At 57.7% G+C, this 56,104-nt stretch carries 55 protein-coding genes, 4 pseudogenes and 1 other annotated feature; of the genes and pseudogenes, 33 read left to right on the top strand and 26 right to left on the bottom strand.

Going from position 1 to position 56,104, the window contains the following annotated elements; all coding sequences use genetic code 11:
* The 4 genes from AKV04_RS09530 to AKV04_RS09550 form a co-directional block, all read left to right on the top strand.
* Positions 1-759: ArgP/LysG family DNA-binding transcriptional regulator (locus AKV04_RS09530; RefSeq protein ID WP_054006224.1), on the top strand; the 759-nt coding region annotated here is incomplete at its 5' end.
* A gap of 239 nt (positions 760-998) precedes the next feature.
* Positions 999-1,412: a hypothetical protein gene (locus AKV04_RS09535; protein WP_156317446.1), complete on the top strand. Its 414-nt coding sequence runs from the start codon at positions 999-1,001 to the stop codon at positions 1,410-1,412.
* Between the two features lie 992 nt (positions 1,413-2,404).
* Positions 2,405-2,557, top strand: coding sequence for a hypothetical protein (locus AKV04_RS27075; RefSeq protein WP_235815587.1), 153 nt, complete (start codon positions 2,405-2,407; stop codon positions 2,555-2,557).
* A 1,209-nt stretch (positions 2,558-3,766) separates the two neighbouring features.
* Complete coding sequence (locus tag AKV04_RS09550; RefSeq protein ID WP_054006227.1) at positions 3,767-4,237, top strand: hypothetical protein; 471 nt, start codon at positions 3,767-3,769, stop codon at positions 4,235-4,237.
* 1,110 nt (positions 4,238-5,347) lie between these two features.
* Here AKV04_RS09550 and AKV04_RS09555 read toward each other — a convergent pair.
* The 15 genes and pseudogenes from AKV04_RS09555 to AKV04_RS09625 all read right to left on the bottom strand — a co-directional run bounded on the left by AKV04_RS09555 (position 5,348) and on the right by AKV04_RS09625 (position 18,120).
* The gene (locus AKV04_RS09555; protein ID WP_054006228.1) at positions 5,348-6,049 is read right to left on the bottom strand and encodes an MBL fold metallo-hydrolase; all 702 of its coding nucleotides are present in this window, start codon (positions 6,047-6,049) and stop codon (positions 5,348-5,350) included.
* 7 nt (positions 6,050-6,056) lie between these two features.
* Positions 6,057-6,345: pseudogene (locus AKV04_RS09560) on the bottom strand (amino acid ABC transporter ATP-binding protein); the annotation flags it as partial.
* A 293-nt stretch (positions 6,346-6,638) separates the two neighbouring features.
* Positions 6,639-6,971: a WGR domain-containing protein gene (locus AKV04_RS09565; protein WP_328287144.1), complete on the bottom strand. Its 333-nt coding sequence runs from the start codon at positions 6,969-6,971 to the stop codon at positions 6,639-6,641.
* A 229-nt stretch (positions 6,972-7,200) separates the two neighbouring features.
* The gene (locus AKV04_RS09570; RefSeq protein WP_456062140.1) at positions 7,201-7,929 is read right to left on the bottom strand and encodes a CpaF/VirB11 family protein; all 729 of its coding nucleotides are present in this window, start codon (positions 7,927-7,929) and stop codon (positions 7,201-7,203) included.
* Positions 7,930-8,201: 272 nt separating this feature from the next.
* Complete coding sequence (locus tag AKV04_RS09575; RefSeq protein WP_054006229.1) at positions 8,202-9,476, bottom strand: TrbI/VirB10 family protein; 1,275 nt, start codon at positions 9,474-9,476, stop codon at positions 8,202-8,204.
* A gap of 4 nt (positions 9,477-9,480) precedes the next feature.
* Positions 9,481-10,284, bottom strand: coding sequence for a TrbG/VirB9 family P-type conjugative transfer protein (locus AKV04_RS09580; protein ID WP_235815588.1), 804 nt, complete (start codon positions 10,282-10,284; stop codon positions 9,481-9,483).
* Positions 10,209-10,877: a virB8 family protein gene (locus AKV04_RS09585; protein ID WP_054006231.1), complete on the bottom strand. Its 669-nt coding sequence runs from the start codon at positions 10,875-10,877 to the stop codon at positions 10,209-10,211. The genes AKV04_RS09580 and AKV04_RS09585 overlap by 76 nt, the downstream gene beginning before the upstream one ends.
* Positions 10,874-12,013 (bottom strand): type IV secretion system protein, encoded by a 1,140-nt coding sequence (locus AKV04_RS09590; RefSeq protein WP_054006232.1) that lies wholly within the window; start codon positions 12,011-12,013, stop codon positions 10,874-10,876. Before AKV04_RS09590 ends, AKV04_RS09585 begins: the two co-directional genes overlap by 4 nt.
* 118 nt (positions 12,014-12,131) lie before the next feature.
* Positions 12,132-12,896 carry a type IV secretion system protein gene (locus AKV04_RS09595; RefSeq protein WP_054006233.1) on the bottom strand — a complete coding sequence of 255 codons (765 nt, stop codon included), beginning with the start codon at positions 12,894-12,896 and terminating at the stop codon, positions 12,132-12,134.
* Positions 12,896-14,038, bottom strand: a complete 1,143-nt coding sequence (locus tag AKV04_RS09600) for a lytic transglycosylase domain-containing protein (protein ID WP_235815589.1) — start codon at positions 14,036-14,038, stop codon at positions 12,896-12,898. Before AKV04_RS09600 ends, AKV04_RS09595 begins: the two co-directional genes overlap by 1 nt.
* A 145-nt stretch (positions 14,039-14,183) precedes the next feature.
* Positions 14,184-16,562 carry a VirB4 family type IV secretion/conjugal transfer ATPase gene (locus AKV04_RS09605; RefSeq protein WP_054006234.1) on the bottom strand — a complete coding sequence of 793 codons (2,379 nt, stop codon included), beginning with the start codon at positions 16,560-16,562 and terminating at the stop codon, positions 14,184-14,186.
* The gene (locus AKV04_RS09610) at positions 16,552-16,827 is read right to left on the bottom strand and encodes a type IV secretion system protein VirB3 (protein ID WP_235815590.1); all 276 of its coding nucleotides are present in this window, start codon (positions 16,825-16,827) and stop codon (positions 16,552-16,554) included. The genes AKV04_RS09605 and AKV04_RS09610 overlap by 11 nt, the downstream gene beginning before the upstream one ends.
* 2 nt (positions 16,828-16,829) lie before the next feature.
* On the bottom strand, positions 16,830-17,117 hold the full coding sequence (locus tag AKV04_RS09615) for a TrbC/VirB2 family protein (protein ID WP_054006235.1): 288 nt from the start codon (positions 17,115-17,117) through the stop codon (positions 16,830-16,832).
* A gap of 11 nt (positions 17,118-17,128) precedes the next feature.
* Positions 17,129-17,809, bottom strand: coding sequence for a lytic transglycosylase domain-containing protein (locus AKV04_RS09620; protein ID WP_054006236.1), 681 nt, complete (start codon positions 17,807-17,809; stop codon positions 17,129-17,131).
* A complete protein-coding gene (locus AKV04_RS09625) occupies positions 17,800-18,120 on the bottom strand; it encodes a hypothetical protein (protein ID WP_054006237.1) in 321 nt (106 codons plus the stop codon). The genes AKV04_RS09620 and AKV04_RS09625 overlap by 10 nt, the downstream gene beginning before the upstream one ends.
* A 157-nt stretch (positions 18,121-18,277) precedes the next feature.
* On the opposite strand from AKV04_RS09625, the gene AKV04_RS09630 reads away from it, so the two are divergent.
* Together AKV04_RS09630 and repC are read left to right on the top strand one after the other, a co-directional pair.
* Positions 18,278-18,805: a hypothetical protein gene (locus AKV04_RS09630; RefSeq protein WP_054006238.1), complete on the top strand. Its 528-nt coding sequence runs from the start codon at positions 18,278-18,280 to the stop codon at positions 18,803-18,805.
* Positions 18,806-19,093: 288 nt separating this feature from the next.
* On the top strand, positions 19,094-20,335 hold the full coding sequence (repC, locus tag AKV04_RS09635; RefSeq protein ID WP_082351585.1) for a replication initiation protein RepC: 1,242 nt from the start codon (positions 19,094-19,096) through the stop codon (positions 20,333-20,335).
* Between the two features lie 27 nt (positions 20,336-20,362).
* Here repC and AKV04_RS09640 read toward each other — a convergent pair whose 3' ends face one another.
* From AKV04_RS09640 to AKV04_RS09670, 8 genes and pseudogenes are all read right to left on the bottom strand, one after another.
* Entirely contained in the window at positions 20,363-20,689 is a 327-nt protein-coding gene (locus tag AKV04_RS09640; protein WP_054006240.1) for a hypothetical protein, read from the bottom strand.
* 150 nt (positions 20,690-20,839) lie between these two features.
* Positions 20,840-20,992 (bottom strand): annotated as a pseudogene (locus AKV04_RS27080) (IS3 family transposase); the annotation flags it as partial.
* A 494-nt stretch (positions 20,993-21,486) separates the two neighbouring features.
* On the bottom strand, positions 21,487-22,827 hold the full coding sequence (locus AKV04_RS09645) for an amidase (protein WP_054006241.1): 1,341 nt from the start codon (positions 22,825-22,827) through the stop codon (positions 21,487-21,489).
* Positions 22,828-22,829: 2 nt separating this feature from the next.
* Positions 22,830-24,203, bottom strand: coding sequence for a M20/M25/M40 family metallo-hydrolase (locus tag AKV04_RS09650; protein ID WP_054006242.1), 1,374 nt, complete (start codon positions 24,201-24,203; stop codon positions 22,830-22,832).
* The gene (locus AKV04_RS09655) at positions 24,200-24,958 is read right to left on the bottom strand and encodes an SDR family NAD(P)-dependent oxidoreductase (RefSeq protein ID WP_054006243.1); all 759 of its coding nucleotides are present in this window, start codon (positions 24,956-24,958) and stop codon (positions 24,200-24,202) included. The genes AKV04_RS09650 and AKV04_RS09655 overlap by 4 nt, the downstream gene beginning before the upstream one ends.
* Positions 24,955-25,974: a ketopantoate reductase family protein gene (locus AKV04_RS09660; RefSeq protein ID WP_054006244.1), complete on the bottom strand. Its 1,020-nt coding sequence runs from the start codon at positions 25,972-25,974 to the stop codon at positions 24,955-24,957. Before AKV04_RS09660 ends, AKV04_RS09655 begins: the two co-directional genes overlap by 4 nt.
* Positions 25,971-26,672 (bottom strand): creatininase family protein, encoded by a 702-nt coding sequence (locus tag AKV04_RS09665; RefSeq protein WP_054006245.1) that lies wholly within the window; start codon positions 26,670-26,672, stop codon positions 25,971-25,973. The genes AKV04_RS09660 and AKV04_RS09665 overlap by 4 nt, the downstream gene beginning before the upstream one ends.
* Positions 26,672-27,658 (bottom strand): GntR family transcriptional regulator, encoded by a 987-nt coding sequence (locus AKV04_RS09670; protein ID WP_162232851.1) that lies wholly within the window; start codon positions 27,656-27,658, stop codon positions 26,672-26,674. The genes AKV04_RS09665 and AKV04_RS09670 overlap by 1 nt, the downstream gene beginning before the upstream one ends.
* 178 nt (positions 27,659-27,836) lie before the next feature.
* Here AKV04_RS09670 and AKV04_RS09675 point away from each other — a divergent pair, with 178 nt between their 5' ends.
* The 24 genes and pseudogenes from AKV04_RS09675 (at position 27,837) to AKV04_RS09795 (ending at position 52,326) form a co-directional block, all read left to right on the top strand.
* Positions 27,837-29,414 carry an ABC transporter substrate-binding protein gene (locus tag AKV04_RS09675; RefSeq protein WP_054006247.1) on the top strand — a complete coding sequence of 526 codons (1,578 nt, stop codon included), beginning with the start codon at positions 27,837-27,839 and terminating at the stop codon, positions 29,412-29,414.
* 66 nt (positions 29,415-29,480) lie between these two features.
* On the top strand, positions 29,481-30,419 hold the full coding sequence (locus AKV04_RS09680; RefSeq protein WP_054006248.1) for an ABC transporter permease: 939 nt from the start codon (positions 29,481-29,483) through the stop codon (positions 30,417-30,419).
* Positions 30,416-31,243, top strand: coding sequence for an ABC transporter permease (locus AKV04_RS09685; protein ID WP_054006249.1), 828 nt, complete (start codon positions 30,416-30,418; stop codon positions 31,241-31,243). Before AKV04_RS09680 ends, AKV04_RS09685 begins: the two co-directional genes overlap by 4 nt.
* Positions 31,240-32,229 carry an ABC transporter ATP-binding protein gene (locus AKV04_RS09690; protein ID WP_082351587.1) on the top strand — a complete coding sequence of 330 codons (990 nt, stop codon included), beginning with the start codon at positions 31,240-31,242 and terminating at the stop codon, positions 32,227-32,229. Before AKV04_RS09685 ends, AKV04_RS09690 begins: the two co-directional genes overlap by 4 nt.
* Positions 32,226-33,230, top strand: coding sequence for an ABC transporter ATP-binding protein (locus AKV04_RS09695; protein ID WP_054006251.1), 1,005 nt, complete (start codon positions 32,226-32,228; stop codon positions 33,228-33,230). The genes AKV04_RS09690 and AKV04_RS09695 overlap by 4 nt, the downstream gene beginning before the upstream one ends.
* The gene (locus tag AKV04_RS09700; RefSeq protein ID WP_054006252.1) at positions 33,227-34,741 is read left to right on the top strand and encodes a carboxypeptidase M32; all 1,515 of its coding nucleotides are present in this window, start codon (positions 33,227-33,229) and stop codon (positions 34,739-34,741) included. The genes AKV04_RS09695 and AKV04_RS09700 overlap by 4 nt, the downstream gene beginning before the upstream one ends.
* Before the next feature lie 9 nt (positions 34,742-34,750).
* A complete protein-coding gene (gene rraA, locus AKV04_RS09705) occupies positions 34,751-35,233 on the top strand; it encodes a ribonuclease E activity regulator RraA (RefSeq protein WP_054006253.1) in 483 nt (160 codons plus the stop codon).
* A gap of 119 nt (positions 35,234-35,352) precedes the next feature.
* A pseudogene (locus tag AKV04_RS25505) lies at positions 35,353-36,510 on the top strand (IS3 family transposase).
* Positions 35,587-35,703, top strand: a sequence feature (AL1L pseudoknot). (Overlaps the previous pseudogene by 117 nt.)
* 283 nt (positions 36,511-36,793) lie before the next feature.
* Positions 36,794-37,876 (top strand): transporter substrate-binding protein, encoded by a 1,083-nt coding sequence (locus AKV04_RS09720; RefSeq protein ID WP_054006255.1) that lies wholly within the window; start codon positions 36,794-36,796, stop codon positions 37,874-37,876.
* Positions 37,873-38,478 (top strand): ANTAR domain-containing response regulator, encoded by a 606-nt coding sequence (locus tag AKV04_RS09725; RefSeq protein WP_054006256.1) that lies wholly within the window; start codon positions 37,873-37,875, stop codon positions 38,476-38,478. The genes AKV04_RS09720 and AKV04_RS09725 overlap by 4 nt, the downstream gene beginning before the upstream one ends.
* Positions 38,456-39,337, top strand: coding sequence for an ABC transporter permease (locus tag AKV04_RS09730; RefSeq protein ID WP_054006257.1), 882 nt, complete (start codon positions 38,456-38,458; stop codon positions 39,335-39,337). Before AKV04_RS09725 ends, AKV04_RS09730 begins: the two co-directional genes overlap by 23 nt.
* Positions 39,337-40,257, top strand: coding sequence for an ABC transporter permease (locus AKV04_RS09735; protein ID WP_054006258.1), 921 nt, complete (start codon positions 39,337-39,339; stop codon positions 40,255-40,257). The genes AKV04_RS09730 and AKV04_RS09735 overlap by 1 nt, the downstream gene beginning before the upstream one ends.
* Before the next feature lie 31 nt (positions 40,258-40,288).
* Positions 40,289-41,905, top strand: a complete 1,617-nt coding sequence (locus tag AKV04_RS09740) for an ABC transporter substrate-binding protein (protein ID WP_054006259.1) — start codon at positions 40,289-40,291, stop codon at positions 41,903-41,905.
* 1 nt (position 41,906) lies between these two features.
* Positions 41,907-42,866 (top strand): acetamidase/formamidase family protein, encoded by a 960-nt coding sequence (locus tag AKV04_RS09745; protein WP_054006260.1) that lies wholly within the window; start codon positions 41,907-41,909, stop codon positions 42,864-42,866.
* Positions 42,863-44,695: an ABC transporter ATP-binding protein gene (locus AKV04_RS09750; protein WP_054006261.1), complete on the top strand. Its 1,833-nt coding sequence runs from the start codon at positions 42,863-42,865 to the stop codon at positions 44,693-44,695. The genes AKV04_RS09745 and AKV04_RS09750 overlap by 4 nt, the downstream gene beginning before the upstream one ends.
* A 1,093-nt stretch (positions 44,696-45,788) precedes the next feature.
* A complete protein-coding gene (locus AKV04_RS09755; protein WP_054006262.1) occupies positions 45,789-46,175 on the top strand; it encodes a hypothetical protein in 387 nt (128 codons plus the stop codon).
* A gap of 10 nt (positions 46,176-46,185) precedes the next feature.
* Positions 46,186-46,458: a hypothetical protein gene (locus AKV04_RS09760; protein ID WP_156317450.1), complete on the top strand. Its 273-nt coding sequence runs from the start codon at positions 46,186-46,188 to the stop codon at positions 46,456-46,458.
* A 22-nt stretch (positions 46,459-46,480) separates the two neighbouring features.
* On the top strand, positions 46,481-47,065 hold the full coding sequence (locus AKV04_RS09765) for a hypothetical protein (protein WP_054006264.1): 585 nt from the start codon (positions 46,481-46,483) through the stop codon (positions 47,063-47,065).
* Positions 47,066-47,754: 689 nt separating this feature from the next.
* Positions 47,755-48,228 (top strand): DUF3768 domain-containing protein, encoded by a 474-nt coding sequence (locus AKV04_RS09770; RefSeq protein WP_082351588.1) that lies wholly within the window; start codon positions 47,755-47,757, stop codon positions 48,226-48,228.
* Positions 48,229-48,315: 87 nt separating this feature from the next.
* Complete coding sequence (locus AKV04_RS09775) at positions 48,316-50,172, top strand: ParB/RepB/Spo0J family partition protein (RefSeq protein ID WP_235815591.1); 1,857 nt, start codon at positions 48,316-48,318, stop codon at positions 50,170-50,172.
* A gap of 58 nt (positions 50,173-50,230) precedes the next feature.
* Entirely contained in the window at positions 50,231-50,422 is a 192-nt protein-coding gene (locus tag AKV04_RS09780) for a hypothetical protein (protein WP_054006265.1), read from the top strand.
* A gap of 117 nt (positions 50,423-50,539) precedes the next feature.
* The gene (locus tag AKV04_RS09785) at positions 50,540-50,815 is read left to right on the top strand and encodes a type II toxin-antitoxin system RelE/ParE family toxin (RefSeq protein ID WP_054006266.1); all 276 of its coding nucleotides are present in this window, start codon (positions 50,540-50,542) and stop codon (positions 50,813-50,815) included.
* Between the two features lie 10 nt (positions 50,816-50,825).
* Positions 50,826-51,125, top strand: a complete 300-nt coding sequence (locus tag AKV04_RS09790; protein ID WP_054006267.1) for a HigA family addiction module antitoxin — start codon at positions 50,826-50,828, stop codon at positions 51,123-51,125.
* 862 nt (positions 51,126-51,987) lie between these two features.
* Positions 51,988-52,326: a single-stranded DNA-binding protein gene (locus tag AKV04_RS09795; RefSeq protein ID WP_054006268.1), complete on the top strand. Its 339-nt coding sequence runs from the start codon at positions 51,988-51,990 to the stop codon at positions 52,324-52,326.
* Between the two features lie 57 nt (positions 52,327-52,383).
* On the opposite strand, the gene AKV04_RS09800 is transcribed toward AKV04_RS09795, so the two are convergent.
* Genes AKV04_RS09800 through AKV04_RS09810 form a run of 3 tightly spaced genes read right to left on the bottom strand, consistent with a single transcriptional unit; the run spans position 52,384 to position 53,539 of the window.
* A complete protein-coding gene (locus tag AKV04_RS09800; protein WP_054006269.1) occupies positions 52,384-52,869 on the bottom strand; it encodes a thermonuclease family protein in 486 nt (161 codons plus the stop codon).
* Positions 52,866-53,297 (bottom strand): type II toxin-antitoxin system VapC family toxin, encoded by a 432-nt coding sequence (locus tag AKV04_RS09805; protein ID WP_054006270.1) that lies wholly within the window; start codon positions 53,295-53,297, stop codon positions 52,866-52,868. The genes AKV04_RS09800 and AKV04_RS09805 overlap by 4 nt, the downstream gene beginning before the upstream one ends.
* The gene (locus AKV04_RS09810; RefSeq protein WP_156317451.1) at positions 53,297-53,539 is read right to left on the bottom strand and encodes a type II toxin-antitoxin system VapB family antitoxin; all 243 of its coding nucleotides are present in this window, start codon (positions 53,537-53,539) and stop codon (positions 53,297-53,299) included. Before AKV04_RS09810 ends, AKV04_RS09805 begins: the two co-directional genes overlap by 1 nt.
* A gap of 544 nt (positions 53,540-54,083) precedes the next feature.
* On the opposite strand from AKV04_RS09810, the gene AKV04_RS09815 reads away from it, so the two are divergent.
* From AKV04_RS09815 to AKV04_RS09825, 3 genes and pseudogenes are all read left to right on the top strand, one after another.
* Positions 54,084-54,971 (top strand): ArdC family protein, encoded by an 888-nt coding sequence (locus AKV04_RS09815; protein WP_054006272.1) that lies wholly within the window; start codon positions 54,084-54,086, stop codon positions 54,969-54,971.
* A 32-nt stretch (positions 54,972-55,003) separates the two neighbouring features.
* Positions 55,004-55,291, top strand: coding sequence for a hypothetical protein (locus AKV04_RS09820; RefSeq protein WP_054006273.1), 288 nt, complete (start codon positions 55,004-55,006; stop codon positions 55,289-55,291).
* 377 nt (positions 55,292-55,668) lie between these two features.
* Positions 55,669-56,104, top strand: a pseudogene (locus AKV04_RS09825) (IS21 family transposase); the annotation flags it as partial.

Consider the following 56,104-nt stretch of genomic DNA (forward strand, 5'->3'; position numbering starts at 1 on the left):
CGCCCGTGCCTGCCGACGGAGGCCGGGATACAGTATTGTCGCCATGTCGAACAAGTGACACTTCTTCAACAAGAACTCGATGAACGCATGCGCGCGCTGGTGGGGGGCGACATTGCCGGGGCGGCAACGATCCGTCTTGGAGTGAACAACGACAGCTTGGCGACATGGTTCCCAAATTTGATCAAGCGAGCGTCACAGGAACTGGGGATTCGCTTAGACGTCCTTCCTGATGATCAGGACCATACCGAAGCGAGCCTGAAGTCAGGAGACGCACTTGCGGTGATAACGGCCCTCGAAACGCCGATACACGGGTGCCGCAGACTCTCTCTGGGGTCGATGGATTACATCGCCGTAGCATCGCCCGAATTCTTTCTCGCGGAGTTTTCGGAGGGGGTGTCACTTGATACTCTGCGCGGATCGACCTGTCTTGCCTACAATCGTAAGGACAATATCCAAGACCAATGGATGACACTTTGCTTTGGCGAAACCGTGCCTTTGTCTACCCATTTCGTGCCATCGTATGAGGGCTACATTGCTTGCTGCAGGAACGGGACGGCATGGGGACTTGTACCCAGCATAGCTGCAACGCCCTTGGTCGAGCTTGGCGAGCTTGTAGAGTTAAGTCCCGGCAAGGCGGCGCGGGTGTCTTTGCATTGGCAGGCGAGTATGCAATCAAGCGAAATCCTAACGCGCCTTGGAGATCTCGTGCTTGAAGAGGCAACCAAGCATCTTATCCCCGATGCATTCAGGCTTGAATGAAACCCCAAAATTTTTGGCCCTGTTGGCTTGGCACAAGCCTAGGTGAAAAGAACACCATACGGTCGTTCGTAGAGTCTCAGTCCTAACAGCCCATGGTTAGCAGCTTGGCAGGTCGCAGTTACCCGACCCTTCGGCCAACAATGCCCAAACCTTGCCGCTCCGCGGGCATCATCGCGCCACATTGATCAACGCTAGTAACGTCAGCGTAGTGTCGAAGTTCTGCGAGAGATCTTTGGAAAGTGGAGTATCGCATTTTGTTCCCACGCATGTTGCAACTCCGCGCTTGGACATCCCCGCGCCATGCAAAATTTGCTCTGTATACTGCGGCAGTTCCCTATATTGCAGGCGCGAGACACAGCAAACCGGTCGTTACAGCAGATTTTGGCCTTCATGTTTTGGTTTTGCGCACGCTGATCGAAGAATTTGGCGGGGAAGCAACCAGCGCTGACCTGTGCCGGCGCATGGCTGCCGCAAACGTGTCATCTGTTGGACACAACCAAACTCAGTCGCAGGCCTCCATTCGCGCGACGCTTAATGAACTGGCCAACTGCGGCGCCTTAGTGATCGAGGACGTGAACGGGACCAATGTTATCGCTCGCATGACACTCGATGGAATCATGCTTGCATACGGGCAACCTACTTCCAAAAGCTGATTATGAGTGGTCAGAGCGTTGTTAGCACTGTGAGTGCTATGGTGATCGGTGCCTGTCGAAGTATATGTTGGGCGCCAGATGTTCAGCCACAAAACGGCCTATGGCGCATCCGACGTGGGCTTCGTCTCACCTTGTGGCCCTGAAGTCTGACAGATCCATTCACCTTCATACAGCTATTCACAAATCAAGAAGACGCGTCCGCGATGTCTTGGCGCGCAGTGATCAGGTCAACGAGTGTCGAAGCCATCAACAAACTGTTTCGAAAATCCTTACTATTATAAAATCTTATGATGCATTAGTTTTTACTAACTGGCCCATCGCAGATAACGAGTCGAGTCGTTTTGAAAGTGTAGTTAACGAGTACGGCCGCGCAGGTTGCCCCCCGCGCGGCCTTTCCAAGATCTAACTTTCTTGGGTGATGTAAGAAATGGAATAGTGATGGACCACCAATACGAGGCGTGTGTTACCGAGTACCAAAGCCATCTGGACGAAGAGTTCCTTAGTCAGATTCCAGACGTTTTTGCATCAGCGAGGGCGGCCAGACGACAACTGTATTTTGTCGGGATTTTCGTCGCGGCCTGCTTGTTTTTTCTATCGATAATGTCCACATAAATGCCGCCTTTGCCCCGGCACAAACCCATGCTCGCATGGGACTGATGTACGAAAAAAGCAGTTGTGCGTTGTCGGACTTATCGGCGAGGGGCATGCCGTCAGCAGTTACAAATTCTAAGAGCAATACATTGTAAGCGACGATCTTGCCGGGCTGACGATAGGTCTCCTACGTCGCAGGGTTTGGCTTGTCGCAAACATCCATAGGAACTCGGCCGCCATGCCTAGGTCACTGGCGTATAAACAAACTACCCATCGGCTTTCCGGAATGGATGTTCCCGCCAGCTTTCCGACGGTATGACCCAGCGCGTTGGCATCGCACGGGCATTGACGGTACAGCCCGACATTTGGCTCTGGATGAACCGCTTGGCGCGCTGGAAGTCATGACAAAACTGACAATGCAAGACGAAATCTCGCACATTTGGCGTGAGGAAAAGGTGACGCTGATCCTTGTGACGCACGATCTGGAAGAGGCAATTTTTCTGGCCGGCCGGGTGCTGGTGCTGCCAAGGAAATCGGCAGTCGCCCCCACCTGATTGAGATTGATCTTCCCCGCCCACGCGACCGGAGCGAGATGACTTTAGTTGTCCTGCGCAGACGTTTGATGGCAGAGTTTGGTCTGCACTGAAGCAATCCAACAGAGTTGCAATCGCCTGAATACATCGGCAAAGTCGGCCAGTTGATCAAGCGGCAGAAGCCTACGCAAAAGCATGCGCTTACACCTCAGGCGGTCAAAATCCCGCCTGCATGCCGGATAACCACGGTTTCCGAAAACTGACTTGCACTACTGCATTTGCACCAGTCAACTCCCCGCCATTTGCGTTGACCATAGGTTTTCGACATGGTCTGCCCTTTTCCGTCGATCGTCATGCAGTAGCGCTTCGCTTCGTTGTTCCGATTAGCAGCCATTCAGCCGGGTTGCGGCAAGCTTCATACCTAGTCTGCACAAGTTGTCTTAAAGCCGCCAAAGGCTGCCCGAAAAGGGCACCGCGCATCGGACACCAAAGGTGGCCCCACAGTGGGTGTTTGCGGCGGCGACACGCAACATAGCCGCGGCGGATCGAATGTTGAAACGGTGGATCACCGCTCCCGGCGCAAAAAAAGCCCCCGCCTGTTATAGCGAGGGCTTACATGGTAAAGGGCATTGATCCACGATGCAGATTGATAGGTAAGTCTGGTCGAATTAGTCAAGATCTTCGGCAGCGCCTAACTTCCCTTAACGTTAGAAATCTGCCCGGCAACGTGCCTATTTCACAAGAAAATACACTAAAGACACCACGCACACGGCCGACTCAAACACCGGCAAGCTGTACAGGAAATCTCGCACCGCATTTGGCGGCGCAAAGACGTTACGAGCCATGTTGTTTGACGAACGGTCCAAGTCAATAAAACGCAACATTTCACCCTCTACTCGCACGTTGGTCCCGAACCTGTCTTCCATAACAAATTCTTATGAAGCATTAGATATATTACTATTTGTGTTCGGCATAGCTGTCTTTTTAGACAGGTCTTCAGCGAATAAGTTAGCGTCGCCTTAAGTGAAGGATTGGAATAAATGCGGGGCGCTGCCCCACCTGGCACCAGAAGAAACACTGAAATGCAGCCTTAAATTATTGGAGGGTGAGGCCGTGGCCAGGTGTGTCGCAAGTTTTGAGACGGGGCGGGGTTTGCCAGCGCTTGGAGTTGCGGAACACTTGAAATGAGCCTAGATCGTCTGATTGATCAGATTGAGAGAGACGCGTTGGATGATAGCATATGGCATTAAACACTACCTGTTCTTGGCCACCGCGATCGTGCTGTCATCTTGCAGCAGCAGCAGCGGCGAAACGCTGCACAAGCCAAACCCGATCCCGGCGACCAGTCCTTACATCGTGGACATGGACCCCGGCGGATCCACGCAAGCCTATGCCAGGCGTTGGGACCAGCTTAAGGCACGCGGCACAAAGGTCATCATCCGCAGTCACGCAACATCGGCGGCCGCCATATTCGCTTATTTGCCGAATGCTTGCCTCGAACCGGGTGCGCTCTTGCGGTTCCATGGACCACGCAAAGGTGGCAAACTCGTGCAGAAGGACGCTCACTTGATCGCTGATCGCCTCGCCCCCGGTGCGCGGGCGAAGTACATCGCGGAGTGGCAGTTCGTCCTAGATGGTCTGGTTGATCTAAAGCGTGAGGCTGCGATTAAGCTGGATCCGAAACTTAAACGTTGCGAGTGAATATCTGGACGTAGTATTGGCAGGGGCGATCCACCAGCCGGCGATCATGCGTTGCTTTCCAGCACCCGCACCCTCACCTCGGAAACGGTGTGAACTTGCCCCCGCGATAGACAGCTGCACCTGCACTCGGTAGACCTCCACTGCCAAAGCGCCTGCTGCCCAATTTTCTGTGAATGTGTTGCCCAAAGCGCTGGTTGACGCGGACTTGCCGTACCTTTGATCAGTAGATCGGCCGAGACGGCTACGACCCCGCCAAGGGCCGTCAGTGGCCAGGTTGTTGGGAACGTCACCGGGAAGTCAATGATCAGGCTGTCGACCGCGTTGGTGGTGATTGTGGTCGTGCCGCTCTCGAGCGAGGCGCTAATCGGTGCGGTAACGCGTTCCTGCTATTTGGAACCAGATTGACGCGGCGGAAGTTATGCATTTGCACTCCAAACTGTGCCCGGTTGTGAGTGGCGGGGTATAGGGCGTGTCAATCGGCACGCAAACTGCCGGTATGAACTCTGTGCAGCCCGGATCTGGTCATGAAGCGACGAGGCCTTCGGGTCAGCGAAGCGCAACGGTGCCGGCGTCTTGATTTCCACTTAGAAGTGAGCCGGTGAGCCCACGAAGAGCGCGAGCGTGCGAGGCAGCTTGAGCCCGAAAGACAGCGCGAACTCGACAGGGATCAGGGGTGGGAGTTGTAAGAAAAACGTGCCCTTGGAACTTACTCCAAAAGCCCGCCCATCACATTGTCCGTATCGCCTCGATCAGAGGAACAATAAATCCGTCGCGGCAAGCTGCGATGCCGCTGTCGGACCCGTCAGTGTGATCGTGATGTCTGCCATCCTGTCCCCGTTCGCATCGAACAAAACCTGGTTTCCGACAACCCGCGCCTCTGAGTTGTCTGAACCCTGAAAACGCCGATGTGCCAATATAGACAAATGTTCCAACTTTCAGACCATCAAGCCGCAGCACGTCGCCTCCCTCACTGCCGCCGTTCATCGCCCTGAAGTTGACGACAAATGTAATGCCCTCCGCGTCTAGCCGCGCAGCGCCCGGTAGAGATCGTCGGAGCTGAGGACGGCAAAAGGGCAAAGCGTGCGGACCTCAGTTCCGGGTGACGTAGTTTTATGCAATCTCACGCAGCCTTGTTTGGGTCAGAGGCATGTTGTGCCCTGTAAGTGCGAGGTCGATTCCGAGACCGGCCAGACGTTTCATTGTGCGGACATAGGTTGCAGGATCGCTTCCCGGCAAGTCGTCCACGATCTGTCCCTCATAAATTGCGTCTCCGGCAATCAATAGGCCGTGGACCGGATCGAAAAGACCAATCGAATCCGGGGAATGGCCTGGCAAATCCAGCACGGTGAACGTGGTACCAATATCGACCGTATCGCCCTCTGCAAGAGCACGCGTCAGCGGGGCAGGTTTCAGATGATAGGCTTCAGCTCTCCAGCCTGTTTCCGGTGCCTGGGTCAAGGGATCGGGCAGTTCGCGGAAGATATGTGCCAGCGTCACCGCATCGGGCATATTGCCGAAGGCAGCAGCGCTGACGGCTGGGCCGAAACGCTGCGGGAACTCGTGAAAGCCGCCAACATGATCGACATGGGCATGCGTGGCGAGGGCGATAAGGGGCTTGGCCGGATCGCGTTGCAACATTGGGACCAGGGGCGACAGCCCCATCCCGAAATCGACCAACAGATCGGCGTCGCGGCCCTCGACCAGCCAGATGTTGGCGCTGAAATAGGGATGGACGTGCGGTTCGGTGATTTGCGTAATGCATGGCCTGATCGTTGTTTGCCGGAACCACGCGGTTGCCACGGGAATGGTCATTGGGTCCTCAATGCTGGATCTGGTTAAAGTAGGCCCGTGTCCGCTCCTGCACGGGGGCGGTGAACATCTGCTCGGGGCCGCCTTCCTCGACGATCTGGCCCGCCTCCATGAAGACCAGCCGATCTGCTACCCGTCGAGCAAAGCTCATCTCATGCGTGACGCAGATCATCGTCATACCCTCCTCGGCCAGCAAGATCATGGTGTCCAGAACTTCCCGCACCATTTCCGGATCAAGTGCCGAAGTAGGGTTCATCAAACAACATTACCTTAGGGTTGCGGCACTGATGTTTGGGTACTCACCACTTTCGACCAACTCGCGTGCGAAAGAGAAAGCCGCGTCAGTAAAGCTTACGCTCTGTTTATGAACGCCCACCGCATGCCCTCCGTTGGTAGTCTGTTGGAGCACCATAAGCGTCGTCGGGGCTATTTTCAACGGCGATGCGGTTTGATGTGCAAGCGAGGCTTTCACGCCTGTCCGCTGCGATCTGGCAGGCGGCGTTAGATCAGCTTGCTTGGCCCCGTGGAATTGAGGGCGTAACCACCCGGCCCACACAGTTCGACTCCCGGTAATCGGCTCTACCAAGACGCTTCATTTGGCCAAGTACCCGCGTTTCAGCTTCGCGCATATCGTCTTCGCCGCTGCAATCTCAGCCGTCTCAGATGTCGGACAAGTTTCGAAAGCGGTCCTTCCCGCCGTGCCGATCCTTCCCCAGGATCGCACAACGCTGACCTCTCCGAAGAGTGTGGGTGCAACATCGACCCGGTAAAACCGCGCCATGTTTCGCTCTGGGTCATGCTTGCAAAAATGGCCGGGTGTCATGCTGAACCTCCATTGCCAGAATGACTTGTTGCTGGTCGTAAGTCCAATCAGCATTCTGAATCGCTGCAGGCCTTTCGATTCAGAATGCTGATGGCTCGCCATGCTCTTTCAAGAGATGCTCCAGCCACAAAAACTCTCGCAGTTACGCGACCTCGACATACCAGATCATCCTGCGCCGACCATCGGTGTCGCGAACCCGCTAAGCTAATGGGATGTGTCGGTTGCTTCCCCAGCGTTGGGCTATCCTGGCGAGGGATCAACCGTGCAACAAGGCGGTAGTTGCCACCAAGAGACATCTCTTTCGTCCGTCGCGGGAAGGCTGTTTCGAGGCCTAGGCGAGTCTGTTCCTATGCTCCAAGCAGCTGGCCGGAAAGACAATCTCGGTCACGCCCCTCCGCCCGTTCTCCCTGCCGAGTTGAATGATCACATCAATCGTTTGCGCGATATATTCTTTGACCTCACCGAAATTTAGAACGGTTCCGGCTTGGAGGACCATCATTGCCAAACGATCTATCGCGGTTCCGGCCGTTTCTGCGTGAATGGTCGAAACCGAACCGCCGTGCCCCGTGTTGATAGCCTCGATATAGGTCAGGGCTTCGCTGCCGCGAATTTCCCCAAGAACGATGCGATCCGGGCGCAGGCGCAGCGCAGCTTCCAGCAACCGCGCAGGATTGCGGGGTGAATCCGATTTGCGATCTGCGAGCATAGCCACAACATTCTGCTGCCGGGGGAACAGCTCTAAAGCATCCTCGATTGTGACGATCCTTTCATCCTCGCCAATGAACGAGAGTAAATGTCGCGCCACAGTGGTTTTGCCAGATGAGGTGCCGCCGCTGACCAGAACATTCAGCTTGCGCCACACGATCATTTCCAGCGCCGCCGCAAGATCGGTTTTCAGAAGTGCGGTCACTGCCTTCATTTTTTCGCGCCGAATTTCAACGAGCGATACAGGCTTTCCGTAAAGATACTCTGGTGCCGCACTCTTGGCCAATGCTTGGCTAAAGATGCGGATTGCGATTGCAGCTCCTTTTGGCACAACAGGCTGCGCCAAAATCTGCAACCGCAGCTTTCGGCCACGAAAATCTACATTTCCCGAGACGAGGGGAGATTCCTCACCCAGCCTTGATCCAGCACCGCCCGCCAGGTTCGAGGCGAATTCGGCTAACTGATGCCCGGCCAAAGCGGGCAAACCCGCTCTTTCCATGCCTGCCGCCCCTGCCCGCTCGATCCAGATGTTGCCGTCCGCGTTGATCGCGACTTCTATCGTCGCGGGGTTTGTCAGAATCCCTGCGTATGTGTCGAGGGAACTTTCCAGATAGCTTGATGGTCCACTCATCGCACCACCACGTCACGATCCACCATGACCGTAACAGCGCTGCCCTGATCGACGTAGATCGTCGGGCCAATGTTGATCTGATCCGATATGCCTTGGCCCACCGCATCGTTCAGATCTTCGCCAACTGAGGCGAATGTATCCCTCGCCACATCATCCCCGACGCTCCCACTGGCGATTGTCGGGGCCGATCCGATGATAGAAATAAGCGCAGCACTGCCGAAGCGTTCGCGGAAATGCTTGTCGATCTCCCCCGTCAAGCCACTGACACCGAGAGCATCGCCGCCCATCGAGGCAATCTCGATGGACTTGCCATCCGGTGTTAGAATCCGCGTCCACAAAATCAGCACTCGCGACTGTCCGACCTTCACATCAGACTTGTATTGGCCAAACAGCTTTGAGCCTTTCGGGATCAGTATGCTGTCACCCGAGAAGGCCGGAACCGGCTCGGAAACCGAAGCCAGAACATTACCGGGCAAATCAGAGTTGATAGCGGTGGCCAGTGAAGCCTGAATGAGTGTTCCTTGGGCAAGCGTTTGGTTGGGTTCCATCATCTCCGCCGATTCAGCAACGACCAGCGTCTGGGCACCCCTGCGCAGGTACGCCTCATTTTCCGAAAGGCGGATTCCGTCCTGGCCAACACCGCCGCTGCCCATCGGCACATCACTACCTAGTCCAGCCGCATCTGTACCGCCCTGCCCACCCGCTTTCCCATAAACAATCGCCGGAGCCTTTATCTTTGCAGCCTCCAGAGCATCGTCCGCCGACGCTGCCGCCTCCACTATTTGCCGGTCGCGCTCGCCTGATAATGCCGCCTCGGCCGCCTGCGCACGCTGTTCCGCTGCCGACAACCGCGCAGCCATATCAGTCATTCGACTTTCAAGCTCGCTGTTGTCCGCCGCCGGCGTTGCATCCAGCTTTGCTTGCAGATCGCGTATCTGCTGACGCATTGCCTCTAAGGCAGTATCATCGACGACAGGCTGCGCTGCTGGCGGGGCTTCCACGGCAATTTGCAGCGGTTCAGATTGCGGGACTGTGCCATCCTCGATCTTGAGGCGTTCGGGTGGTTTGCCTGACTGGAAGGTTTCTACGTCAGACTCTCCGAGCTGGGCCAACCCGTTTTTCACACCAACCGAAATCACGCCCCCGGCCACAAGCAAACCCGCGCCGACCACCGCCATTTTCCACCTGGCGGTTTTTGGCTTTGCAGTATCCGGTTTTTGAAATGCTTTCAGCCTCTCGGCCAGAGCTTGATCCTGCACTTTTTGGTCCATGTTATTACCCTGCATTGCTCACCGCTGCTGTTGACCGTTTTATGCAAATCACCTGATCACCAAGGCGCAGCGACCAGGCTTGCTGCACGCCCAAAACCCGGATTGTCTGCTGCATTTGCGTCCAGTTGGCCGACCGCTCTTTGCCGGTGTTGCTGTCCACTTTGAACACGGACGGTTGCTGCTGATTTTCCCCGAAGGTGAAATATGTATATTTCCCGTCGTCAAAGATGCTGACTGGGATGAAGTCGGCTTTGCCCGCGACCATGTACCCATAATGTTTTGGCGCATCGAAACCCTTGGCTGCGAACCTTGACCCCGTGCGGCTGCCAGCTTCAGGATACTCAAACCGCACTTCGAAAAACTCGCCGCCGCCGCCCCTGATTGCCCCTTCGCGCAGTTGGAACGCATAGCTGTGACGGTTGGTGATCACCGTCATGTTGGTCACAGCGCCCGCAACATGCGGCTTGATGGCCAGCACATTGCCCAAGTCAGGCAGCGGATCTATCTGAAAGCTTTCTGTGTCGCCGACGATGACAGCTTTGAAGCGCTCGCCCTCGCCAAACCTGATTGTTGTCGCAACCTTCAGATCGGTTTCCACCATATAGACCTGCGCTGGATCATAAATGGCCGTACGTAGGCGCGGATCATTTTTCATGCCCTTTGGCAGTACTTCCGCTTGGGCTGGTCCCGCCGCACAGAGGGCGGCGACCACACTAAGACTACAAAGCCATTTCATTTTTTCGCATCCTCGACCACTTCCGCATCGACGCGGTAACTTTGCACGGAAAACCCGAGTGGATTCGCCCACACCATTTCCAGCCGGCGCTCGCGCTGCGGCTGGAAGGTGAAACCGACCGTCGCCACATAGCTTCGGGTCACGGTTTCTTTTGAGCGCGGCTGCCGCAGCGTTCTGGTGAAATTAACCTGCGCTATGGCCTCGCTGATCAGATTGATCCGTTTTATCGTCACGTCGATCTTTGAGCCGTCACTGTAGATCTTCGGGGGATAGTCGGGGTTTGTAGAAGACCACAGCGCCCGCAAAGTGCGTTCTGCATCGCCTTTCGATCTGTCCAGCACCGCATTTACCCGATGCTCGCTGTCGGTCTGATCGAAGGTTTCGCGATCATCGACATAGGCCACCAACTGCGCCTGGATCAAAGCATCCCGCTCGCCCATTTGCAGCGGAGCCATGGTCACAGCCCTGTCGATATCGCCTGTTGACTTATCGACAACCACAATCACGGTTTCGGTGGTTTTGAGCGGGAACAGACTGGCTGCCGCCACCATCCCACAGACGCCAATAATTGCCCCGATGCCGCCTATAGCATATCCGAACCGCTCGCGACGCCTCGGGCCAAGCACCATGTCGGCCTGAAATTCGTCCATCATACTATCTGTCATTTTTTACCGTCTAGTTTGCCCATTCCGGGCAGTTGCATTGCCGCCCGCGACCTCGCCGCTTGCGTGTTGCTGGCGTTCAACGCTGCACTGACCACGCCCCGCTTTTCCCGCAAAGCGTCTGCGGCCGCAAAACCTGCGCCTGGTGATCTGGTTGCAAGGCCAACGCCCGCTGCGGTCACTGTGTCCTTCAGTGCTTGCCCAACGTTCTGTGCAGCGGCGATAGGGGATTTGGCCACGCCAAGGGCGACCTGTCCCCCGACCGCAGTGCCCTGTCCGGCTTTGCCGCCGAGCCACCTCGCACCTTGACCGGCCTTTGCCCCGAGTGCTGACCCAGCCAGCCCTCCCGTGCCTGCGAGTGACGAAGCAATGGATGGCACCATGGCCAGCATTGCCGATGCCAGCAAAAACACGACCACGAATGAAACCATCGCGGCCATGTTTTCTACACTATCCGCAGCCGGCGCTTGATCAGCGATCCTGCCGCCCACAGCCAGGATCACGCCCAACATGCCCCCGGTGATCAGCGGAAACATCGCATAGCCGATAAGTTGCCTGGTCCAGTGTGTGAACAAACTGGTGGTTAATTTGAACATGGAGCACGCGATGGCCAGCGGTGCGAGAACCACCATGAGGGTGAGCCCGATTGACCCCAGCGCCAGCATCCCCACAGCGACAGCCACGAATACGCAGCCGATCAGGAAGAAGAACGCACCCATAACCGCACCAAACAAATAACCCGCGTTGTCACCAACCGCCTGCCCATAGGCCATAAATTTTACAATCATATCGTCCAGGACGACCAACAAACCGCCGCTGGTATTCATGCCCGCGAGTTTTGCAACCGAGGCACCTATGCTTGATGGCACTTTGCTCAGAATGTCGAAGATGACTGCGAAATTCGCCCAAGATTGTGCGAAAAACGAGATCATCGCCATGCGAAAAAAGATCAGCATCGAGGCAGATGTTTGCAAGGGTGCTATCTGCAGCACGATGTTCAGGCCGACGGCTGCAATGACCACGATGCCGCCGATGGTCAGCACATTGCCCGCGGCACCGGCCATTTGCGTAAAGCCTGACTGTGCCACCGACCCGACGGCTGCATTGATCTGACCGAGAATGTCTTGAATGATTGCCACGGCTTATCCCTGCGACGGTTTGCGTTCCCGGCCGTTGCCCGCGATATGCGCAGGTCAACACCGCCCGAAGTGGAAAGCCCGAACATCAAGGACGGACTTTTCAGAAGTGCGAGGTGGCCTATTCAATCGCCATGGCGCGGAATTTGCGCTCTGCTGCGATGGTGGCCGCATCCGCAGCACCGATCTGTCCCATGCTGACACCCTGTGCTGCTTCGAGACGCCACATCTGGATAAGGACAATCCCCAGCTCCGCCGTAACCCGTGTGTTCAGATCAATCGCACTTTTCACGCCGGCTTGGCCGTCGATCAAACCCACCATTTGCTGAATCCGGTCCAGGCTGGCAGCACTTGCCAAATTGCTTGATTGACCCGCAGCCGACAGCATGGCTGACGCCCCGGCGCTCTGTGCAAGGTTCCTGTCGGCGAGCGCTGGCGAGGAAGACATGGTCCCCAGCATATCCGGGGTGATGCCGACACTTTCCAAAGCTTGTTTTGCAAGCTCTGCGCCATTGCCGTTTGCGCTGAAGCCGGATGCGAAAGACCCTGATGAGATCCCCTGAAGCGCCGTCAACGGATCATCAATCAGGCCCTTCAATTTTTTGAAGTCCTCGGCCGATGCCAGCAGTTTGCCGAGCCCGGAGCCTTCGATGAGGCTGCGCAGTTGGGATTTGAGGTTTTCCAACTGTGACAGCCCATTGGTAAGCTGCGCCTGTAACGTCCCAAGCTGATTGGTTTGCACATCATAATCGCGCAACATCTGGTTCATCTGTTCGATGAGTTTGCCCAAGGAAGATCCGTCGATCACCGGAATACCTTGGGCAGCCATGCTCCCCGGCAATCCCAAACAGCCGATCAAGGCCACCGACACTAGCAGTTTGCGCATCACTCCATCCCCATGTTATCAAACTTCCGCTCTGCCATCAGAACGCTCTGTGCATTCGCTTCGGCTATCGCCTCTGCGACCAATGAGGCTGCCTTTGTGCGCATCCGCATTGTGACAATCCGGGCTAACTCTGCCCGCGCGTAAGTGTTCAGATCCCAGGCGGCTTTTTCGCCCGCCGTGCCGTCGATCTGATGGATGATCGAGGTCAGGCGCTGCGTCGCTTGCTCGCCGGATGCAAAACTTGCCGCAGCGTAGTATCCTGCGGCATCGGAGGTGTTTGACCATTCCGCCATGCCCGCATCGCTGGGCGAGAGGCTGCCAAGCGCATCCGGCCCACCGATCACACCAAGATATTCCGCCTGATAGCCTAAGATCCGCTGCACATATCCTTGTGTTTCCTTATAGGGCGGCACGCCGCCATATTTCAGAACCGCTCCGGGTCCGGCGTTATATGCAGCCAGCCCCAGCGGCACGCTGTTAAAGCGTGCCAACTGCGTTGTGATATACCGCGCACCGCCCCGCAAATTCTGGACAGGATCGTTGCGATCCGTCACACCCATTTCAGCAGCGGTGCCAGGCATCAATTGCGTCAATCCGCACGCTCCAGCGGGCGAACAGATGCTGACGTGAAATCCACTCTCTTGCTTTACAAGGGCTTGGAACAGGCACCGCCATTGCGTTGCCGAAAGCCCCGCGGCCGCCACCCCTGGTGCTGCGGCAAATTCACCTGCGACCTGCACCACCATAGCTTCAACGGTCAGGCGATCATTGCCGTTCGTACCAAACAACCGCGCATCCATTGGGCCGGAAGGCCCCTGCGGATAGACAGTTTCGGCCCCCAACTCCCCGCCGCCTTCCATACCCTGCCAGCCGGTCGCATTGACAGTCAGCGCGGCCTGAATATCGACAAGCGTTTGCAACTGATCTTTTTGGATTTGCAGCAACGTGGCGCGCGCCTTGCTTTTTTCGACCTGCGCGCCCGCATCTATGGCAGATTGCGCAATTTCAGCCGCCGTTTGTCCATTGGCGGTTCCGTCAACTGTCGCAATCCCCTGCCCCCAACTGACCGACGACCACAGCGCCAAAGCCAGCGTAATGCCGCGCCGCATCATTGCACCACTTGCAGGGGGCGAAATTCGCACTCTGCCCTCACGCTGCCCTTGGTCGAAACGACCAATCCGGGCGTCAGCGTTCGAAACTTGCCTGCCTTAAAGCAGGGCGATCCTTCTTGCGTTATCTTACTGCCGCAGCCGGCAAGTAAGCAAAGAACCAGCACAAAACTGCACTTCATTTTACCTCCCTCCAAAAATCGTGCCGTTCGCGCCAACCCGCGCCAGCAGCAGCCTCACCCGATACGCCACCGCCCAAAACCTTGAGCAAGGGACCGAGCGGCGACAGATCGACGTTGACGAGCAGGCTATCCCCAGCCGACCTCACCAGCGCCAGGCGCATGCCAAGTGTCAGAGAAGTCAGCATTTCTGCTTCCTTCTCGTTCACGCCGAGATAAAGAAAATCATCTGAGCGCGCGCGATCATTGGGGAATAAAATTTGTGTGGGCACGGTTTCTACGATCACCTTGCCCACGCGGCTCTTCTGCAGTTGCGACGGGTATTGCGTCATCATCACAACGACCCCGTTCATCTTGCGCAATGTCACCAGCCAGTTTTCCAGCCGCGTTTCAAAATAGGAATCATCAAGCAGTTTCCATGCTTCATCGAGGACGAGTATCGTCGGCTTTCGATCTGCCATCAGGCGCTCGATCAGCCGGAACACGTAGCTCAGAACCGCCATGCGCTCGGTTTGCATGTCCAGAATTTCTGTCATGTCAAAGCCGAGAATATTGCCGTCCAGGGCCAACCCTTCGCCGTCTTCACGTGCCCGGAAAACCCACCCATAACGGCCTGCCGTGGACCATTGCCCGATCTGACTTTGCAACGCGCCCGCATCATCGAGGCTGCCAAACAGTTCTTCAAAGCCTACAAAGCTCTGCAGGCTCTCAGCCGCCGTCGCATTTTGGTTGACGGCACGTTGCAGATGGCGGGCCTGGCTGCCGGACAACGCGGTGCCATTCCCGATCAGGGTGCCGATCCAGTCCGTCAGCCAGGCTTTGCCTTTGGCATCTGTTTCGGTGCGAAACGGATTAAGCCCTGTCGGCATCCCGGCATTGATGGCGCGATAAGTGCCGCCAAGCGCGCGCACCGCCATTTCCAGACCCCGGTCTTTGTCAAAGAAAATCAGCCGCGCGCCTGTGCGGCGGGCCTGCGCCGCTAGGAATGCGGTTGTCACTGTCTTGCCCGACCCCGTACGGCCTACGACCAAAGTATGTCCAAGGGTTGGCTCTTTGTCGGGACTTCCCGCCTCATGGAAGTTGAAGCGGTAGGCGCTGTCCATCTTCGCGGGAAGCACCGTGATAGTCTCGCCCCAGGGGCATTGATCTTTCGCACGCCCACCTGCGTTTGCGTGAAGTGCGGCAAAATCCGCGAAATTCACCGAAGATATGGCGGTAGCCCTTGGGCGGTACCTGAAATTGCCGGGATGCTGTGCGAAGAACGTGGCTTTTGCGGCAAGATTCTCGCGCACCATCACCGCGCCCATCTCCTGGGCAGCCCGCTTCACTTCGGCCGCAGCGGCCTCCAGCGCTTCGGGGGTCACATCATAGATCGCCACGCTCAAATGATGGCTGCCGAAGGCTATACGCCCGGATTCCTGATCATCCGCTGCCTGAATAAGTTGGTCCCGCAGGGAAAAGGCTGCGTCTTCCGATGCATCCATTTGCCGGATAATCCGCCCTATCCGCTCACCCATGACGTTGTTCGGGATTGGGGCGAAAGAGTTGGTGACGACCATATCGCAACTCAAATCCATTTCATCCAGCAGACTCACACTGGTAAAGCTGGGGTATGATTTCACGGCGAAAATTGCCCCCCAACGCACTTCACCCGTGATCGGATCTCGCTGGATGATCGAGTCACCGGCAAAGGTCACATCAGCATTGGCAAGCTGCGACCGGATGGGGCCGGATGTGGCACTCTTTTGCAATGAAGAGAACCGTCCCGAACTGAGGCTATTGAGAAAGCCGAACCACTCACCCGAACCCGCAGTCAGCCGTTCCGGCATCGCGCGGGCAAGAGCGGTTTCCAAAAAACCCGTGACTTCGTTCAGCTCGCGCATCCGCGTGTCCCGATCCTTCACCCACCCGGTGTTCGCGAGCTTGCGCATGAAGGGCATCGTTGCCGCCATTTCCGGGCGACGCACGACGCTGATATAGAGCTGGCGTTTTTTCGGGGCGAGCAGAGCGATATGATGACGCCACCGCGCATCAATCTGTGCCGCGAACCCATCCCCATCGATCGGCTTCAGGACCACGTCTTGCGGCCTTTGGACCCGGTGAACATAGAAGCCGAACGACGCGCCGCATTGTGCGACGATTGCTGCCACTGCACCGCGCAGCGCATCCAAGTCCTGATCTTCGGTTGTGGTGGGATTGACCCCCTCCAACCGCAATGTCGCCATCAGATCGCCTTCGCGCTGCACAATGATGTTGTCATTGAGCAGGCCGATGTAAGGCAGATTCTCCTCAAGAAGGGCCTCGCGGCTGAACGCAGCACCCCCCGCTGCACGCAGGGCTTCGGACAGACCGCCCAACCTCGCAAAATTAAATGCCAAAACGATCTCCTTTCCACAGCTTGCGGTTTTTCGTGCCGCGCACTGTCCCAAACGACACCCGCACAACTTCAAAAAAGCTGGGTTCCTTGTCTGCGACGAACCACAGAGCTGGATAAGCTATGGCCCCAAGCAGCGGGAAAATGATCCACTTGGTCCATAGGAAGGGCAGGGCGACGCCGAGGCTGAGGGCCACCAGATATCCCACTGGCAGCCCGAGGAATTTCGGCGGACGCGCAAGGCCGAGGAACAGCACCGATCTTTGCATGATCAAGCCGTGAAGAACCCGCCAACGATGGTCGGGGCCGAAGCGACAAGCACAATGCCGACGAGGACGGCAATGAACCAGGACCAATTCAACCGGCCCATGAGACACATGAACCCAGTGCCCACCAAAGCGATGGTGCAAACGGCAATACCGATGGGACCTGTCATTGCGGTTTCGATTTTGGTCAACATGCCCGTGATTGGCGCCAAGTCCTGTGCGGCGGCAGGCAATGCCACCGATGCCGTAGCAATCGCCCCACCGATCCTGGCGGTGATTGATTTGGTAATCATGTTTTGATCCTTCAGTTGAACGTCATGACGAAGGGCTGGCGCTTTGCGGTCGCCAGTCCGATTTCTGCTTCTTTGATTTTGAGAACCGGCTCGTTTTGCAGCGGCTTGTTGCCGATCGCCGCTATATAAGCCCGCGTCTCTGCGAAGGGCGGGACACCACCATACTTAGCCACGGCTTCAGGGCCGGCGTTATAGGCGGCCAGCGCCAACTCCATGGATCCGAAACGATCCAGCTGCGCTAAAAGATAGCGTGCAGAACCGTCCAGATTTTCTGCCACGACGTAGGGGTCGACGCCCAGTTCCTCGGCCGTTCCGGGCATCAACTGCCCCAAGCCGATCGCGCCCTTGGGGCTTACGGCATTCTGCCGAAACCCACTTTCTTGCCGGATCAACCTTGTGAACCAGCTTTCCCACGCCAAATGATCAATGCCAGCCCGCTTCAGGGCAGTATTGCCCGCGTGGCGCGCAACTGTCAGATCGATCTGACTTTGAATTTCGGTGTTTGTGCTACGTTTTACCGGCTGCACATCCTGTGACGGCAGTTGCGTGCGCGCCTGTCCTTGATCGTCATAGACCGTCCACGATGCCGACTGCACGACCGCGCCGTTGGGCCCGAAAACCAGCACATCAGCGCCCCCGGCTTGGGCGCACAGACAGAATCCAAGCGCAGCAGTTGAGGCATTCAGGCGCATTTGCTGTCTTCGCTTTTGGCTTTGCTCACATCGAGACGGGGGTTTTGATCGCCGCCACCAAACTTTTGGTGATGACCGACAAGACCCGGCCACAAGAGAAACGTGCGGGCGTGAGGCCGGATTTCGTTGGTGACCAGCAGCGCCTCGCGTCCACCGAAGGCATAGACCGCATGGAACACTGGCTTTCCGTCGCGGCTGGTGCTGCAGCGGTGATAGGTGACCGTGAACGTTACACCTTCTGCAATCATCGATTTCACATCGCTGATCCTGATGCCGTCGCGCAAATCCAGATTGGTGGCAGGGTCTCTCACAGCAAGCTCCGTTGCAGGCGTTATGCAATGCATAACATATGTAACGAGAGAGAAAACTATAAAGTGGCGTCAAAACACAAATAATCTTGCGCGCCTGTGGCGAGTGTGTGAAAGGTTCAAAAACCTCTCGAGCACTCAACCAGCGCAGGAGTAACGTGTGAAGCTCACCACCATCTCAACCCTGATCCTTTTTCCGGCGCTCGCGCCCGAGATGGCCGCCGCATACGATATGGATTGTGCCGTAATCTTGTGTCTTGCGGGCGGGTTTCCCGGCGCGGAATGTCAGCCGCCCTTTCACTATATGATGAGCCGCCTCACGCGCCTTCCGCCGCTGCCGCCCTTCGGCCCTTGCACCTTTGCAGGACCCACGGGCGCGATCGACACTTTGTCTCTGGATGGTCCCGAATATGCCTGGCTTTCCCAAATGCGTGTCCTGTGGTGGCGCTCCGAGCGCCGGACCCAACACGATGAGGGTTTGGTTTACACTTGGACGCTGCGGTCTTGTACGGCGGACAATGATTGCAACAGCTTGACCCGTGCCACGATGAGCCACCGGTCCCCACCAGAGACAGCGCAGAGCGAGAACGAGCAATCGCTGACTCTGCCAAGCGTGGGACGGTTCATCGGGGTAGAATATTCCACGTGGCAACGGGATATGATGTTCAGCGGGTGGAGCCGCTACTGATGGACCAGCTTCCAGAGCTAGTTATCTGCATTAGCGAAACAGACACCGCATAGGTTCGCAAAGGATCCCGACCCGCTTCATCAATCCGTAAGGAACACGACAGACCACAAACAGAAACCCCCGCGCGGCGCAAACCGGCGGGGGGGATCACAAATCAGGTCGCCAAACCTGACAAGGGGCTCAAACTCTGCCCTCTTTGTATCCCCTCCCGCACATCCGATCAAGGCAAAACCGCAGTTTCTGCGAACAGCTTTCTATTGCCCGCGGCCATACCAGAAACGATACAAATTGACGGCACTTCGAGCAACGCGATCCACCGACCAGACGATATTTCACCCGATCCTCCCAACCGGCGTTTCACTGGGGCAGGTCAAAGAGTTGTTGCATAAATCCATGCGCCAACTCGGCCTCACCCACAGCCTGCACAACACCTTGCTGACGATGATCGAGGCCACGGCCGCCGCCGCCTGGCATGATCCCAGCCAAGATGTGGTATGCTATCGCCAGCAGCAGGATCTGGCTCGAACACTCGGCAAATCAGATCGGGCGCTACGCAATGACGAGACGACACTTGCGCGTGCTGGCGTCATTGTCCTTCGCACAGGCAATGACGGCCGCAGATCAGGCAGGTTGCTGCCAGACGGCACTCGCCTTGGCATCAGCTTTGCCCCGCTCATAGGCCTGATACCGCGCTTAGTCGAGCTGCAGGCTCGCCAGCAAGACGAAAGCAACCGTTTCGTCAGTTTGAGGCTCCAGGCCTCTGCCGCGCGCCGGGATTTGCGCCGTGCGATTGATCGACTGATCAACATTGCCCCGGATCACCCGATCACCAGTGACGCCGTGGACTTCTACGCGAATTTACCTCGCCGATACCTCGACTACCGCACCGCAGAGGCACTGGCGGAGCATGTCGAAGCTGTGGACGAAATCACCGATAAGGCCTTGGATTTGCTTCAATTGCTTGATGATACTTCCGGCGCAGTGGAATCTGCGGTTCCGGCGATTACTATAAATACAAATCCAAATATATCTGTATCTTGTAACGGCTCCTCCGTCCTGGAAATGCCTGCCCGCAAGCGGGCAGAACCAATTTCCATCGAAGTGCCTTACGGCGCGGAAAAAGGCTTAGAACAACAGGATGCTGCCGATCTGGCAGGATGCAAGACCTATGATCTGGATTGGCTGCCACCGACCCTGCTCTATGCCATGGCCAGCTCAGAGATGCGCTTTTATGTCGAAGGGCTGACGGATCGCGGACCCAGCACAATGCGGGAATTCGTGAAGGCGGCGATAATGCGTGTGCCCGAGCTGGGCATCAGCACTGCTGCTTGGGAAGCTGCCGCGGATGCTATGGGCAATGATCGCGCGGCGCTCTGCGTTCTGGTGATCGACGCCAACCGCAACCACCCAACCCATCCCATAAAATCCCCAGGTGGCGTGCTGCGCGCTATGTCCCAGCGACATGCGGCGGGCAGCCTCAATCTTTCGCATAGCCTGATTGGATTGGCCAAGCGAACACGTCTGCAATGATCCTGGGCGAGACTATTGCCGCGCCAGTCACCACGGGCCGGTGGGCAGCGAAAGCTTGTGCGGGCCGAGGTGCGAAATCAGGTTCATCGCACCAATTATCGTCTTCACCGTCTTCGGTCTGTCGGCTCTTGTTGTTTGAAGCACAAAGCGGACATCTCGTTCTGGATCGACGACATAGAACCGCCATGCCCCGCACCACATTGTTCCGGCCAGATAGGCAGGGATCAGCGCTTCGATTTCGACGACTGCACCCGGCTTGTTGCAGCTTTCGATGAATGCTCCCTCGCGCATCCCCGGTAGCGTGCCAAAGCGTGGGCTGATCATGGCATCTAGCTGTTCGCGTGACTCGGGCATAAATCATCCGCTGAATTGTATATTTCCCAATTTCCTACGCGGAAATCTGTGGCATTTTCAAGCCGTAGAATACTATTGACGCACGAACAACAAAAACAGCCCCAGAAACTCTTTTCCGAAGCCGAAAATTTGTTTGATTGTGTTCAATTACCGCCGGTTCTCATCCTCAATGACTTTCGTCTGGGCGATCATCGACGCATGTCCACCATACTTCGCCCGCCACTTGTAGGAATACGCGTTGCTCATGCCATGTGTACGACCTCGCTCGGCCAAAGGCATGCCGCCGTTAGCCCGACGCAGGATCCGGGATCAGTCTATCTGATTGTTTTCATTTGCAATCTTCTCATGCCTCTTGCGAGAAAATTCTACTTATGCAGGCCCTCACTTTCGGGGGGATTAACCCTGCGGATCGCAAGGCGCGAAAAAATGGGGTAAGAGCATAGATCCATTTATCCGATCGGCAAGCGTCGAGCCATGATGGACGAGTCACATGTGGCAAAAGTAAACCAACAGCCATCGCATACTGACATTTTCAGCCCATAGTCTTAGTGATCATCGCTCTTCGTCGAGGACGATCCGCCAACGCCGCTTGCAACACCAAAAACAAGCAGCATAATCAATCACACAAACGAACCTGAGCCTCCAATGCTCAAACCAGTCTGAAGCCCCATTTTATTTGACGACGGACACTTGGCTCTCCGACGCCCTCGCGCGCATACATGTCTACAAGATCATCAAGGTTGACGACCTGCTGCCGTGGCGCGAGAACTGGTAACGGCCAGACCGGAGCTTACGTCTTATTTGGGCATTGGCGCCAAGAAGCGGCTATCGGTGCGCTGCAGGGCACTGCACACTGATAACAAAAAATCATCACGCCCAAGAGCCGCAGTAAGTTGCAAACCAACAGGCATGCCTGCCCCAAGGCCACAGGGCATGCTGACAGTCGGATGCCCCGTGACATTAGAGAAACCGCTGGCCAGTATCTCGGGGTCCCCACCATCGGCAATCTCTGGGTCTTCATGCGGGGCCGTGAAGGGGACCGAGGGTGAGGCCAGCAGATCAACCTTGGCAAAGGCCTCTTCGACCGCGTCGCGCAGGGTATCGCGATACCGCATGGCTTTGACATAGGCGGTTGCAGGAACGGTGAAACCTTGCTTGATGTTTTCCAGCGTGCGCGGCGCGTAGCCGGCCGGATTCTGCAGCATCAGATCTTGATGGATCACCGAGGCTTCTGGTTTCAAAATCTGCACAAGGGCTTCATTGGCGTGGCCAAGCTCGGGAATGTCGATCTCGACCACCTCGACCCCCAAGGCTTGCATGGCGCGGAGTGCTGCGTTGAACTGGCCAAGAACCGCAGCGCCACCGGGTTCACGGGGGAAATGGGCTTGCAAAACGGCGATCCGCAAGGTGCACAAGTCTGCTTCAGGTTGCTTATTGGGATCATCGGTCAAGATCGCCAGCACGGTTGCAGCGCAGTCGGCGGTGCGGGTCAGGGGGCCGGCGTGATCAAGCGACCAAGACAGAGGAAAGACGCCCTCTAAGGGCACCAAGCCATAGCTGGGTTTCAGGCCGACAATGCCACAGTAAGACGCGGGAATACGGATCGAGCCGCCCGTATCGGTGCCAATCGCGCAGGGAACAATGCCTGCCGCAACTGCCGCTGCCGAGCCGCCGCTTGATCCGCCAGCGGTGCGAGTGGGATCATGCGGATTGTTGGTTTGCCCGATGGCGGGATGTGCGATGCCATAGGCGAATTCCAAAAGATTGGTCTTGCCCAAAATGACGGCTCCAGCCCGTCTCAAGCGGGCGACCAACGCTGCATCCTTGTCTGCAATCCGACGCGGCAAAACCATGGAGCCATAGCCGGTGGGGATGCCCTGCACGTCGATCAAGTCCTTGATCGCTATAGGAACACCCTGCAGGGGGCCAAGGTCACGACCTGCTGCAAAGGCAGCGGTCGCCTGTGCAGCCTGCTGCAGTGCGGCCTTCGCCATCGGATCGGCAAAGGCGTTCAAGAGTGGTTCCATGCGCGCGATGCGGGCAAGCGCCGCCGTCACGACATGCGAGGGGGTAAAGCGGCCATTGCGGTAGGCTTGACCCAATTCCGCAATACTGAGAAACCCAGTTTCGTCCTGCATTGTCAGAGCCTTGCCAGTCGCTCGATCAATCGTGCCCAAGCGACCATCCCAAGGCGAAAGTTCGACAGGCGCAGAAACTCGTTGGGAGCGTGATAGTCTTCGTCCGAGGTTGAGAACGAGAAGAACACCATCTCGGCACCCAAATGGGTTTTGAACACCTCGCCAATCGGGATCGTTGCCCCCATCGCCACCCGCAGCGGCGGCGCACCCAGAAGCTCGGCCAGAACGGTTTCGGCAATCGCCAATGCGGGCAGGTTCGGGTTAAGCGCAAAGGCAGCAGAGCCCGGGCCGCGGCCGATGGTTTCCATCATGTAACCTGTCGGCAAAACGCTTTCCAAGTGCCGCAAAATTGCGGACTTGATCGCCTCGGGGTCTTGGCCTGCCACCAGCCGACAGGTGATTTTTGCCGAAGCCGTTGCGGGGATCACCGTCTTGGTGCCCGCCCCAGCATAGCCGCCCGAGATGCCGTTGAACTCTAGTGTGGGAACGAGCCATTGCCGCGTGAGCAGATCTTCGCCAGAAGGCATAGGATCGGGATGCGGCGCGCCGATGCTGTCGAAATAAACGGCGGGGTCGAAATTGGCGCGGTGGATGGCTGCAAGGATCAGAGGGTCAGGTTGCGTGGCCGCATCAAGGAACCCCGGCACGATAACCCTGCCTTGATCGTCGTGCAGTCCGGCAAGGATGTGCGTCAATGCACGGATCGGATTGGGGGCAGAGCCGCCATGCCGCCCGGAATGAAGGTCTTTCGCGGCCCCCGTCAAAATGACTTCAAACGCGACCAAACCTCTGCTTGCGACAGTGAGCGAGGGCAGATCGGCCCGCCACATCGCCCCATCAGCAGACACCACCAGATCGCAGGCCAAGCGGTCTTTCAGGCGGGCCACGGTCGGGGAAAGATGCGGGCTGCCGGATTCCTCTTCGCCTTCAATGATGATTTTGAGGTTCAGGGGAAGTTTGCCATGCAGGGTGTGAAAAGCTTTGGCCACAACGATGGGAATAAGCAGCGGGCCTTTGTCATCAGACACGCCACGGGCAAAAAGCCTGTCATTCCGAATGGTCGGCTCGAAGGCGGGAGACGTCCACTTGTCTAACGGATCAGGTGGTTGCACATCATAGTGGCCATAGATCAACACCGTGGGCGCCCCCACTGCATCGCACCATTCGGCCACAACAGCCGGATGCCCGCCGGTTTCCACGATCTCTACCACTGGAAAACCCGCATCGTGCAATTGCGCGGCCACAAAGCGCGAGGCTTCTTCGATCCCGGCCTTGTAGGCCGGATCGGTCGAAACACTTTCGATTCGGCAAAAGGCTTTTAGCGTGTCGAGCGCCTTCGGGGTGTAGGCTGCAAGCCAATCCTCAATGGCGCTCATTTGCCGCCATCCACGCCAAGGGTTTCGCCGCTGATCCAGCCAGCATGATCAGAGCAAAAGAATATCACCGCATTGGCAATATCGTCGGGCGATCCAAGTCGGTGCAGCGCGATGCCAGCCAACAGCTTGGCCTTACCATCCTCGCCCATCGCCTCATATTGTCGCTCGGTCGTTGGGTTGGACAGTATAAACCCCGGTGCTACGCAGTTCACCGTGATATTCCAAGCCCCCAATTCATGTGCTAATTGCCGAGTCAGACCGATCTGGCCCGCTTTGGCGCTCGCATAGGCCTGAATACCGGTCAGGCTGATTGAACGCCCCGCCCCCGAAGAGATATTGACGATCCGCCCGCGCTTGGCCCGCTTCATGGCCGGAGCCACGGCTTGCGACATCATAAAGCTGCCTGTCAGGTTGACGTTGAAGATCGCATGCCAATCGGCTGCGGAAATCTCTTCAATCGGGCGACCGGTCTGACCGCAAACTCCGCCCGCGTTGTTCACCAGAATGTCGATCCGGCCTGACGTGGCCTCGATCCCTGCCACCACCTTTTGCACCGCCTCGCGGTCGCCGACATCGACCACGGCGCTATGGCAGTTGGGGCCGCACAGCCGCACAGTCTCGGCGAGCCCCTCGGCGTTGATATCCAACACATAAACCTGTGCTCCACGGGCGACGAAGCCTTGGGCTATCGTGCGGCCAAAGCCGTGTCCCGCGCCGGTGACAATGGCCGTTTGACCTTCAAATCCGATGATCATGCGCTCACCTTTGCCAGTTCGGCCAGATTTTCCATTGAAAGCGGGCGGGTGCCGCCTTCAATCTCTTCGATCATCGAAATCAGCCTGCCGGTTAGCGGCGTGTCTATACCATGTTCCGCGCCTCTGGCTGCAATGGGGCCAAGCTGCGCCACCACTTCGGTCTTACGCTTGCGAATGGCAAGATCGCGCCAGATGCCGGAATGGCTTTTTGCCGAGCGGCGGTTGTGAGCGACCATATCAGCGAAGGATTTATCCAAGGCAGCCTGCCCCGCATTGGGGGCAAAAGCAGCTGGATCAAAGCCGTCAAACGCCTCGGTCTTCACGCCTTCGGCGGCGGCCACCGCGCCCACTTCCTGGGCCAGTTTGGATAGAATCGGCCGAGGCGCGGGATTATCAAGCACATCGGCAATCGAGTCGTTGGTCAGCGCAGTGCCAAACAGCAGCGCGCCATAGATCATCTTGCCCCAAAGGTAACCCCAGATATTCGGAGTCAAAACCGCCTTGGGGTCAAACTTTTGCAACAAGTGATGCAGGTCTTTGATGCGGCCGGATGTAGAACCATCCAACTCACCAATAACCGCCGCACCATGACCGGAATAATGCACCACGCCCGGCTCAAGGTAATCTGCGCCAAAATTTACAAAGCAGCCGATGGTGCGCCGAGCCCCCACTGCGCGGGCGATGGCGATTTCGTTCAGACCGTTTTGGGCCGACACCACCACGCCATCTGAGGCGAGGTGCGGAGCGAGTTCGGCCATCGCCGCCTCGGTATGCAGCGCTTTGACACACAGAAATGTCTGGCGGAATTGACCCTTAAGATCAGCTGGCAAAAACGCGGGCGCATGGACAACATCCTGAAAAATCGGTCCATCGATCCGCAACCCATTGGTGTTGATAGCGGCGACATGCTCGGCCACATTATCGACAAAAACCACCTTATGGCCCGCGCGCAAGAACGCCGCACCCACAGTGCCGCCGATGGCACCCGCGCCCCAGATCAGGATCGGGTCGCTCACGTCCAACCTCCCGACATTAAAGCGCGGGTTTCGGCCACTGCGATATCCCAAAGCGCCTGCATCTCGACGTCATCGCGCTGGTAGTAACCGCCGAAATTGCCGTCACCCAGCATGGTACGCACCCCATCGGGGTCTTGCACGCGCATCTTGTCAAAATCGACCATCGGCTTGCGCTGTTCGGGCTGCACCACACCGGGCAAGCGCGTCCAGGCAAAGTTCTCCATCCAGGATGCATGCGAGGCGACAGGGTCTATCTCTTGCACCTTGGCGAAGGTTTTGGGCGCGTTCCACCAGTTGTGAAACTTTACGGCATGACCGGGGTGATCTGCCATCCATTCAATCGCGAGGCTGGCCGCGGGCGAATTGCCGCCATGGCCATTGACGAACATGATGCGTTTGAAGCCCTGCCTGCGCAGCGAGTCTAGAATATCGCGCACGATGGCTACGTAGGTTTCTACCCGCATTGATATCGAACCGGGGTAGGCGAGAAAATAAGGCGTAACCCCGTAAGCCAGCACAGGAAATACCGGAATCCCCAAAGGTTCGGCAGCATCTAGGGCCACTTTTTCTGCAAGGATGGAATCCACTGAAAGCGACAGGCCTGCATGCTGTTCCGTGCTGCCCAAAGGCACAACGGCAAGATCGTCACCCTCCAGATAGGCATCGACCTGATGCCAGTTCATCTCAGACACTTTCATTATGCTTCCTTTGTGTTCCGCTCGGCATGCGGTTGGGCAGGGGTAAGTAGCGGCATAACCAGACGGTCGATGTCGCCGGGATCGGGGATGTGGCGGTATTCAATTTTCAACATGTCGGCGCGTGCAAGACGGCCCGCATCTTCAGCGCCGGTTGCCAGCACAATCACATCGCAGCCTGCCAATACTGATTGCAGATCAGGATCGTCCATGTTGATCACGGAAAAGGTTTGAACATGCGCAGCAAAGCGGCGCACGCCCAGTGTGAGGATGGGCAAAAACTCTACAAAGCGCGAGACCACGGCAACTCGTGCCATCGGATCAAGTCCGGCCAGCGCCATCCGGGTGGTTTCGGAGGGTATGAAACGCAATGAGATAATGTCACTGCGCGACGTGAGGGTTTCAAGCTCGGGGTGAAGATTGGAAAACGTCAACACCAGATCGGCGCAGCGCACTTGGCTTAGCAGTTCCGCATCAGCGCGGATGGCGCCAATCGTAACAGATTCAACGATAGCTTTGTCGCCGACCTGATTGGCCAATCGGTCGGCATAGCTGGCAGTGGCGTCGTCAAACAAACCCACAACAACGATTCGCATCCGCGCAGTGGCGTTCAAGCGGTGAATAACGCGCGCGTTCACCAACGCCACCAAATCGGCACCCTGAAGCCCAAGTTCCGTTGATTGATCAATCAAACGGTCGATTTGGTTGCGAATCCCAACTGCCTCACCCATCCGCCCGGCAGCCGAGAGGCGGCTGTCGGCGACAAAAGTGCCGGAACCGCCACGGCCCTCGATCAAGCCGTCAGCTTTCAGTTCAGCATAAATAGTGCTGATCGTCATAGGTGCTACTCCGACCTGATCAGCCAGCGCGCGCACCGACGGCAACGCCGCGCCAACCGGCAATCGGCCAAAGGAAATTTCGTGTTCAATGGCACCACGAATCTGCTGGCGCATCGGGATGGGATTGTTTCGGTCGACAAGGATTTTCATGTGAGCGATACCGGTATCGTTATAATATATTAGAACGTTTTTTTGCCATATTGACACTTCATAAGCATCGATACGATATTTTCTGGGCATAATCTACAAAACTGTTCTGTTGACATACCAAATTCGGCGCGTAACGTAGTGAAGAATTATAACAGATGAAACCTCGGGGGTATCCAGAATGAAGCTATTTTCCATCACAGCCTTGACCGCTGCTGTGTTGCTTGGCAGCAGCGTGTCTGCCCTTGCGCTGGAACGCGGCGGGGTGATGACTTATGGCCGTTACACGGACAGTCTGTTCCTTGATCCGGTGCTAAATGACGCAAACGTCGATATCTGGATACTAACCAATATCTACGACACCCTGATCGCCCCATCGAAGGATGGGCTGACCCTTGAGCCTAGCCTTGCAACCGAATGGAAGCTGAACGACGCCGGCGACGAGGTCACACTTAAGCTGCGCGAGGGGGTGAAATTCTCTGACGGCACGCCGATGACCACAGATGATGTCGTGTGGTCTCTGACCCGTGCTGCCAATCCCGAGAACGGCATCTGGAATTCGCTTGATGCTTCGATCAACAAGGTGACGGCACCCGATAGCTCCACCATCTTGATCAGTCTGAAGTATCCCGATCCGACCATTCTTTCTGCGCTTTCGGTGTTCAACACTGCGATCATGCCCAAGGCGGCGTTTGAGGCGATGCCGGGTACCACCGACAAAGAAAAGGCTGAGGCTTTCGCACAGAAGCCCATCGGGACCGGGGCATTCATGCTGGAAAGCTGGGAACGTGGCGCGACCATGAAACTGGTCAAGAACCCGAATTACTGGGCGATGGGCGAGGATGGCAAGCCCCTGCCCTATCTTGATGGTCTAACGTTTGAAATCATTCCCGATGACGCGACCCGCATTCTCAAGCTGCAATCGGGCGATATTCAGGGGGCAGAGTTCATTCCATTCGCCCGCGTCGCCGAGTTGAAGGCGGATGACAAGTTGAATATGGAGTTGTTTCCGTCAACAAAGGTGAACGACATCATCATCAACGTGCGCCCGATGATAGGTGATCGCGAGAACCCGCTTTCCGACGAAAAAGTCCGTCAGGCGATGAACTACGCGGTCAATAAGGATGCGATCGTTCAAGTAGTGACTTATGGCGTTGGCACGCCGCTTACTTCGTTCATGGCCACGACTACTCCTATGCATTCAGGCACTACGCCGCTGTTTGCCTATGATCTGGAAAAGGCCAAGGCGCTGATGGCGGAATCGAAATATCCAGATGGGTTCTCGACCAGCATCCTGACACTCGCGGGCAATCAGGATGAATTGGCAACCGCCACGGCGCTGCAACAGATGTGGGCTGCGATTGGCATCAAGTTGGAGATCAAGCAGGTCGACAACGCCTCGCGCACTGACCAATACCGTGCGGGAACTTTCGATATGCGCGCCGGTGCTTGGACCAACGACATTTCGGACGCTAGCCAGATCACCTCTTACTTCGCCTATAGCCCGACCATTGACGCGCTCCATTCGGGTTGGAAAAGTGATGAGGTCGACGGGTTGTTTGTCGCCTCGCAAAAGGAAATGGACCCCACCAAACGCGCCGAGCAATTTGCGCGGATCCAAGACATCTTCAACGCAAGCGGCCCGACCATTCCGCTCTATGAAACACCCTATCCGGTGGCGCTTTCCAAATCAGTGAACGGCTTCTACCAAATCCCGCTGGGCAATAACGTGTTCCGCGAAGCCTGGATGGCAAAGTAACCTGTCCCAAAGGGGCGGCTGGGCCGCCCCTTTCCCGCAATTGAAATTCCTATTGAGGTGCGACTAGTGCCATTGGCCTCATTTATCCTGCGCCGATTGTTGCAACTGATCCCGACGCTGATCTTTATCCTAATTGTCGTGTTTGTGCTGGTTCGCCTCCTTCCCGGTGATCCGACCAGCGCAATTTTGGGGGATCGGGCGTTGGATGCCGATGTGGAGCGTATCAACCGTGAACTTGGGCTGGATCGCTCGCTGCTTGTCCAATTTGGGGTCTTTGTGGAATCGGTGTTTACTGGCGATTTAGGACGTTCGATCTCGCTAAAGGTGCCTGTAACCGAACTGATAGCGCAACGGCTTCCGATAACCATGTTGCTGACAGCAATGGCCGCGCTGATTGCATTGGTAATGGCGGTGCCACTGGCGTTTTGGGCGGCACTGCAGCGCGGGCGTGCTGCCGATGCTGTAATCCGAGGCGCATTTCAGATCGGCCTCTCAATGCCGGTCTTCTACATTGGTTTGATTTTGCTGACGGTGTTTGGTGCGAAACTTGGCTGGTTTCCTGTGGGTGGCTATGGCGATGGGTTCATTGAGCATGTGCATCATCTGTTCCTGCCTGCTCTGACGTTGGCGTTCAGTCTGTCTGCGATCATCATGCGCAATCTGCGGTCTGCGATCATCGGCGTGGTCGATGCCGAGTATGTGCAATTCGCCCGCGCCAAGGGGATTTCGTCGCGGCTGATCCTGCTGCGCCATGTGCTGCGCAATGCGCTGATATCGACCGTTGCGCTTTTTGGCTTGTCGATTGGAACGCTTCTCGGCGGAGCCGTCATCACTGAGACGGTTTTTGCGGTGCCGGGGGCTGGACGGTTGATGGTGGACAGCATTTACGGGCGCGACTATCCGGTGGTGCAAGGATTGACGATTGCACTGGCGGTTCTGGTTTCGGTGACCTTCCTTCTCACGGATCTGTTTCAAGCCTGGCTTGATCCGCGCGTGGCAAGATGAGCATCGCCTTGTACCGCACCGCATCGCTGCCGCGCCCGCTGATCTTTGGTGGAGCAATCCTTGCCGCCAGTCTTCTGTTGGCGATCTTCCCTTCGGTCTTTGCGCCCTACGACCCGAATGCGTTCGACTACGCCGCGCTACTGCAAGGGCCGAGTACTGCGCATTTGATGGGCACAGACAATTTTGGCCGCGACGTTCTTAGCCGCGTGATCCACGCCTATACCATCGACATGCAGATCGCGGTGTTTGCCACGGTTTTCCCGTTTCTGATCGGCACGGTGATCGGCGCGCTCGTGGGCTATGTTGGCGGTATCTCCGAGACCATCTTCGGACGGATCGTAGACGCTGTGATCACCTTTCCTTTTCTGGTCCTTGTCATCGCGATCGTGTCGATCCTCGGGCCGGGTTTGCTCAACATGTATATCGCTGTAGGTGTGGTGGGCTGGGTGTTTTATGCGCGCATCATCGCAGCCGAAGTGAAGGTGCAAAAGCGGCTTGACTATGCCGATGCCGGCCGCGCGATGGGATATACCCACATGCGCATCATTTTTCGCCACTTGTTGCCAAACGCGATCACGCCTGCGGTGGTGTATTGGATGACGGATATGGCCTTGGCGATCCTGCTGGGTTCCAGCTTGGGCTATCTTGGCCTTGGCGCGCAACCGCCAGCCGCTGAATGGGGTGTGCAGATCGCAGACGGCAAGAATTTCATGGCAACCGCATGGTGGATCTCGGTATTTCCGGGGCTGGCCATCGTGCTGACCGGGCTTGGCTTCAGCCTGACGGGTGACGGATTGGCCGAAGTATTGAGGACGAAGAAGTGAGAGCAGTTCTCGACGTGCGCAATCTGACCACCCGCTTTTCCACGCCAACGGGGGCGTTGGTGGCGGTGAATGATGTATCCTTTTCCCTACGTGAGCGCGAGATTTTGGGCCTTGTCGGTGAATCCGGGTCGGGCAAAAGCGTCACTTTGCGCTCGTTGATCCGGCTTTTGCCGTCGATAGCAAGCCAAAGCGGCGAGGTGATCTGGCAAGGGCATGACATCTTGAAAATGTCTCCCAAGGAAGTGCGGGCGGTGCGCGGCGGCCAAATCTCGATGATTTTTCAAGAACCAACGACGGCACTAAATCCAGTGTTGCCCATCGGTCTTCAAATCGACGAAAACTTGCGCGCGCACACCACGCTGTCGCATCGTGAACGGCTGAACCGCGCGCGCGAATTGATGGATCTGGTGGGCATCCCCGAGGCCGCCCGCCGGTTAGCCGAATATCCGCATCAATTCTCGGGTGGCATGAAACAGCGCGCGATGATCGCCATCGCGCTGGCTTCAAACCCACGGCTGTTGCTCGCGGACGAGCCGACAACAGCACTGGATGTCACCATTCAGGACCAGATTCTGAAACTCATCCTTGATCTGCGAGATGAACTGGCGATGAGCGTGATTTTCGTGACGCATGATCTGGGCGTGGTGGCAGCTACCTGTGATCGAATGGCCGTGATGTATGCAGGGCGGATCGTGGAAACAGGGACGATCGCGGACGTGTTTGCGCGACCGATGCACGCCTACACGCGGGGGCTACTCGGTTCTGTGCCGCGTGTAGGAACCGAGCGCTCGCCGCTGATGTCAATTGAGGGCACTCCGCCCGGCCTGTCGTCGATCCCCCGAGGCTGTGCCTTCCATCCGCGCTGTGATTTCGCGACCAATGTGTGTCGCGTCTCCCAACCGGTCACCGAAACTGTGGAGCCCGAACACGACGTCGCCTGTCACAACAGCCTGGCAGTTCTGGAAGCGGGGTCGCCAGTTCAATGAGTGATGTCGTAATCTCGGCCGCTGGCCTTCGTAAATCCTTCCCGCTGCCGCATGGCCTGATCGACCGGATCAGCGGCAAGGTACCGCTTGCTGTGCATGCGCTGAATGACGTGAGCTTTACGCTTCATCGCGGCGAAACCCTTGGCATCGTTGGAGAAAGTGGCTGCGGAAAGTCCACGCTGGCCCGCTGCTTAGTACGTTTGCACGAGCTGGATCAGGGTGAAATCCACTTTGAAGGCACGGATGTCGCGTCACTTTCCGGGCCTGCACGCCGCGCCTTCAATCGCCGCGTTCAGATGATTTTTCAAGACCCTTACAGTTCACTGAACCCGCGCATGACGGTGCGTGTGATCCTGACCGAAGCACTTTCGGTTCATGCCATGCGCCCGGCGGTAGAAATCCCTGCGCGGATCGCCGAACTTTTGGATCTGGTTCGCCTGCCGCAGGACTCTGCGGACCGCTACCCGCACGAGTTTTCTGGTGGCCAGCGCCAGCGGATCGGCATCGCCCGCGCCTTGGCGGTCGAACCAGAGATTTTGGTAGCCGATGAATTGGTGTCGGCCTTGGATGTGTCCGTGCAGGCCCAAGTAGTCAATCTGCTGCTCGATTTGCAACAGCGACTTGATTTGACAGTTCTCTTTGTCGCGCATGATCTGCGCCTTGTGCGCCATATCTCGCATCGGGTGGCGGTGATGTATCTGGGAAAGATCGTCGAGATCGGGCCGACCGAAGCGTTGTTCGCCGCATCGCAGCACCCGTACACCCGCGCCTTGCTTGCAGCAGCGCCCGAGTTGGACCCCAGCAAACGCAGCCGTAAGATCGCGGCAAAAGGTGAGCTTCCCAGTCCGATCCATCCTCCGAAAGGCTGTCTTTTCAACACCCGCTGCCCACATGCGTTTGATCGCTGCTATGCCGAACGTCCGCAACTGACCGACCGTTCTGTTGGCCATCAAGCCGCGTGCCATCTGACAAATTTCGACCCTAAGGATTCGTTAAAATGAGCTATTCCGCCTTCCAAACCCAGATCGCCCGCATCAATGACGTTCTTTGTGCAGTCAATCTGATGGGGTGGGATGCCCGCACGATGATGCCCTCTGGCGGGGTCGATGCGCGTGGTCGGCAGGTGGCGACGTTGACCACAATGGCGCGGGAAATGGCTACAGGCGATGCTTTGGGCCGGGCAATTGAAGCGGCGAAGGCCGAACTTTCTGGCACCCCGTCCACCGATCTGCGCTTGCGGGCCTTGGTGCAGGCCGAAACCGAAATCGCCACGCTGAGCCGGATTCCAGCGGCGGTGATCACCGAACTGGCCGGGTTGGCCACGCGGGCGCATTCCGCTTGGGCCGAAGCACGCGCCGCCAACGATTTCAGAGCCTACGCGCCCTTGCTGAAACGCATCATGGGTCTGCAGCGCGAAGTGTCGCAGGCGATTGGTGGCGCGCATCCCTATGACCCGATGGTTGCGAAATTTGAGCCGGGCATGACCTACGGCCAACTCAAGGCGGTTTATGCGGAGCTTAAGTCTGCATTGGTTCCGCTTATTGAACGTGCCGCAGCCGCCACGCCGCCGCGCATGGATTTTCTGGCGCGTGGCTACCCGGTGCCCGAGCAAAAAGCTTATGGCATGAAGATTGCAGAGCGGATGGGCTACGACATTTCGCGCGGGCGTCTGGATGACACGGTGCATCCGTTTGAGATTTCCTTCACCCGCGACGATGTGCGCATCACCAGCCGCTTTCGCGAAAGCTGGCTACCCGGCGGCGTGTTCGCGCTCTGGCACGAGGCGGGGCATGCGATGTATGAACAAGGGGGGGTGCCCGAATTTATGCGCAGCATCTTCACCACCGACCTTGTGAACCTATATGCCGTAAACGGCGCCAGTTTTGGCATCCATGAGAGTCAATCACGGCTGTGGGAAAACCGTGTTGGTCGTTCTCGCGCGTTCTGGAACCTGCATTTCGGTGAGTTGCACGATCACTTCCCCGATCAGTTGCGAGATGTGTCCGCAGATGAATTCTGGCGCTCTGTCAATGCCGTGCGTCCCGGCTGCATACGGGTCGAAGCAGATGAATTGACTTATGACATGCACATCATCCTGCGCTCGGAAATTGAGGCCGACCTGATGGACGGCGGCTTGCAGGTGGATGATCTGCCAGGTGTTTGGGCAGAAAAGATGAAAGAGTATCTTGGGGTCGATGTTCCAGATGACACCCAAGGTGTCTTGCAGGATGTGCATTGGTCACATGGCTATCTCGGATCGTTCCCCACCTATACAATCGGCAATATCATGGCCTCTCAATTCTTCCGCAAGGCGCAGACCGAGCCTGCCGTTTCAGCCGGGCTTCAGGCGGGCAATTATGCCCCGTTGCGCAATTGGCTGGGTGAGAAGATTTATCGCCACGGCCGTTCGCAGCTGCCACAAGAGACGTTGCGCCTCGCCACGGGCGAGGCTTTGGACGCCTCTGCCTATATCGCTGACCTTACCGACAAGGTTAACGCTTTGATCAATTGAGAGGCCAAAATGCTGCCTACCGCCGATCTCTTTGACGCCCATCCCGATCTCTTAGCCGTCTGCGATACCCAGTTTCGAAGCTTCGGAGGGCAATTGGAGTTTGACGGCCCCTGTTCAACGCTGGCCACGTTTGAAGATCACACACCTGTGCTGGAGGTATTGAAAACCCCGGGTTTGGGGCGGGTGTTGGTGGTGGACGGGCGGGGCTCGCTGCGGGTTGGACTCATGGGCGATCGTCTTGCGGGAATCGCGGTCGAAAACGGCTGGGCGGGGGTGATCATCAACGGCGCGATCCGGGATTCAGCTGGGATTGATGCTCTACCCCTTGGGGTCAGGGCACTAGGAACGACGGCGCGCCGCGGATTTCAGGCCACACAAGGACATCCCGATGTGAAGATCAGCTTTGGGGGGGTAACATTCGCACCCGGCAATTGGGTGTACGCCGACCGCGACTGTGTAGTGCTCGCCGAGTTGCGATTGCCGGAGAGATAGCATTGCCCCAAATCGATTCCGCGCGCTCGGGAACAAAGTGTCGATCATGCTGGCTAAATAACGGTGCCACCGGCCAGTCACCCTAATCTAAGCGCTCTGGCCCCTGAAAATCGAGCACTGTGGGACTGAACTTAGACAACGAGGGTCAGTACGGATCGCGTTGGCAGGCGACTATGTCGATTTCGGCAAGGATCGGCTGCACACCGCAGAACCTCAACGACTGGGTCAAGAGGGCCGACGTCAATATCGGCAAGCGCTCGGGGTATCACGAATGAGATGGCCGACCGCGTAAAGGCGTTGTAGCGCGAGTACCGCGACCTCCGCCAAGCGAACGAGATCCTTTGCAAGGGCAGTGCATATTTTGCGATGGCGGAGTCCGACTGCCGATCAAAGCGATGGTCAAGTTCATCGATGTCAATCGGGATACGCACGGGGTCGAACCGATCTGCTAGATGCTGCCGATCACCCCTGCCATCTTCTATGACCACTTGGCCAAGACGTGCCTATCCGGGGCGGCTGCCGGATCGCGCCAAGAGAGATGAAGCGCCTCGTCCCGAGATTCAGGGAGGGTTTCGATGCCAACTGGCAGGTTTAGGGCGCGCGCAAAGTTCTGGCGAAAGTTGCGCCGCGATGGCTTCGATGTTGCTCGCCGCACCTTGGCTAGACCGATGGAAGCCATGGATATTCAGGCGATTATCTGGGAAAGCCATAGAAGACGACCGGCCCGGACAAGAAGTTACCGTGCCGTCTGAACAAGATGAACCGCCAGTTCCGGATGTCGGCGCCGAACATGCTGTGGATTTCTGACGTCACCTATGTAGCCTTCGTCATTGATGCCTACGCCTGAAGGAACTTCGGTTGGCGCGTCGGCACCTTCCCTCATGCCGGGTTCGTTCAGGATGCCCTCGAGCAGGCTGTTCACAAATGCCGCCCGGTCACAGACATGAGGTTCGTTGATCACAATGCCCGCGGCAGGCCGATTCATGTCGATCAAATACGCCGAACAGTTGGCCAAGGCAGGCATCGAACCGTCGGTCGGCAGCGTCGATGACAGTTCTGACGACGCGCTCGCCGAGCCGATCAAGGGACGGTTCAAAGCCGAACTCATCCACCGTCGCGGCCCACGGCGCAGCTTCGAGGCCGTCGAATACGCCACGCTGGAATGGGCCGATTGGTTCAACAACCGTCGCCTCCATGAGCCCATCCGAAACATCTCGCCTGCCGAAGCCGAAGCAAACTTCTACCCAGCTCTGAAAACTGAAGCCATGGCGGAGTAAGTAACTTCAATCAGCCTCCAGCGGACCCCTAGCGGTTCATTACGCGCTAAGTTCACGCTGTAAGTTATGTTCGCAGTCCAATCTATGACGACGGTTTGTGACGTCCATAGTATCGACAGAGCCGTTGCCCCTTCTAAGTCACAAAGTACGTTGACCTGTCGTGATTGGTGCGCCATCCTGTACGAAATACTGGCCGCTTGGCCGGAGGGCATTTGCGCCTCGCTGTTCGTCCCCTGTTTACTGGGTCCGGGCGGCGGGGCTTTTTTTATGTGGGGCTGATCTGGTGAAACGCCGCGTTGAACTTGGGTTATTGCATTCGCGCTCGGGCAGTTATGCGCTGATGTCAAAGGCCAGCCTGACCGGAGCGCTGGCTGCGATTGATGCAGTGAATGCCGATGCAGGTCTGCCTGTGTATTTTACCTCGGTGCAGCGCGATCCGTGCGGCAATGCCGATGCATACGGCCCGTTGTGCGAAGAGATTTTGCGCGATAGTAGCGCGCGGCATGTGGTTGGCTGTGTGACCTCGCTCAGTCGTAAAGAAGTGATCCCCAGCCTTGAAAAGCTGGACGGCACCCTGTGGTATCCGCTGCCCTACGAGGGGTTTGAGGCGTCTGATCGCGTGATTTACACCCATGCTTGCCCCAATCAGCACCTGTTGCCGCTGTTGGATTGGGCGATGCCCGCGCATGGCCGCAGGGTCTATCTGACCGGGTCGAATTACATCTGGGGCTGGGAGATCAACCGACTGGCCCGCATGACTATTGTGGAAGCGGGCGGCGTGGTGTTGGGCGAGCGGTATTTGCCGATTGGGGCTACGGATGTCGAACGGATGATTGATGAGATCCGCGTCAGTTGCCCGGATTTCGTGCTGAATTCGCTGGTAGGCGCTTCGTCTTATGCGTTTTTGCGCGCCTATCATGCGCTAAGCTTGACCGATCCGCGCTTTACGCCCGAGCGTTGCCCGATGCTGTCGTGCAATCTGACCGAATGTGAGTTTCCGCCTTTGGGGGCTGCGGCAGAGGGGTTGATTTCGGCTGGTCCATATTTTCGGGGGATTTCGGGCTGGCAAGGTCAGATCGATTTTGGATCGTCACACGAGGCTGCGAGTTATGGCGCGGTGACCGAGTTGGCGCGGTTGCTGGCGCATCACGGGCCGGGGTCTGAACATTTGCCGCTGGCGCAACTGCTCGCCGGGGCGGGCGGGATGGTAGATGCGGGCACGCATCATACGCGATTGCCGGTGATTATCGCTCAGGTGCGCAACGGCGCGTTTGAGGTGATCCAGAATCGCGGTATTGTGGTGGGCGATCCGTTTTTGTCGCGCGATGTGGGCACGGCTGCGACCCCGTTGCGGGTAGTGTCATGAAACGGCAGGTGCGCAGCAAGTATTTGGGTGGGGCACGGGCGTTGATTTTGCACCGCCCACACCTGAACGTGCTGGCGCTGGCCCGGCAGTTGCGCGCGATTGGGTTGGTGGTGGATGAGGCTTGGCCCGAATTGGGCGCGCAGGCACTGGCTACTGATTTCATCTTTTTCGACGCCGATATGGGCTATGATGGCCAGTTTCCTTGGCCTGCGGGCGAGGCCCCGATGCCGATGATTGCGATGATCGGGTCGGAAGCACCGGGGCGGATTGAGTGGTCGTTGCAGATCGGCGCACATGCGCAGCTGTTAAAGCCGATCACCGGCAGCGGCGTCTATTCTGCGGTGCTGATCGCGCGGGATGCGTTTGACCGCCAGCGCGCGCAGGCCGCTGAAATCGCCGATCTGCGGCGCAGGCTGGACGGGCGGCGAGCCGTAGTCCGCGCTGTTATGCTGTTGATGCAGATGGGGAAATCAGAGGCGGATGCCTACGGTCAGCTGCGTCAGATGGCGATGTCTTGGCAAATCAGTTTCGAGGATGCGGCGCTGCGCGTTGTGGCGCGCTATGCAGCGGAGGGCGGCGATGACCAGCGTAACCGGGGTTAACTTCGCGCCCAAAGGGGCTCTGCGGCGGCTGATGGACCGCAAGCTCGCCGTGTTCGGCATGATGTTGATTGCCATTGTGGTGGCGGGGGCCATATTCGCGCCGTGGATCGCACCCTTTGCGCCGGATCAGCAGAATTTTGATGGCTTGACGATAGAGGGCGCGCCGATGGCGCCCGGTGGGGCTTATCTGATGGGCACCGACTTGCTGGGCCGCGATTTGTTCAGCCGGATCTTGTATGGTGCGCGGACGTCGCTGTTGATCGGGGTGGTGGCGAATGGACTTGCGTTGCTGATTGGCACCTTGGTCGGGCTGACGGCGGGGTATTTTCGCGGTTGGGTCGGATCGGTGTTGATGCGGTTTACCGATCTGATGATGGCGTTTCCGGCATTGTTGCTGGCGATTTGTCTGGCGGCAATCTTTCAGCCATCGTTGTGGATAGTGGCTTTGGTGATTGCTTTGGTGAACTGGGTGCAGACGGCGCGGGTGATTTACACCGAGACCACATCGCTTGCGACCCGCGATTTTATCGCGGCGGAACGCACCTTGGGCGCAAGCACCGGGCGAATTTTGTTCAAACATATCCTGCCGCATCTGGTGCCGACCATCATCGTCTGGGGCACATTGGGGATTTCCACTACCGTTTTGCTTGAGGCTACACTGTCGTTTCTGGGTGTGGGCGTGCAGCCGCCGACTGCGTCTTGGGGCAATATTATCTTTGAAAATCAGACCTATTTCCAATCAGCACCGTGGCTGGTGTTCATTCCCGGCGCGGCGATTATCTTGCTGGCTTTGGCGTTCAATCTGGTGGGCGACGCGTTGCGTGACGTACTGGACCCGACGCAGAGGGGGCGCGCCTGATGCCTGCCTACATCCTTCGTCGCCTGTTGCAATCGGGGCTTATCCTGCTGGGCGTCAGCTTTATCACCTTCTTTTTGCTGTTCGTGCTGCCCGCAGACCCCGTGCGCCAGATCGCCGGACGCTCGGCTTCGGCGGCGACGGTGGAAAGCATCCGGCATGAACTGGGTCTGGATCAGCCATTTTTGGTGCAGTTTGGCCATTATATTGGCGGGCTGGTGCAGGGCGATCTGGGCCGCAGTTATTTGCAAAAATCCGAGGTCTCGGTGCTGATCGCCTCGCGCCTGCCTGCGACCCTGCTGCTGATGGTAGCGGCGATTTTTTGCGAGCTGGTGATCGGCCTTGCGATGGGGATTGTAGCTGCTCTGCGGCGCGATAGTTTTACCGATCAGGCGTTGATGATGACCTCGTTTGTGACCGTATCAGCCCCGCAATTCGTGGTCAGCCTGCTGATGCTCTATGTGTTTGCAGTGAAACTCGGCTGGTTCCCGATTGGCGGCTACGGCACCTTCCGGCATCTGGTGCTACCTGCGGTGACCCTGGGGATCCTGGGCTCGGGCTGGTATTCCCGCATGATGCGCTCGTCGATGATCGACGTGATGCGCACCGATTACATCCGCACCGCGCGCTCCAAAGGGCTGACCCGCGCCCGCGTCGTGCTGGGCCATGCTTTGCCCAACGCCATCCTGCCGATTATCGCCATGATCGGTATCGACATAGGCGTATTCATGGGCGGTATCGTGGTGGTGGAGAGCGTTTTCGGCTGGCCCGGTATTGGCCAGTTGGCGTGGCAAGCGATCCAGCGCATCGACATTCCGATCATCATGGGCGTGACACTGGTATCCGCCGTTGCCATCGTGCTGGGCAACCTGCTGGCTGACCTGATCGCCCCGTTCATCGATCCTCGAATTAAGCTGAAATGACCAAAACCAACACGACCAACAGGAGACAAAAATGAAAAAACTGCTCGCCTCCACGGCTTTGATGCTGGCCCTTTGCGGCCCAACGCTGGCGCAAGACTATGTTCCCGATCCAGCCGCCAAGCAGGGCGGGTCAATCGTGATGACCTACAAGGATGACGTAGCCACGCTGGACCCGGCGATTGGCTATGATTGGCAAAACTGGTCGATGATCCGGTCTTTGTTCGATGGTCTGATGGATTATGTGCCCGGCACCACCGATTTGCGCCCCGGTCTGGCCGAAAAGTATGAGATTTCTGAGGATGGCCTGACCTACACCTTCCACCTGCGCGCAGGCGTCAAGTTCCACAATGGCCGCGAGATGACGGCGGATGATGTGAAATACTCTCTAGACCGGGTAACTTTGCCAGCGACGCAATCGCCGGGCTCGGGTTTTTTCGGCTCGATCAAGGGCTATGATGCGATGGTCGGCGGCACCGCCACCAGCCTTGAAGGCGTCACAGTGGTCGATCCGCTGACGGTGAAGATCGAACTGTCGCGCCCCGACGCCACCTTCCTGCATGTCATGGCGATCAACTTCTCTTCCGTGGTGCCGAAAGAAGCGGTCGAGGCCGCGAATGGCGACTTTGGCAAAATGCCGGTCGGCACCGGTGCGTTCAAAATGAAGGAATGGACGCTGGGCCAAAGCCTAGTGTTCGAGCGTAACACCGACTACTGGCGCAAGGGCGAGCCCTATCTGGACCAGATCACCTATGAGTTCGGCCAAGAGCCTATCGTCGCCCTGCTGCGCTTGCAGAATGGCGAGATCGACATTCCCGGCGACGGCATTCCGCCTGCGAAATTCACCGAAGTGATGGGTGATCCGGCGCAAAAGGCCCGCGTTGTGACGGGCGATGTGCTGCACACCGGCTATATCACGATGAACGTCACCGCCGCCCCGTTCGACAAGGTCGAGGTGCGGCGTGCGGTGAACATGGCGATCAACAAGACCCGCATCGTGCAGGTGGTCAACAACCGCGCCGTGCCTGCCACGCAACCGCTGCCGCCTGCAATGCCTGGCTACACCAAGGACTATGCGGGTTATCCGTTTGACGCGGAAGGTGCCAAGAAACTGCTGGCCGATGCGGGTTATCCGGACGGGTTCGAGACCGATCTTTACGCGATGAACACCGACCCGAATCCACGGATTGCGCAAGCCATCCAGCAGGATCTGGCCGCCATCGGCATCAAGGCCAACATCCAATCGCTGGCGCAGGCCAATGTGATTGAAGCGGGCGGCGCGGGCACAGCGCCGATGATCTGGTCGGGCGGCATGGCATGGGTTGCCGACTTCCCCGATCCGTCGAACTTCTATGGGCCGATCTTAGGCTGTGCGGGTGCCGAAGCCGGGGGCTGGAACTGGTCGAAATACTGCAACCCCGAACTCGACAAGGCTGCCGTTGCCGCTGACAGCATGTCCGATCCTGCAAAAACCGCAGATCGTCTGAAGGCATGGTCGGATATTTACATGAAGGTGATGGAGGATGCGCCATGGGCTCCGGTCTATAACGACCAGCGTTTCACCATGAAATCAGACCGTATGGGCGGAGCGGATGCGTTGTTTGTCGATCCGATTGCCACCGTCAACTTTGACTATGTGTATGTGAAGTAACATGTGCAAAGCCTGCAATTACACGATCCACGGCGCGCAATACCACTTCGGCTGGGACAATTCCAATCCCCCTGCCGCACGGGTGGAGCCGGGCTCGACGATCTTGTTCCATTGTCAGGATTCCTCGGCGGGCCAGCTTGGCCCGTCGTCGACTCTGGCAGATGTGACAGCGCTTGATTTCGGCAAGATCAACCCGGTCTCGGGTCCGATCTATGTCGAAGGCGCCGAACCGGGTGACGCGATCAAGGTCACCATCGAAAGCTTTGCCCCGCGCGTCTTTGACGGGCGTGGCTTTGGCTGGACGGCGAATATTCCGGGCTTTGGCCTTCTTGCCGATCAATTCCTCGACCCCGCCCTGCACGTATGGGCCTATGATCCTGGGCAAATGGGGCCAGCTCTGTTCGGGCGTGAAGCCCGCGTGCCGCTGAAGCCCTTCGCGGGCACCATCGGCAATGCTTTGGCCGCACCCGGCCTACACTCGGTTGTCCCACCGCGCCGGGTCGGCGGCAATCTGGATATCCGCGATCTGAATGCGGGGGTGACGCTTTACCTGCCAGTCGAAGTCGCGGGCGCGTTGTTCAGCGTCGGCGACACGCATGCCGCACAGGGTGATGGCGAGGTGTGCGGCACGGCGATCGAATCTCCGATGGATGTGGTGTTGACGCTGGATCTGGTCAAAGGCGCAAATCTGAAAAACCCGCGCTTTACCACCCCCGGCCCGGTGACACGACACCTTGACGCCAAGGGTTATGAGGTGACCACGGGCATCGGGCCTGATCTGATGGCAGCTTCACGCGATGCGGTGGCGGGGATGATTGACCATTTGTGCGCGCAGCGCGGCATGGCGGCAGTTGATGCCTATATGCTTGTATCGACCTGCGGCGATCTGCGGATATCTGAAATTGTCGATATGCCGAACTGGGTGGTTAGCTTTTACTTCCCACGTTGTGTGTTTGAATGAGCGCAGCTTTACCAAATGCCGGGGCCGCATTGGCCCCGGAAGTGTTGTCAGTGCAAGGGCTTACGGTATCGGTGCGCACGGGCAACGGGGACCGTGCTTTGGTTGAAAACCTGTCGTTCACGTTGCACCGGGGTGAAACCTTGGCGATTGCAGGCGAAAGCGGCTCTGGCAAGTCGATCACTTCGCTGGCAATCATGGGTCTGTTGCCGCCGCCTGCGGTGCGGATCACGGCGGGCAGCGTCCGTCTGGGCGACACCGATCTGACCAAGCTGCCCGAGGCGCAGATGCGATCGTTGCGCGGTGCCCGCATTGCGATGATCTTTCAGGAACCGATGACCTCGCTGAACCCGGTACTGACGATTGGCGCGCAACTGACAGAGGCGATCCGGGCGCATAGCGATGCAACCCGCAGCGAAGCCCGCGCGCAAGCATTGGCCGCACTGCAAGCCGTGCGGCTGTCGCAGCCCGAACAACGGCTTAAGCAATATCCACACGAGTTGTCGGGCGGTATGCGTCAGCGTGTGATGATCGCGATGGCGCTTGCCCTGCGCCCCGAAGTGCTGATCGCAGACGAGCCGACCACCGCCCTGGATGTGACGGTGCAGCGTGAGGTTTTGGATTTGTTGCGCGATTTGCAGCGCGAATTTGGCACGGCGATCATTCTGATCACGCATGATATGGGCGTGGTCGCTGAAATGGCAGACCGCGTGATCGTGATGAAAGCCGGGCAGGTGGTAGAGGCGGCAACGACCCGTGATATCTTTGTGGCACCGCAAATGCCCTATACTCAAAATTTGTTGGCGGCGGTGCCACGGATGGGCAATGGCTCGCGCGTTTCCAGCGATGTACCCCGCGACAGGTCCGGCGAAACCATTGCGCGACTTCGCGATGTGGTGGTGCGATTTCCGCTGAAAGGCGGCATTCTGGGCCGGACCACAGCGCATGTGCATGCTGTCGAACATGTCAGCTTTGATATTCGCCGGGGCGAAACATTTGCACTGGTGGGGGAATCCGGTTGTGGAAAATCGACGATTGCCAAGGCGATAGTTGGCCTTGCCCCGCATCAGGGCCGGATTGAAATTGCAGGCCAAAGCTTTTCCGATCTGGATGCTGCTGGCCAAAAGGCGCTACGCCGCCGCGTGCAGATCGTGTTTCAAGACCCGATGGCAGCGCTAGATCCACGCATGACCGTGGGCGCTCTGATTGCCGAACCTTTGGTGATCCACCGCCTTGGCAGCGCAGCCGAGCAACGCGCCCGCGCATCGGAATTGATGCAGCGCGTCGGGCTGACCGATGATCAGCTTAATCGCTATCCGCACGAATTTTCGGGCGGGCAGCGCCAGCGCATCTGCATCGCACGTGCCTTGGCGTTGCAGCCCGATCTGATCATCGCTGACGAATCCGTGTCGGCCTTGGATGTCTCGGTGCAGGCGCGGGTGCTAGAGTTGTTGCAAACCTTGCAGCGCGAATATGGCGTGGCGTTCTTGTTCATCAGTCACGATATGGCAGTGGTTGAGAATATTTCGGACCGTGTGGCGGTGATGTATTTGGGCCAGATCGTGGAGACCGGCAGCCGCGCGCAGGTGTTCGGCAACCCGCAACATGCCTACACCCAGCGCTTGATCGAGGCGGTTCCGGTGCCAGACCCCAGCCACATCCGCGCGGCATCACCTCGGTTGGCAGGCGACGTACCCAGTCCGGTGCATACTTTGGGCCAAGGTCCAGCGCGGTTGGTGATGGTCGATGTTGGCGACGGCCATTTGGTAGCGCGGCTATACGACGGCGCTGAAAAACACTGTCTATCCTCCGCTAATTTCCGTCGAGAGTAACCCGAGTAGGAAGTGAACCCTCTGCAAATCTCCGACGAAGAGAAAATCGCATTATTCGATGACATTTAGGAAGGACTATGGTCCAGATAACGTCAATTTTTCGCAGACAAACACTCCTAGCGGCCGAGTTTGGCGCGGTCTTCCCGCAGGCCACTATCGCCTCTTACACAGGAAATAGAACGCATTGTTCAACGCGGCGTTCGGCACGGGTATCGCGACCACGCGGTCAGCATTGAGCATATCAGGCATGGGGGCGACCATAGAGGACCAACTCGTCGCAATTTCCCCACCTCGAATGTATAGATAGTCCCGGCACAATAGGCGACAATATTGATATAGGTCGTAAGAACCCCCTGCGCAGTCTGCCCAGATGTCCTGATCCAAGCCGAAGGTGGTCCGTTATTGTCGACAGAGTCGAGATCGAGTTCGCTGTTTCCAGTGCCACCCAGCGGAGGCCAGCGCTCCGCAAATGCGAATGACGGCTGGCAGGCAACTATCGCGGTAGCAAAAGCAATCGCCCGGCTGTTCATTCCAGCCACCCAGCAGGAAGGTGGTGCATCGGATGATCGAAAGACAAGCCGTCTCGCCGCTCGACGACATGCCCCTTATTGAAGGTTGATCTGGCCGTGGTCGAATAATTCCGAACAGCCTTGAAAAGAAAGAACATAGTAGCCCGCGCGGGGCGCGCGCGGTCCGGCCGGGGGATTTGGCAAAGCCAAACGCCCCAGCCCTGATCTCAAATGCCGTCACCGGGGATCGACCGGGCAAAGCCCAGCTCACCCCAGCACCGACGGTTTATTCTGGTCTCATGATCCGCCTGACATCCCTGTCCGCGCCAGTCAATCGGCAAGCGCCGCGCGAAGCGCGTCGTCTCCAGCGGGGAGCCGTGTTGTCGCTTGCGCGCCTGCCCGCGCCACCTCTCCGCCTCCGACCGATGACAGTCGCCGCCAGCGCCGCAGGCAGGGCGTAGCCCTCCCTGCTCTGTCCTCCGGGAAATGTGCATTTCCCGAAAGACAGAACAGGAAGTGCCGCCCAAGGCGGATGAAGGGCAAAAGATCCCGACCCGCGCCACCACAAAGACGGAGCGCCCTAAATGGCAAAGCACTTTGAAACCCACCTCTACACCTTCGCAGTCGCACTGACCCAAGGTCACGCAATTCTGCCGGCCAATCTTGCCGGGATGCGGGCCAAAGCTTTGATGCATGGCCACACCGAGGCAGAGTGCAGCGGGATTGAGGCCAACCCGCAAGCCTATATCACCGATGGCCGGATTGTGCGGAGCAGCCGCGTTACCTTCCATCATTTCGACAATGATCAAGAGGCGCGGGACTATCGCCGCATCCACAGCACAGGTGGCTGGATTTTTGTATGTTCCGACAACGGTGAGGCGACGTTGTTTCCGCCGCATATGTCACCGAGCCATATCCGGCATCACCCCCTTGTCGCAGGCCAAATTGGCCGCCTTTTGGCAAGCGCGTGAGGTTGAAGCCATGACCAGCTTTCCCTACGGCTTTCCGACGAAATACAGTCGGTATTTGTCCGGCACCGATCAGAAATGGCCGTCATGCACAAATTCCGAACCCGGCAGCATGGGGCATGAGTGCGGCGAACCCGCCCGCTACAGTGCCGAAACCGCATCAGGTTTTGCAGTTTGCTATTGCGCGGCTTGCAAAGCCACCGGAACCGAAGCCGCCCGTGCCGTCAACTGGACAGCACTACCGCCCGCCCCACGCAGCGGCGATGGCGCACCTGCTAACCTTTGAAGCCGCGCGGAGGGCTTGACCAATGATCACCACCGCAAAAGCAACCGAAGTTTTGAATGCTGTGGTGCGCGATGAATATGCGCGCCTCGCCGTTCTTGCGGGCCGGGAGTGCAAAATACTGATGATCCGCACCGCGCGCAAACATCGAGAGGCCACAGCGCCGTTTCCGCTCTATAATGCCCAGTCGGGCAGCGAAGATCATCTTGCCGAATTTGAGGCTTTCGCCCTTTGCCCCGTGCGTACCGAACATGATTTTTACGGTGAACACATGGAAAAGACCACGATCTGCGGCGCTGAAATCTGGTCGATCTATGGCCGCTCAGGTTTGGAATGGAGGTTGATCCACGATAGCACCGACGAACATTCTGCTGGCACGGCGTTAGTTCAGATCATCGCCATGACCGGCAAAAGTGTGTCGTTCCAAGCCTCGGATTATTGCACCGCCGAAACCAGCCTGCCCGCCTTGGCCGATATTCTGACAAGCAAGATCCACGATGAAATCCCCGGCTATGACGAGCCGGACGAGTTTAAAAGCGACGATTTTGACAATCACCCACTTGCCGCAATCCGCGAAGATTTGGTTGCGGCGCTAGATCGGGGCGTTTGACGGAAAGCGTGGCGAGGCAACCGGCCCCTTCGCCACGCCTCTCAGCAAAGGTTCGCCCCGCGGCCTCGGCCCGCGAGGCCGCAGCAGCGGGGCGCGGCGCTACCCGCGCCGGGGGCCGCAAAGCGGCTTACCCCAGAGTTTACCACGAAGCATTTCACTTACCTTCGCAATGTGAATCAGCGCGTTCAGCTCTAAGCCCTCAGGCCCTTCAAGCAAAACCTTCAGGCTGAAAAACTCTGGGGCAGACAAGAAGGAACATCGCAGCCCACGCGAGGGCGCGCGGTCCGGCCGGGGGATTTGGCAGAGCCAAACGCCCCAGCCCTGATCTCAAAGGCCAGCGCTGGGGATCGACCGTGCAAAGCACGGCTCACCCCAACGCCGACGGTTTTTTTCTGCTCTCACGATCCGCCTGACATCCCTGCCCGCGCCGGTCAATCGGCAAGCGCCGCGCAAAGCGCGTCGTCTCCAGTGGGGAGCCGTGTCCTCGCCCATGTGGGCTGCGGGCCGCACCACCTCCCCGCCTCCGACCGTTGACAGTCGCGGCCAGGGCCGCAGGCAGGGCGTTGCCCTCCCTGCTCTGTCCTCCGGGAAATGTGCAGTTCCCGAAAGACAGAACAGGAAGTGCCGCCCAAGGCGGATGAAGGGCAACAGACCCCGAACCGCTTCATCACGAAGACGGAGTGTAAACTATGCTTGATGACCAACCCCTTGCCTACATCTGCAAGGCTTGTGGCAAGCCGCAGGAGGCTTTGTGCCAACCGAGCATTTGCCCGGATTGCGGCGCAAAAGGTGGCGCGCGGGATTTCCCGAGCCAAGAAACCGTGACGATTGCCGAACAGAATGATCGGTTCCGTGCGGTTTGGAACGCTGATTTCACAATCCCCGGTCGCATCCTTGGCACCCCCGGCGTTGCAGCTTTGGGTTTCGAATTTATGCAAAGCCTCATGGTTGCGGTGATGCAGTTTTCCGATTTCACCGCTGACAACGACCCATATGGTTGCCGCAATTTTGGAATTGTCACCATCCCCCACGAAGGCAAGCCAACCCGCGTTTACTGGAAGATCGACCTCTATGATCGGAACCTTGAATTTGGGTCCGAAGCCCCGAGCGATCTGACCAAAACCACCCGCGTAATGACGCTCTTGCTGCCCTCTGAATACTGACAACCACCCCGGCCCCCGCTGAAGGGGCCGCCCCCCACATATCGCCGTGAAACAGCGGCGTCCCATATCACCACACTGGAGACGATTATGAACATGATGAACACCACCGCCGCCGTTGCAGCAGATCCGATCGAATATTATCCGCTGGAAAGCCTCTATCTGTCGCCGCTGAACCCGCGTCAGAGCCATTCCGACGACGAAATCCTTGAACTTGCTGGCAGCCTTATTGCCTGCGGAATGCTGCAAAACCTTTCAGGCTTGCGCGATGCAGAAGGCCGCGTTGGTATTGTGGCAGGCGGTCGGCGCTTCATGGCACTGCAACTGGCCGTGCAGACCCACGCGCTCTTGGGGATCGTGCCTGTCAAAGTGACCGACGATGAAGCCACGGCCCGCGAATGGGCTTTGGTCGAGAACACCGCCCGCAAAGACCTGCACCCTGCCGATGAAATCCGCGCCTATGGCCGGATGGAGGCCACCGGGGCCAGCATCACCGCCATCGCATCTGCCTTTGCTGTCACCGAGGCGCATGTTCGCCGCCGCTTGAAACTCGCGGCCCTTCCCGCCGCCGTGCTGGACGCCTTGAGGGCGGGCCAGATCACCTTGGGCCATGCCGCGATCTTCACGACCTGCAACGATGAAGACCTTGCGCTTGAGGTGCTGGAAACGGCGAAGGGCCGCGATATGGCCGAGCATGAACTCCGCCGCTTGCTGCAAGGAGCCTCAATCCGCCACACCGACCGCCGCGCACAATTCGTCGGGATCGAAGCTTATGAGACCGAGGGCGGGCGCATCACCCGCGACCTGTTTAGCAACGATGTGCTGTTTGACGATGCAGGGCTGTTAACCGACATTTTTGCGCGCAAGCTGGCAGAAGTGGCACGGGGCTTGATGGGCCAAGGCTGGAAATGGGCGGAGTCGCGTCTCGAGAATTATGTGGACTGGTCCGAGAAAGACAAACTCACCCGGCTTTATCCGCAAGAGCCGGATTTGTCGGAGGATGAAGCCGAGGAATACGATGCCTTGTGCGAACTTGCCAACGCCGACGCGCTAGACGAAGAAGGCCACGCCAAGCTGGACGCCTTTGACGCGAAGCGCGCGCCAGTGTTCAGCCCGGAGCAACGCGGAGCGGCAGGTGGGTTTGCATTTGTCGGGCGCGATGGCGAGCTGCAATTTGAAATGGGCTTTGTTCGCCCAGAAGATCGCGCCGAGGCTGTTGAAGCGGGCGTGATTGCAGCCGACCGCCACAGCAGCGCGGGCGCTATTTCCGGTGAAGCCACTCCGAAATCCCCCTACTCTGCGGCTTTGGTAGCAGATATTCACGCCATGCGCCTTGCCGCTTTGCAGAAAGCTTTGCTGGCTAAGCCCGAACTGGTGTTGGATCTGATGGCTTTCGCGCTCTCATCGGCCAGCGGTGCCTATGCTGCAATCTTCGATATGCGCCTTGGCAACCCGACCAACACGCCGAGCGTTGAGGAGGGCTTTGCGGTGGATGCCCGCCTGACCGACCCGAAGCCGCACAATATGGTGCAGGATCAGGCGGAGGCGTTTGTCGGGTTTCAGGGTCAGGGCAAGAAGGCGCGGAATGCGGCAATCACCGAAGCTTTGGCGCGCGGTCTGAACTATGGTTTCAGCACCTGTTCCAGACAGTCAAACCTCTTTGATCACGTCGAGGAAGAGGCAGGCGCATCAATTCGCACCGTCTGGACCCCGACCGCCGCGAACTTCTTTGGCCGCGTGTCTGGTGGCTATCTGGACGCATTGCTTGCCGATCTTCTTTCTTCCGAGGCGAGCGACGCCCGTGTAAAAGCCTTTGCCAAGATGAAGAAATCCGAGAAGGCGGCGACGATGGAGCGGCTGTTCAGCGACAGCACTACCCAAACGCTTTACGCCCTTACCCCGGAGCAGATCGCGCGCATCGGCCAATGGGTGCCGGATTGCCTCTAACGCAAAGCAGAGGGGTGGCGCTTGTCGCCCTTCACCCCCTGCCCCGAGGTGATATGCTATGACACAATATCCCCCGGTCACTGCCGAACAGCTTGAGGCGCTTGCGCATTTAGCAAAGCAGAATGGCCGGAATTGGAAGGCCTGGCTTTCCGATCTCTGGACGCGCGCCGCCGATCCTACCATGCATGGCCTGCGCAACAGCCACGGCCCGAGTTGGCTCAGTCAATTCTCTTTGTCGCTCAAACTCTAACCGGCCCCGTGTTTACTCCTCGTGGTGAGGTCAAACTGCCTTCCCTTTGGGGGCGGCTTCTTTCTTGTCGCGTCACCTATCTGTTTACATATGTAATCTGTTCAGTTACAGTAACCTATGATAAAGACATTCGCCAACAAACAACTCAAAGCATTGTGGGAAACGGGAAGGTCAAAGATCGACGCCCGCCTTCATCAGCGAATATTGCTGCGGCTGGATCGTCTTGATGCCGCAGAAACCGCCGAGGATATGAACCTGCCGGGATTTAACTTTCACGCCCTTAAGGGCTTCAACCCAACCCGCTTCACCGTTCACGTCAACGGTCCTTGGTGCATCACCTTCGAGTTTATTGATGAAGATGCCTATGTGATCGACTTTGAGCAATATCATTAAGGAGACGAATATGACCCGCAATCCAGATCGTTGCCCCTCACACCCCGGAGCTTTGTTGCGTGAGGATATCATCCCGGCCACGAAAAAGCCGAAGGCCGAGATTGCCCGAATGTTGGGCATCTCGCGCCAGCATCTTTATGAAATCATGGCAGAGCGCAAGCCCGTCAGCCCCGACGTAGCGGTTCGACTTGCCAAGATGTTCGGCGGCGGCTCGCTGGCGTGGGTTCGGATGCAAGGGGCTTTCGACGCATGGCAGGCAGAGCGCGCTGTTGATGTGTCAGCTATTCCCACGCTTCACGCAGCGGAATAGAGCCACCCAGAGCTAGAGTCCGATCCAGCATAGGGATCAGGCCAAACCCACGATTGGCGCCAGATAATGCCCCGCACTGTGCGGGGTTTTTTCTTTCCCAAAGGCAGCCGAGCTGTTCAGGGTGTCCCGCCAGACTTGGGGCAAAAGGGCCCCAAATCAGGCACGACCGGCGCTGCCCGCGCCGGGGCCGCTTACACGGTTTTAAAGTTGCAAAGATATAAAGAATCCTCAATACATATGTTTTGATACAAACTTAGGCGCTGTATGAACCGTTCACTCACCGCGCTATTTGAAGCGCTCTGGCCATGGCGGAAGTCCTGCGTGGTAACCGGCAGCTTTCCCCCAGCGCCTCTGTTTTGGGTCTGTCACTCTGCAATTCAGGCTTCTTGGTCAGATCGAAATGTTCGGCTCTGTGACGCCCCGGATACTTTCGCAAATTCTCTTTATCGTAGGGTTTCCTCCGCACCGTCGCACAAGAACCAGATCGCCATAGCCCGACAATCTTTGATCCCCAATGGTCGCCTTCCGCAGGTCGTAGTTCCATTCCACCGGCCGCCTCGAACCTGCCCCGGTCCATACGCAAGGTGCCGTGACAGCACAATTGACTATCTCGAATACCGTAGCATGAAGCCAATACGGACGATTTGGGACAAAGCTGTGGGCGCGCGCGAGGCGTTTCCTTTGCGTGTTTCAATAACGGAACCTGGCTCAGTCGGTTCTTCAGCGACCAGCGGCCAAGAGCCGCCTTCAAGCAGAAAAACGGCTTTCACGCGAGCGCGAACCTTCCGTTTTTCAGCTTGATCGCATCACCAACTGGCCCTGCCCGTTTTCATCGAAACACTCAAACAAAGGAAACTACCAAATGCGCACCCACTTCGAGTTCAATGCAATCGCTCGCGTCGGCAAAATCACTGCAATCGGTTCGATCTTGAAAGTCAGCCTTGCCGCCGAGTACGGCAAGCGCAACGACCGCGGCGATTTCGAGTCCAACCCCTTCTGGAACACCGTCACGATCTTCAACGAAGCCACCATCAAGTGGGTCAAAGAAAATGTCGGCCCCGGGGATCTGGTTCATGCGCGCGGCACCGCACGGGAAACCAGCTACGACAAGAACGGCGAAACCATCTACGGCGTCACTTTCGCTTGCGACCAGTTCGACCGTCTGGCCAAGAAGGCCGAACGCCAGGACGACCAGCAGTAAGACAGAGGGGCGGCACAAAGCCGCCCCTACTCCCTTCCCAACGATGCGCAAACCGTCTCACTTTGAGACTCTTTGCGCCTTCCGCCACTGCCAGGGCGCTTCAAACTGCGCGGCCCAAATGCCGAGGCCCGCGCGGCTTGCTTCGGCTTCCGCCGCGACATAATCGGTCGAGTACGCCCGATATGCCATCGCCCAGCCATTGCGCACCAGCCAGTCGTTCACGTCGCCCTCCGCTGTCCGACAGACCGCAACGGACCTCTTATATCGGTCCGTTCCACGCACTGCGCAGCTCGTCGGCTTCTGTGCCAGATGCACCGCCAGCGCCTCAGCCGCATCGCCGCCGCAGCGCCACTTGGCACCCGTGGGCAAGGTGCAGGTCTGATGTGCTTCAATCGCATCAATGCCAAACAGCCTGATCCTCTCGCCGTGAATCTCTATCGTGTCCCCGTCTATAACCGAGGCACGGCCGACAAGTTCGGGCGCTTGCGCCAGTGCTGACCCCGAGGCCAGCACCAGTGCTACGATCATCGCTCCGGTCTTCATCCCAGATCTGTCGCGGCAAAATCATCACCCTTGTAGAGCAAGGGCGTGTGATAGCCTTTCGCACAGGCATAGGCGAAGCAGTCGCCCATGTTGAGCCGCGCCGGATGCCCGGTCAGCTTGCCATAGGCCATCGACGCCATACGCGCGCCAGTCCCAATGCTTTCCGAAATCATAATGTCCTTGCCGCCTATCGCTTCAATCAGTTCTCGCACCCAATCTTCGGACAATTTCTTGTCCTCATCATTCAGAACCGTGCGGCCTGCGTCCCGCGCGCGTTGAGCCGCAAGCGACACCACAGCTTCAAAGCGCACGACGGGCGAAACCCAAACTTTTCCTTCAGCCTTCGCACGTTCTATTTGTCCCAGAAAGCCCAAGGCTTCAGGTTCACCCTTAATGATCGCCACTAATGCAGAAGCATCCACAAACATCAGATACCCCCGCTCAGATCATCCATAAGTTCCTTATCGTCAAAGGGCCGTCCAGACAGTCCTTCGCTACGGGCGCGGGTTTGCAACAGCGCAACTTGTTCTGCCAGGCTCACAACTACTGCGGATTGTGTGTCGAGTAAATTTAGAGCCCGTCGCACGACATCCGTCTTGTTTAAGCCCAGTCTTTTCTCCAGTCTCAGCATCAGCAGGTCAATCTTCTCGTCTCTCACAAACAGCGGCATTGCACACCCGTATATAAACCTCCGTATATACAGTATATACTCAATCAGCGCCGATTGTCTATATTGATCCTTCCCTTCGTCCCGTATCCGCAAAGCAACAAGCTTTAGGGCGCGTCCTTCGGAGCTGGCTCAATGCCGCATGCGGCACCGAGCCAGCCAAAGGCTGTCTCGGCCCATTCGGGTTACGATCCTTCGCGCGGTCATGTTGAACTTGAGCCACATCATCAGGGGGATTTGGACAAGCCAAACGCCCCCGATCAGAGCGGCGTTGTGCAGGCTGAAACGTTGCAAAGTAAGATCGGGAACCGCCGGTTCCCCCGCGCAACCACAAACTCTGGCGACCGAAGGGGTGTCCCCGCCTTCCTCTGCCTTCGGCTTTGTGCAGGTGGGTGATCCCCCTCCCCTTCGATCTGGAGTTTGAAGTTGCGCAGGCCCCCCTCCAGCCCCTCGCCGGGGGGGCAGGTTTTCACATGAGAGGCGCGCAAGAGCGCCGCTCAAGTCAAAAACCCGCCCGAGTTTAGGGCAAAGCGATGGAGCGCCACAAATGGCCGACGACAAATTCAATGTATATTCCCACGTCACCGCAGCAATCGTTTCTGCGATGCAGTCGGGCACCGCACCGTGGCGCAAGCCTTGGACGGGCGGCACAGGCGGCGTCAGCATTCCCCTGCGATCCAACGGCGAAGCCTACCGCGGGATCAATGTTTTGATGTTGTGGATTGAGGCCAGCGAAAAAGGCTATGTTTCCCCCCAATGGTTTACCTACAAACAGGCCCAGGAATTGGGTGGCCAAGTCCGCAAGGGCGAGAAATCCGCCACCATTGTGAAATACGGCACCGTCGAGCGCGAAGACCGCGAGAGCGGTGAAGAAAAGCGCTTTGCCTATGCCAGGGCTTACCGGGTGTTCAATGCCGATCAGATCGACGGCTTGCCCGCAGAGTTTTACGGCAAACCGCCTGAAGCCCCCTGCGACCTGGGCACCGAGGGAGACGCCGCGCTTGATGCGTTTTTTGCGGCAACAGGTGCGACGATCACCAGCACCGATACCCCGCGCGCCTACTACAACAGCAAGGACGATTTCATTCATATGCCGCCCATCGCAACCTTCCACAGCGCCAGCGGATATTATGCCACCCTTGCCCATGAAGTCACCCATTGGACAGGACACGCAAGCCGCCTTGACCGTTTCAACAAACCCGACCGCCGCGCCTATGCCTTTGAGGAATTGGTGGCAGAAATCGGCAACTGTATGCTTTGCGTAACCCTTGGCCCTGCCCCCGATTTTGACCAATCAGCATCCTATCTGGCAGGATGGCTGGAAGCCTTGCAGAACGACGAGCGGCTGATTTTCAAGGCCGCATCCGATGCACAGAAAGCGGTGGACTACATCACCGCCGTCGCGGGCCAAACAAAAAAGAAGGTGGCCGCGTAAGCGGCCCCCAAAATTTGGCAACTGCTATTCCCATGCAGCTTGAAATCAGAAAAGCCCCGATCGGGCATAAATCAGGCTGGGTCATTTGGGATTCCGCCGCAGACTGCGCAGAGGTTAGCTGGCTTTGGAAAACCAAGAAAGCCGCTCTCGCAGAAGCACAGGAGATTCTTGAGAGACATCGGGAATCGGAGCGTCGGGAGATCGAATATCGCGCAAAACTTACAGCAGAACGTGCGCAAAAAGATGCTCTGCAGGCCGCAAAAATCGCGCGCCGCGAAGCCATCAAGCTGGAGAAACTTCGCCAGCTTGACCTCTTTTGAGGCGGGGCTGATCGGCCAAATGGTGTCGGCTATACGCGGACACATAAATGCGCCCGCGTATAGCCGACTGGCGCTTTTGCAGCGCCCGCAGCCGGGGGATTTGCGCAAATCCAGACGCCCCAGCACAGATCGGGAACCGCCGGTTCCCGTTGCAAGACCTCGAACACCTGATGCGTCCTGGTGCCAAGTGGCACTCTGCAATCCCTGTCACGTGCAAGAAAGCTGTCGGGAATGCCCTGTCTAACTGATCACAATTTATCTGAGAACGGCAGTGCAAAAGTTTGCCACGGAAGTGGCGGGATAGTCTTGCTGCGGGCAGAGTAAAACTTTGCCACTTTGGCTCTTTCTGGTGACGGGGAGGGCGGGGGATTTTCAGCGTGGAACTTTATAGAAAGGTGCGCCTTGCGCGCCGCGAAGGCCTGAGCGAACGCGCCGCCGCTCTTCATTTTGGTGTTTCGCGTGCAAGCGTGAAGAAGATGATGAGTTTTTCGGTTCCGCCAGGGTATCAGCGGACAACGGCGATAAAGCGGCCCAGGCTGGATGCATTCACGGGCTTCATCGACCAGTGGTTGCAGGAGGACCTTAGTCGGAACCGCAAGCAACGGCATACGGCCAAGCGTATTTTTGAGCGGCTGCGTGACGAGCACGGGTTCAAGGGCGGCTACACGACGGTGAAGAATTATGTCCGCGAACATGGCCGACGCAGCCGAGAGATGTTTGTGCCGCTGGCTCATGCCCCGGGCCACGCCCAAGCGGATTTTGGCGAGGCGATGGTTGTGATCGGCGGTGTTGAGCAAAAGGCGTATTTCTTCG

The sequence above is a fragment of the Cypionkella psychrotolerans genome, assembly GCF_001294535.1.
Taxonomy (GTDB): Bacteria; Pseudomonadota; Alphaproteobacteria; order Rhodobacterales; family Rhodobacteraceae; genus Cypionkella; species Cypionkella psychrotolerans.

Coding starts and splice junctions, on each gene's coding strand:
- AKV04_RS27075 (WP_235815587.1), top strand. CDS start 2,405: ATGACAAAACTGACAATGCAAGACGAAATCTCGCACATTTGGCGTGAG.
- AKV04_RS09550 (WP_054006227.1), top strand. CDS start 3,767: ATGATAGCATATGGCATTAAACACTACCTGTTCTTGGCCACCGCGATC.
- AKV04_RS09555 (WP_054006228.1), bottom strand. CDS start 6,049: ATGACCATTCCCGTGGCAACCGCGTGGTTCCGGCAAACAACGATCAGG.
- AKV04_RS09565 (WP_328287144.1), bottom strand. CDS start 6,971: ATGGCGAGCCATCAGCATTCTGAATCGAAAGGCCTGCAGCGATTCAGA.
- AKV04_RS09575 (WP_054006229.1), bottom strand. CDS start 9,476: ATGGACCAAAAAGTGCAGGATCAAGCTCTGGCCGAGAGGCTGAAAGCA.
- AKV04_RS09585 (WP_054006231.1), bottom strand. CDS start 10,877: ATGACAGATAGTATGATGGACGAATTTCAGGCCGACATGGTGCTTGGC.
- AKV04_RS09595 (WP_054006233.1), bottom strand. CDS start 12,896: ATGCGCAAACTGCTAGTGTCGGTGGCCTTGATCGGCTGTTTGGGATTG.
- AKV04_RS09610 (WP_235815590.1), bottom strand. CDS start 16,827: ATGCAAAGATCGGTGCTGTTCCTCGGCCTTGCGCGTCCGCCGAAATTC.
- AKV04_RS09615 (WP_054006235.1), bottom strand. CDS start 17,117: ATGATTACCAAATCAATCACCGCCAGGATCGGTGGGGCGATTGCTACG.
- AKV04_RS09620 (WP_054006236.1), bottom strand. CDS start 17,809: ATGCGCCTGAATGCCTCAACTGCTGCGCTTGGATTCTGTCTGTGCGCC.
- AKV04_RS09640 (WP_054006240.1), bottom strand. CDS start 20,689: ATGCCCGAGTCACGCGAACAGCTAGATGCCATGATCAGCCCACGCTTT.
- AKV04_RS09645 (WP_054006241.1), bottom strand. CDS start 22,827: ATGCAGGACGAAACTGGGTTTCTCAGTATTGCGGAATTGGGTCAAGCC.
- AKV04_RS09650 (WP_054006242.1), bottom strand. CDS start 24,203: ATGAGCGCCATTGAGGATTGGCTTGCAGCCTACACCCCGAAGGCGCTC.
- AKV04_RS09655 (WP_054006243.1), bottom strand. CDS start 24,958: ATGATCATCGGATTTGAAGGTCAAACGGCCATTGTCACCGGCGCGGGA.
- AKV04_RS09665 (WP_054006245.1), bottom strand. CDS start 26,672: ATGAAAGTGTCTGAGATGAACTGGCATCAGGTCGATGCCTATCTGGAG.
- AKV04_RS09670 (WP_162232851.1), bottom strand. CDS start 27,658: ATGAAAATCCTTGTCGACCGAAACAATCCCATCCCGATGCGCCAGCAG.
- AKV04_RS09675 (WP_054006247.1), top strand. CDS start 27,837: ATGAAGCTATTTTCCATCACAGCCTTGACCGCTGCTGTGTTGCTTGGC.
- AKV04_RS09685 (WP_054006249.1), top strand. CDS start 30,416: ATGAGCATCGCCTTGTACCGCACCGCATCGCTGCCGCGCCCGCTGATC.
- AKV04_RS09695 (WP_054006251.1), top strand. CDS start 32,226: ATGAGTGATGTCGTAATCTCGGCCGCTGGCCTTCGTAAATCCTTCCCG.
- AKV04_RS09700 (WP_054006252.1), top strand. CDS start 33,227: ATGAGCTATTCCGCCTTCCAAACCCAGATCGCCCGCATCAATGACGTT.
- rraA (WP_054006253.1), top strand. CDS start 34,751: ATGCTGCCTACCGCCGATCTCTTTGACGCCCATCCCGATCTCTTAGCC.
- AKV04_RS09725 (WP_054006256.1), top strand. CDS start 37,873: ATGAAACGGCAGGTGCGCAGCAAGTATTTGGGTGGGGCACGGGCGTTG.
- AKV04_RS09730 (WP_054006257.1), top strand. CDS start 38,456: ATGACCAGCGTAACCGGGGTTAACTTCGCGCCCAAAGGGGCTCTGCGG.
- AKV04_RS09735 (WP_054006258.1), top strand. CDS start 39,337: ATGCCTGCCTACATCCTTCGTCGCCTGTTGCAATCGGGGCTTATCCTG.
- AKV04_RS09740 (WP_054006259.1), top strand. CDS start 40,289: ATGAAAAAACTGCTCGCCTCCACGGCTTTGATGCTGGCCCTTTGCGGC.
- AKV04_RS09745 (WP_054006260.1), top strand. CDS start 41,907: ATGTGCAAAGCCTGCAATTACACGATCCACGGCGCGCAATACCACTTC.
- AKV04_RS09750 (WP_054006261.1), top strand. CDS start 42,863: ATGAGCGCAGCTTTACCAAATGCCGGGGCCGCATTGGCCCCGGAAGTG.
- AKV04_RS09755 (WP_054006262.1), top strand. CDS start 45,789: ATGGCAAAGCACTTTGAAACCCACCTCTACACCTTCGCAGTCGCACTG.
- AKV04_RS09760 (WP_156317450.1), top strand. CDS start 46,186: ATGACCAGCTTTCCCTACGGCTTTCCGACGAAATACAGTCGGTATTTG.
- AKV04_RS09765 (WP_054006264.1), top strand. CDS start 46,481: ATGATCACCACCGCAAAAGCAACCGAAGTTTTGAATGCTGTGGTGCGC.
- AKV04_RS09770 (WP_082351588.1), top strand. CDS start 47,755: ATGCTTGATGACCAACCCCTTGCCTACATCTGCAAGGCTTGTGGCAAG.
- AKV04_RS09775 (WP_235815591.1), top strand. CDS start 48,316: ATGAACATGATGAACACCACCGCCGCCGTTGCAGCAGATCCGATCGAA.
- AKV04_RS09780 (WP_054006265.1), top strand. CDS start 50,231: ATGACACAATATCCCCCGGTCACTGCCGAACAGCTTGAGGCGCTTGCG.
- AKV04_RS09785 (WP_054006266.1), top strand. CDS start 50,540: ATGATAAAGACATTCGCCAACAAACAACTCAAAGCATTGTGGGAAACG.
- AKV04_RS09790 (WP_054006267.1), top strand. CDS start 50,826: ATGACCCGCAATCCAGATCGTTGCCCCTCACACCCCGGAGCTTTGTTG.
- AKV04_RS09795 (WP_054006268.1), top strand. CDS start 51,988: ATGCGCACCCACTTCGAGTTCAATGCAATCGCTCGCGTCGGCAAAATC.
- AKV04_RS09800 (WP_054006269.1), bottom strand. CDS start 52,869: ATGAAGACCGGAGCGATGATCGTAGCACTGGTGCTGGCCTCGGGGTCA.
- AKV04_RS09805 (WP_054006270.1), bottom strand. CDS start 53,297: ATGTTTGTGGATGCTTCTGCATTAGTGGCGATCATTAAGGGTGAACCT.
- AKV04_RS09810 (WP_156317451.1), bottom strand. CDS start 53,539: ATGCCGCTGTTTGTGAGAGACGAGAAGATTGACCTGCTGATGCTGAGA.
- AKV04_RS09815 (WP_054006272.1), top strand. CDS start 54,084: ATGGCCGACGACAAATTCAATGTATATTCCCACGTCACCGCAGCAATC.
- AKV04_RS09820 (WP_054006273.1), top strand. CDS start 55,004: ATGCAGCTTGAAATCAGAAAAGCCCCGATCGGGCATAAATCAGGCTGG.